Origin of the sequence: Curvivirga aplysinae (genome assembly GCF_009711445.1) — a bacterium.
Classification (GTDB): domain Bacteria; phylum Pseudomonadota; class Alphaproteobacteria; order UBA8366; family Aestuariispiraceae; genus Curvivirga; species Curvivirga aplysinae.
This window is the reverse complement of record NZ_SMMC01000207.1, coordinates 1-52,749: the sequence shown is the minus strand read 5'-3', so window position 1 is coordinate 52,749 and position 52,749 is coordinate 1. Positions and strand designations below refer to the sequence as shown.

38 protein-coding genes are annotated in these 52,749 nt (G+C 43.3%); 24 read left to right on the top strand and 14 right to left on the bottom strand.

Annotated elements, in window-relative coordinates:
• The first annotated feature begins 99 nt into the window (after positions 1-99).
• A complete protein-coding gene (locus tag E1160_RS14375; RefSeq protein WP_155156377.1) occupies positions 100-2,196 on the top strand; it encodes a methyl-accepting chemotaxis protein in 2,097 nt (698 codons plus the stop codon).
• A 20-nt stretch (positions 2,197-2,216) separates the two neighbouring features.
• Here the strand turns inward: E1160_RS14375 and E1160_RS14370 are convergent, their stop codons facing one another.
• Complete coding sequence (locus E1160_RS14370; protein ID WP_218048922.1) at positions 2,217-3,140, bottom strand: SDR family oxidoreductase; 924 nt, start codon at positions 3,138-3,140, stop codon at positions 2,217-2,219.
• Between the two features lie 109 nt (positions 3,141-3,249).
• On the opposite strand from E1160_RS14370, the gene E1160_RS14365 reads away from it, so the two are divergent.
• Complete coding sequence (locus E1160_RS14365) at positions 3,250-4,140, top strand: LysR family transcriptional regulator (protein WP_155156375.1); 891 nt, start codon at positions 3,250-3,252, stop codon at positions 4,138-4,140.
• Between the two features lie 13 nt (positions 4,141-4,153).
• Here the strand turns inward: E1160_RS14365 and E1160_RS14360 are convergent, their stop codons facing one another.
• From E1160_RS14360 to E1160_RS14345, 4 genes are all read right to left on the bottom strand, one after another.
• Positions 4,154-4,879, bottom strand: coding sequence for an ABC transporter permease (locus E1160_RS14360; protein ID WP_155156373.1), 726 nt, complete (start codon positions 4,877-4,879; stop codon positions 4,154-4,156).
• A 2-nt stretch (positions 4,880-4,881) separates the two neighbouring features.
• The gene (locus E1160_RS14355; protein ID WP_155156371.1) at positions 4,882-5,571 is read right to left on the bottom strand and encodes an ABC transporter permease; all 690 of its coding nucleotides are present in this window, start codon (positions 5,569-5,571) and stop codon (positions 4,882-4,884) included.
• Between the two features lie 93 nt (positions 5,572-5,664).
• Entirely contained in the window at positions 5,665-6,438 is a 774-nt protein-coding gene (locus tag E1160_RS14350) for an ABC transporter substrate-binding protein (RefSeq protein ID WP_155156369.1), read from the bottom strand.
• Positions 6,439-6,529: 91 nt separating this feature from the next.
• On the bottom strand, positions 6,530-7,306 hold the full coding sequence (locus tag E1160_RS14345) for an ABC transporter ATP-binding protein (RefSeq protein WP_328597164.1): 777 nt from the start codon (positions 7,304-7,306) through the stop codon (positions 6,530-6,532).
• A gap of 428 nt (positions 7,307-7,734) precedes the next feature.
• On the opposite strand from E1160_RS14345, the gene E1160_RS14340 reads away from it, so the two are divergent.
• From E1160_RS14340 to E1160_RS14320, 5 genes are all read left to right on the top strand, one after another.
• Entirely contained in the window at positions 7,735-9,522 is a 1,788-nt protein-coding gene (locus E1160_RS14340) for a TolC family outer membrane protein (RefSeq protein WP_218048921.1), read from the top strand.
• Positions 9,523-9,818: 296 nt separating this feature from the next.
• Entirely contained in the window at positions 9,819-18,122 is an 8,304-nt protein-coding gene (locus E1160_RS14335) for a DUF4114 domain-containing protein (protein WP_155156364.1), read from the top strand.
• A gap of 229 nt (positions 18,123-18,351) precedes the next feature.
• Entirely contained in the window at positions 18,352-21,099 is a 2,748-nt protein-coding gene (locus tag E1160_RS14330) for a type I secretion system permease/ATPase (RefSeq protein ID WP_218048920.1), read from the top strand.
• Positions 21,100-21,113: 14 nt separating this feature from the next.
• The gene (locus E1160_RS14325; RefSeq protein ID WP_155156362.1) at positions 21,114-22,433 is read left to right on the top strand and encodes an HlyD family type I secretion periplasmic adaptor subunit; all 1,320 of its coding nucleotides are present in this window, start codon (positions 21,114-21,116) and stop codon (positions 22,431-22,433) included.
• A gap of 37 nt (positions 22,434-22,470) precedes the next feature.
• The gene (locus tag E1160_RS14320; protein WP_155156360.1) at positions 22,471-23,676 is read left to right on the top strand and encodes an amidase; all 1,206 of its coding nucleotides are present in this window, start codon (positions 22,471-22,473) and stop codon (positions 23,674-23,676) included.
• Between the two features lie 3 nt (positions 23,677-23,679).
• Here the strand turns inward: E1160_RS14320 and E1160_RS14315 are convergent, their stop codons facing one another.
• The gene (locus E1160_RS14315; RefSeq protein ID WP_155156358.1) at positions 23,680-24,195 is read right to left on the bottom strand and encodes an adenine phosphoribosyltransferase; all 516 of its coding nucleotides are present in this window, start codon (positions 24,193-24,195) and stop codon (positions 23,680-23,682) included.
• A 169-nt stretch (positions 24,196-24,364) separates the two neighbouring features.
• Between E1160_RS14315 and E1160_RS14310 the strand changes: the two genes are divergently transcribed.
• Positions 24,365-25,321, top strand: a complete 957-nt coding sequence (locus E1160_RS14310; protein WP_218048919.1) for a TAXI family TRAP transporter solute-binding subunit — start codon at positions 24,365-24,367, stop codon at positions 25,319-25,321.
• A gap of 67 nt (positions 25,322-25,388) precedes the next feature.
• The gene (rfaE1, locus tag E1160_RS14305; RefSeq protein ID WP_155156354.1) at positions 25,389-26,855 is read left to right on the top strand and encodes a D-glycero-beta-D-manno-heptose-7-phosphate kinase; all 1,467 of its coding nucleotides are present in this window, start codon (positions 25,389-25,391) and stop codon (positions 26,853-26,855) included.
• Here the strand turns inward: rfaE1 and E1160_RS14300 are convergent.
• A complete protein-coding gene (locus E1160_RS14300) occupies positions 26,852-27,382 on the bottom strand; it encodes an MmcB family DNA repair protein (RefSeq protein ID WP_328597163.1) in 531 nt (176 codons plus the stop codon). The two genes, rfaE1 and E1160_RS14300, sit on opposite strands and share 4 nt — an antisense overlap.
• Positions 27,355-29,175: a putative bifunctional diguanylate cyclase/phosphodiesterase gene (locus E1160_RS14295; RefSeq protein WP_155156352.1), complete on the bottom strand. Its 1,821-nt coding sequence runs from the start codon at positions 29,173-29,175 to the stop codon at positions 27,355-27,357. Before E1160_RS14295 ends, E1160_RS14300 begins: the two co-directional genes overlap by 28 nt.
• A 313-nt stretch (positions 29,176-29,488) precedes the next feature.
• Between E1160_RS14295 and E1160_RS14290 the strand changes: the two genes are divergently transcribed.
• Positions 29,489-30,352, top strand: coding sequence for an AsmA family protein (locus E1160_RS14290; protein WP_155156351.1), 864 nt, complete (start codon positions 29,489-29,491; stop codon positions 30,350-30,352).
• Positions 30,353-30,400: 48 nt separating this feature from the next.
• Here the strand turns inward: E1160_RS14290 and pdxR are convergent, their stop codons facing one another.
• On the bottom strand, positions 30,401-31,897 hold the full coding sequence (pdxR, locus tag E1160_RS14285) for a MocR-like pyridoxine biosynthesis transcription factor PdxR (protein WP_155156349.1): 1,497 nt from the start codon (positions 31,895-31,897) through the stop codon (positions 30,401-30,403).
• A gap of 129 nt (positions 31,898-32,026) precedes the next feature.
• On the opposite strand from pdxR, the gene cobO reads away from it, so the two are divergent.
• The 3 genes from cobO to E1160_RS14270 all read left to right on the top strand — a co-directional run bounded on the left by cobO (position 32,027) and on the right by E1160_RS14270 (position 34,998).
• Entirely contained in the window at positions 32,027-32,650 is a 624-nt protein-coding gene (gene cobO, locus E1160_RS14280; protein ID WP_235914163.1) for a cob(I)yrinic acid a,c-diamide adenosyltransferase, read from the top strand.
• A 76-nt stretch (positions 32,651-32,726) separates the two neighbouring features.
• Positions 32,727-33,431 carry a lipid-binding SYLF domain-containing protein gene (locus E1160_RS14275; protein WP_155156347.1) on the top strand — a complete coding sequence of 235 codons (705 nt, stop codon included), beginning with the start codon at positions 32,727-32,729 and terminating at the stop codon, positions 33,429-33,431.
• 61 nt (positions 33,432-33,492) lie between these two features.
• Positions 33,493-34,998, top strand: coding sequence for a cobyric acid synthase (locus E1160_RS14270; protein ID WP_235914162.1), 1,506 nt, complete (start codon positions 33,493-33,495; stop codon positions 34,996-34,998).
• A gap of 2 nt (positions 34,999-35,000) precedes the next feature.
• Here the strand turns inward: E1160_RS14270 and cbiB are convergent, their stop codons facing one another.
• The 3 genes from cbiB to E1160_RS14255 all read right to left on the bottom strand — a co-directional run bounded on the left by cbiB (position 35,001) and on the right by E1160_RS14255 (position 38,235).
• Entirely contained in the window at positions 35,001-36,044 is a 1,044-nt protein-coding gene (gene cbiB / locus E1160_RS14265) for an adenosylcobinamide-phosphate synthase CbiB (RefSeq protein ID WP_155156345.1), read from the bottom strand.
• 61 nt (positions 36,045-36,105) lie between these two features.
• Positions 36,106-37,398: an EAL domain-containing protein gene (locus tag E1160_RS14260; protein WP_218048918.1), complete on the bottom strand. Its 1,293-nt coding sequence runs from the start codon at positions 37,396-37,398 to the stop codon at positions 36,106-36,108.
• A 153-nt stretch (positions 37,399-37,551) separates the two neighbouring features.
• Positions 37,552-38,235 (bottom strand): transglutaminase-like cysteine peptidase, encoded by a 684-nt coding sequence (locus E1160_RS14255; protein WP_155156341.1) that lies wholly within the window; start codon positions 38,233-38,235, stop codon positions 37,552-37,554.
• Positions 38,236-38,439: 204 nt separating this feature from the next.
• Here E1160_RS14255 and E1160_RS14250 point away from each other — a divergent pair, with 204 nt between their 5' ends.
• The 6 genes from E1160_RS14250 to pheT all read left to right on the top strand — a co-directional run bounded on the left by E1160_RS14250 (position 38,440) and on the right by pheT (position 45,078).
• Positions 38,440-40,122, top strand: coding sequence for a PAS domain-containing protein (locus tag E1160_RS14250; protein ID WP_218048917.1), 1,683 nt, complete (start codon positions 38,440-38,442; stop codon positions 40,120-40,122).
• Positions 40,071-40,577, top strand: a complete 507-nt coding sequence (locus tag E1160_RS14245) for an HD-GYP domain-containing protein (protein WP_155156337.1) — start codon at positions 40,071-40,073, stop codon at positions 40,575-40,577. The genes E1160_RS14250 and E1160_RS14245 overlap by 52 nt, the downstream gene beginning before the upstream one ends.
• Positions 40,578-40,810: 233 nt before the next feature.
• Entirely contained in the window at positions 40,811-41,008 is a 198-nt protein-coding gene (rpmI, locus tag E1160_RS14240; RefSeq protein WP_155156335.1) for a 50S ribosomal protein L35, read from the top strand.
• A gap of 39 nt (positions 41,009-41,047) precedes the next feature.
• The gene (gene rplT, locus E1160_RS14235; RefSeq protein ID WP_155156333.1) at positions 41,048-41,404 is read left to right on the top strand and encodes a 50S ribosomal protein L20; all 357 of its coding nucleotides are present in this window, start codon (positions 41,048-41,050) and stop codon (positions 41,402-41,404) included.
• A 198-nt stretch (positions 41,405-41,602) separates the two neighbouring features.
• Positions 41,603-42,688 carry a phenylalanine--tRNA ligase subunit alpha gene (pheS, locus tag E1160_RS14230; RefSeq protein WP_155156331.1) on the top strand — a complete coding sequence of 362 codons (1,086 nt, stop codon included), beginning with the start codon at positions 41,603-41,605 and terminating at the stop codon, positions 42,686-42,688.
• On the top strand, positions 42,685-45,078 hold the full coding sequence (gene pheT, locus E1160_RS14225; RefSeq protein ID WP_155156329.1) for a phenylalanine--tRNA ligase subunit beta: 2,394 nt from the start codon (positions 42,685-42,687) through the stop codon (positions 45,076-45,078). Before pheS ends, pheT begins: the two co-directional genes overlap by 4 nt.
• A gap of 62 nt (positions 45,079-45,140) precedes the next feature.
• Here the strand turns inward: pheT and E1160_RS14220 are convergent, their stop codons facing one another.
• Positions 45,141-45,908 carry a substrate-binding periplasmic protein gene (locus E1160_RS14220; protein ID WP_155156327.1) on the bottom strand — a complete coding sequence of 256 codons (768 nt, stop codon included), beginning with the start codon at positions 45,906-45,908 and terminating at the stop codon, positions 45,141-45,143.
• A gap of 269 nt (positions 45,909-46,177) precedes the next feature.
• Between E1160_RS14220 and E1160_RS14215 the strand changes: the two genes are divergently transcribed.
• The 4 genes from E1160_RS14215 (at position 46,178) to E1160_RS14200 (ending at position 49,714) form a co-directional block, all read left to right on the top strand.
• Positions 46,178-46,315, top strand: a complete 138-nt coding sequence (locus tag E1160_RS14215; RefSeq protein WP_155156325.1) for a hypothetical protein — start codon at positions 46,178-46,180, stop codon at positions 46,313-46,315.
• A gap of 118 nt (positions 46,316-46,433) precedes the next feature.
• The gene (locus tag E1160_RS14210; RefSeq protein WP_155156323.1) at positions 46,434-47,450 is read left to right on the top strand and encodes an aspartate-semialdehyde dehydrogenase; all 1,017 of its coding nucleotides are present in this window, start codon (positions 46,434-46,436) and stop codon (positions 47,448-47,450) included.
• 140 nt (positions 47,451-47,590) lie between these two features.
• Positions 47,591-49,123, top strand: coding sequence for a tetratricopeptide repeat protein (locus E1160_RS14205; protein ID WP_218048916.1), 1,533 nt, complete (start codon positions 47,591-47,593; stop codon positions 49,121-49,123).
• 33 nt (positions 49,124-49,156) lie between these two features.
• A complete protein-coding gene (locus tag E1160_RS14200) occupies positions 49,157-49,714 on the top strand; it encodes an O-antigen ligase family protein (protein ID WP_155156319.1) in 558 nt (185 codons plus the stop codon).
• A gap of 86 nt (positions 49,715-49,800) precedes the next feature.
• On the opposite strand, the gene E1160_RS14195 is transcribed toward E1160_RS14200, so the two are convergent.
• A complete protein-coding gene (locus tag E1160_RS14195) occupies positions 49,801-51,756 on the bottom strand; it encodes an acetoacetate--CoA ligase (protein ID WP_155156317.1) in 1,956 nt (651 codons plus the stop codon).
• 230 nt (positions 51,757-51,986) lie between these two features.
• Here E1160_RS14195 and E1160_RS14190 point away from each other — a divergent pair, with 230 nt between their 5' ends.
• The gene (locus tag E1160_RS14190; RefSeq protein ID WP_155156315.1) at positions 51,987-52,748 is read left to right on the top strand and encodes an SDR family NAD(P)-dependent oxidoreductase; all 762 of its coding nucleotides are present in this window, start codon (positions 51,987-51,989) and stop codon (positions 52,746-52,748) included.
• The last annotated feature ends 1 nt before the right edge of the window (position 52,749 follow it).

Below are 52,749 nucleotides of genomic sequence, written 5' to 3'. Positions count from 1 at the left end.
ATTTAATTAAGATAGGGAAAAGCTATGGGGGTTTCGGCTAGCTTTTTCCGGGGGCTCGAAACTTAACATTTGGAGAGAATTCCATAAAAAGGGGAAAGCATGTCTATTCAGAATAAACTTCTCATTTCCATTTTATTATTGGGCGGTTTGTTATTCGCGTTGGCGGTAACGGACACGGTTAAAGTTTCCCAATCTTATATAGAAGATTTGGATGCCTTACATATTAACGAAGCGTCTAACCAGTTGCTTGTTAGTGCGGGATCATGGGCTGTTGAACGGGGGACATCAGCAGGTACATTGGGGAACCCGTCAAAAGCTTCTAGCAAGCAACTCTCGACTATTAAAGAACGCCGAAAGATTGCTGATGCCGCATTTTTGAAGGCCGTTGATGAGATTAAGGAACTTGAAAATGAACTGGTCCATAATGACATCATCAAAGTTCAGAAGCAGCTGAAAGTTGTTCAGTCTCTGCGGAAGGACGTGGATAGAGCCTTAGCGTCTAAATCTGATCAAGACCAGAAAGAATTAAGAACCAAATTCTTTAAAGAAATTACTGATTTGATTGTCATTTCCCAAAAACTCAGATTGCATGGGGAATCTCTACTCGGTGATAATGTGCCTTCTCATGTGGCGATTGCCTTTTCGATACGTCATAACCTATGGATTGCCAGTGAGTTTTCGGGTCGCGAACGTGGATTGGTTGCAGGTCTAATTGGGGCAAATAAAGCTTTTGCGCCGGAACAAGTGTCTTTACTTGGACGCTATCGCGGTGAAGTGGAGGCGGGATGGTCTGTTGTTAAAGATCTGGAAAATGAATTAAGCCCGGAATTTAGAAAACAGGTTAAAACGATTGAAAATGTTTATTTTGGTAGCTTCTCATCTTTGCGTGATAAAGTAATTAAAGCCGGACAATATGGTGAGCCTTATCCAGTTGCTTCAGCGGAATGGTTTGCTTCTGCAACAGAAGGTATTAAGTCGCTATTGGACGCACAGACCGTTGCAAAAGGTGATATTATCGGCAAAATTGAAAAAGGCCTTCAAGGCGCGTTGATTTGGTTGATCATTGACGTAAGCGTGGCACTCATTTCTATAATTGGCGTGAGCTTTGTTGCCTATGTTGTTATGTTCCAAGTTGTAAAGCCGCTCTATAAAATCCGCGATGCCCTGATCAAACTCGCTGATGGGGATTTTGATACCTTTGTTCCAAATATCGAAGGCAAAGGCGAAATGGCGGATATGGCACGGGCAACCTATAAATTTAAACAGGAAAGCCGCGCAGCCGAAGCTTATCGTAAAGAACAGCAAGAATTCCGAATTAAAACGCGCGAAGATCAACGTAGACAGATTATGAGTTTAGCCGACCAGTTTGAAGAAACCGTGGGGGGCGTCATTGCGGCCTTGAGCGCCTCATCAACACAACTTTCTTCAACTGCGAAAGAAGTCAGTGAGGTTGCCAATCGTACAGCAACAAAATCAAGTGGTGTGCGTGATGCCGCCCATAGTGCGGGTAATGACATGTCTACGGTTTCTGACTCAGTTGAGGAAGTGAACCGTTCCGTAAATGACATCTCAACGACAGTCGCCGAAGCAAGTCAATTGACTACACAGGCTTCTGAACATGCAGCCGAAGCGTCTGAGAAAGTGGCAGCCTTGAATGCATCAAGCGCCAAGATTAATGATATTGTGTCATTGATTGCGGATATTGCGGATCAGACAAATCTATTGGCCTTGAACGCGACCATTGAGGCCGCACGCGCAGGCGATGCGGGCAAGGGATTTGCGGTTGTTGCCAATGAAGTAAAATCTTTGGCCTCTCAAACACAGAATGCAACAGAGGAAATTTCGTCTCAGGTTGGTCAAATGTTATCTGAAATTAGCAGTTCAACATCGGCTGTGGACCAAATTACGGGTGCCGTTGAACAAGTGAACGCAACCATGGGGCAAATTGCCTCAACTGTTGAACATCAAGCAGGTGACACGCAAACAGTTGCATCTTCTGCTAAGGCGGCTATGTCATTAGTTCAATCGGTTGTTACAGATATCGATGCTGTATCTGCGGATGCAGCTGGTACTGGTTCAGCGACAGAAGAATTGCAGGCATCGGCTCATGAATTGTCACGTAACAGTGAGTTACTGGCGGCGGAAACTGAAAAGTTTATTGCACATATCAGAGAAGACAGAACAGAGGATGATTAACCTTCTAGTTAAAGGTTAATTCATAGAATGAAATAAAAAAAGGCAGGAAGTATTTCCTGCCTTTTTGCTTCAAAATTTTCTATAAAGCTTGAACCGCTTCCAAAACAGATTGTTTCATAGGTGTCGTTGTACGCCCGATAATTTTTGAAAGGGTCTTGCTTTTCATCCACTAACCAGCCATCCGCAATCCCTATGCCCGCATCCGCTAAAGCGCCGGCAAAACCCTCAGGTACACCCGCCTCGATAAGTGCTGATTTAAAATCGTCTTCTTTAAGATTAATATAGGATATATCGGTTCCGGCTGATTTAGCGATTTCATCGGCAAAATTACTTAAATCATAAGGTGTGTCCCCACCTAACTCATAAGTTTGATTTAGATGTTGATCTGTTTCATCTGTTAATATGACAGCTGCAGCTTCTGCATATTCTGCACGTGGCGCTGTTGTGAGGCGACCTTGGCCAGCACAGTTATAGACAGCTTTATCTTCTATGGCCTGGGCAATGCCCATAGTATAGTTTTCCGTATACCAACCATTGCGCAAAAAGCTATAGTTCAATCCCGACTCTTTGATCAAAGTTTCAGTCTCTTTATGCTCTTTGGCCAAAAAAATCGGGGATGTGTCAGCTTTTAATAAGCTGGTATAGGCCAAAAAATTTACACCTGTTTGAACCGCGGCATCAATGACGGCTTTATGTTGAGATGTACGCTGTCCAACTGCGTTGGAAGAAATAAGTAATACCTTATCGATACCTTTTAAGGCTTTCACCAATGATGCAGGATCATTGTAATCCGCTTGACGAATCTCAATACCTTTTGCGACAAATTCGGGGATGGAATTTGGCTCTCTTACTAAAGCGACAATATTCTCACTGCTTGTTTTAGACAGCAGAGATTCAATAACTAATCGACCTAGTTGGCCGGAAGCACCTGTAACAGCAATCATTTTTGTTTCCTTTGAATGATATGTTGGATTTATCAAAGGGAATATGGGCGATTGATTTTGTTATCGGTAGTAGGTAATTTTAGAAATTATAGTTCGGATTTTGAGTACAATGAATTTAAATCGTCTAAAACTACTGGCAATATTTGCAATTGTTGTGGAACAAGGAAGCTTCGCGGCAGCTGCGCGACAATTACATTCTAGCCGCTCCAGAATTAGCGAACAGATAACCCAACTAGAAGAAATGCTCGGCATTCGATTGTTTCATCGATCGACCCGTCAATTGTCAGTTACTGAGGATGGTAAGGTTATCTATGAAAGGGCACGTGATTTACAAGATATCCTGGTCGATACAGATTCCTTGGCAGATCAATCTATTCCTAAGGGGCGTGTTTCCATTACAACAACCAATGATGTTGGTATTAATAAATTATTGCCATGTTTGAAAAGTTTTCAAACTCAATATCCGGAAGTTTTTGTGGATGTTAGGTTAGAAGATGAAAGAACAGATTTGATTGCTGAAGGTATAGACCTAGCGATCCGTGTTGGCGTTCCAAAAGATGATCGTCTGATCGCACGTGTTTTGTATCGAGATCATTTTCAAATTGTGGCGTCGCCAGATTATCTTGAAAGAAATGGGACGCCGAAAAATATAGAAGAACTGGAACAACATAGTTGGATATCTTTGGATATATCCTCATCAGATGGTGTTCAGCGATTCTACAAAGAAGGGAAGCAAGTTCAAATAAGGCCAAAATCCTATTACAGCTGCAATTCGCCATTGATGATGCAACAGATGGTTTTGGAAGGGATAGGTATAACGGCTGTTCTACCTTCGACAATGCAAACTGCATTGGTTGAAGGGCAACTAGTACCTCTATTTCCAGAATTACAAGGTGCCCCATTAGAATTTTATATTGTGTATCCTTCTAGGCGGCAATTGCCATCTCGAACCAGATGTTTAATTGACCATCTGATTCAATCCAAGGAATTTCAAAAGTAAGCTTTGCGAAACTTTAAGCTTTGCGTGGTTTTAAATGCGCGTGCCAATGGCCTTCGACCCATTTCAAGAATTTGGCAATAAAGAAAACCAAAATCATGTAAAGGATTGCGGCGGAAATAAATCCTTCATAGGCAACATAATATTGCCCGTTGATGATACGACCCGCTTTTAGGATATCCACGATGGTGATTGTGCTGGCAATTACACTGCCGTGAAGCATAAAGATGATCTCATTGGAATACATCGGTAAGGCGCGACGCAAACTACTTGGCAGGATAATACGACGTAGACGCATTAATGGGGACATGCCTGATGCGATTGCGGCTTCCACCTCACCAAATGGTGTTGCTTCGATAGACCCACGCAGGATTTCAGTTTGATACGCACAGCTATTCAAAGAGAAAGCGATTAAAGCACACCACCAAGGTTCACGAAGAATAGGCCACATAAAACTTTCACGGACAAATTCAAACTGTGCCAAACCATAATAAATGAGAAAGGTTTGAATCAACAAAGGTGTACCGCGAAATAAATATGTAAATGCCCATACTGGAATATTAAAAATTGGATGACGATTAGCCCGTGCAAATGCAAATGGCACAGAGAAAACCCAGCCAATGGCAATTGATAATGCGGTTAGTGCTAATGTGTTACCGACACCTTGAATGAATAAATCATAGTGTTTGATAGGTAGGTTCCAATCAATAAAACCCCAGTTTAACCATGCTAATTCTTCCATGATTAAGCCCTCCGTACACCAACATTATATTTCTTATCAAGGCGCCGCAGGCCATATTCCGAGATTGCCGTAAAAATCAGATATACGATGAGAGCGAAAAATAAGAATGTAAACTGTTCACGATATTTTGCCCCTACCGATCTTGCTACATATGTAAGTTCCTGTAAGCCAAGAACTGATGCTAAGGCAGTTGTCTTCATTAGGACGAGCCAATTATTTGTAAAACTTGGTAATGCATAGCGTACCATTTGTGGCCAGATGATACGTCTGAAAATTTGCCCTTTAGACATACCACATGCAATACCAGCTTCAATCTGTCCATGTGGAATTGCCAAAATAGCCCCACGAAATGTTTCAGTCATATAGGCGCCGAAAATGAAACCAATGGTCATTACAGCCGCTGCAAATTGGTTGATTTCAACATATTTCCAAAGACCTGTTTGTTTACCAATATCGTTTAGAAGTTGTTGCCCACCATAAAAGAGCAGCAACATCAAAACGAGATCAGGGATGCCACGTACAATAGTTGTGTATCCATTTGTAACTTTATTCGCGAGTGGATGCTTTCCTAATTTGCCCCAAGCACCAAATAATCCAAAAATCACAGAAATAATTAATGAGCAAATGGATACAAGAACGGTCCAGCCGATGCCTTGCAATAAAAGAACCCGAAATTCCCAAATATGTTCCATGAAAAAGCCTGATCAAGTGATAGTTAAGGATAATGAGGAGAAAGAAACGGGGCGAAATAATTAACATTCCGCCCCTGATATCTTACTTACGAATTAGCCACCATAGATGTCAAAGTCGAAGTATTTATCGTTGATTTCTTTGTATTTGCCATTTGCACGGATTGCTTTAATTGCTTTAGAGAAAGCATCACGCAATTCAGTGTCTTCTTGGCGTACACCAACACCAGCACCTTCACCGAAATATTGTACGTCTGTGTGATCTTGACCGAAGAATGCATAGCCTTGGCCTGCATCTGTTTTCAAGAAGCCATCGTCAATCGCAATAGAGTCAGCCATGATGGCATCCAAGCGACCTGCTGTTAGATCAAGATAAACTTCTTCTTGTGTACCATATTCGCGGATTTCGGAATCTTTGAATGTCGCTTTTGCATAATCCGCGTGGATTGTTGCAGATTGAACACCGATTACTTTGCCAGCCAATGTTGCTGGCTTATCGTCAGCAAACATACCAGCTTTTGAAGCTAGTTTCGCAGGTGTGTTGTAATATTTCTCAGAGAAGTCAATTTTCTTTTTACGCTCTGGTGTGATGGACATAGAAGCAATGATGCCATCATATTTGGAAGCCAAAAGACCAGGGATCATACCGTCCCAATCTTGTTCAACCAATTCGCATTCAACTTTCATTTCTGCGCAAAGTGCGTTTGCAATATCGATATCGAAACCGATAAGCTCACCAGAAGGTGTTTTTTCGGAGAATGGAGGGTAAGCGCCTTCCACACCGATACGTACTTTGTCTGCAGCATTTGCCATGCCAGCTGTCAATGCGATTGCCGCTGCGGCAACTGTCAATGAAACTTTTTTAAACATGGTTATCTCCCTTAGTCGTTATATTAAGTATTAACCGTTAATTTATTCTATCAGCCACCCTGTCCGATAGAGTTTTAATTAAATGGGTGGGTCAGTCTCGTGTTTTCGCGAGGAACTGACGGAAACGTTCTGATTGAGGGTTCGTGAAGATTTCTTCTGGTTGACCTTCTTCCTCAATGCGGCCTTCGTGTAAGAAGATCACGTCGGAACTTACATCTTTGGCAAAGCCCATCTCATGGGTCACGACGATCATCGTGCGGCCCTCATCAGCGAGATCACGCATAACTTTTAAAACCTCGCCCACTAATTCTGGATCGAGGGCAGAGGTCGGTTCATCAAACAGCATCACCTCTGGATCCATAGCCAAGGCACGGGCAATAGCCGCGCGTTGTTGTTGGCCACCAGACATATGGGATGGATAGTAGTCGGCGCGTTCGTAGATACCCACTTTATCTAGTAATTCTTTGGCTTGTTCTGTTGCTTCTGCTTTGCTTTTTCCTAATACGTGAATTGGGGCTTCAATGACATTTTCCAACACAGTCATATGAGACCATAAATTGAAACTTTGAAACACCATAGCAAGTCGTGAACGGATGCGTTCTACTTGCTTCATATCTGCAGGTATAGTGCTTCCACTTCGATCAGTGGACATGCCGATGGTTTCGCCATGTACTGTTACTTTTCCAGAATTGGGGATTTCCAACATATTCAAGCAGCGCAAGAATGTACTTTTGCCTGATCCAGAAGATCCAAGCATGGAAATTACGTCACCTTGTCGTGCAGTTAGCGAAACGCCTTTTAATACTTCGACATTGCCAAAGCTCTTATGCAAGTCATCTACTTGCAAAACAACAGACTTATCCGTCACCACGGTACCCCTTGAACCTACACTCTTCAAAAAAGCAGAGAGTATAGCATTTTTATTTGTTCTATATATTTTTATATAAGTTGGGTGATTTTCCGACCCATTCTTTATATCATTGGGTTAAGGTCAACATAGAATATAGGCAGGCGTCAAGACTTTTGGTGGTAAAATCCTGTTAATCTGCGTTAAGTTAAGTCATTCTTGCCTGATCTAAATTGATTCTGATAATATTATTTCGTCACGTTTTCGTGTGTTTCTAATTTTAGGAGAATAATTGCTTGTATTTTTATTATTATGCATTTACATAAAAATTTATCTATTTCATGTTTAGCTATATAGTTAATTGAGTGGTCATTGCTAATTACCGACTGTATAGTATAGAAGAGATGGATGGGGGGTACTCGTATCTTTTCGCAGAGATGGGAGTGGAATTGAGTAATAATAAGATAAAGACGGTTGGGTCTGACATAATGAAGCGATTTCTTGGGTTTTCACTCGCATCAGTATTGATGAGTAGCACTGCATTGGCAGTTCCTTTGGAAGAAGCAGTGCGGACTGCGTTACAAACAAATCCAGATATTGGTATCGTCATTGAAGATCGTCGAGCCACCGAGTATGAATTAAAACAATCCGAAGCAGCTTACAGGCCTGATTTGGACTTTAATGCGGGGGTTGGTCATGAATATACGGACGACCCTGGGGCTCGAAATTCAGGCGATAGTTACAATTCGATGAACCGCTATGAAAGCGGATTAAGTGTTACTCAGATGCTTTTCGATGGCTATGCAACTGATTCAGAAGTAGCGCGTCAGGAAAGCCGTGTTATCTCTGCAACACGTCGTGTGCGTCAAACTTCAGAACAGATTGGTTTGGACGCGATTCAGGCATATCTTGAAGCGCGTCGTCAACGCGAACTTACCGAGCTTAGTGAAGACAATGTGCTTATGCACGAAGAAACATTGAATTTGGTAACGCGTAAGGTTGAAGGTGGGGCTGCAACAATTGCGGATCAACAACAAGCGGCTTCCCGTTTGGCTGCTGCGCAGGCCTCTTTAGAGGATGCCCGTGTGCGCTTACGTGATGCAGATGCGACATATGTAAGAATTATTGGGGAAAGCCCCGTGTCTTTGGAGCGGCCAGTAGCGCCGTTTTGGGCGATGCCAGCTAGTCTGGATGAGGCAATTGATTGGGCGATTGAAAATAATCCAACTGTCAATGTCTCCAAGGCAGATCTAGAAACATCAATACGAGAATTTGATGCTGCGAAATCAGGCTTTTTTCCAACCGTAAATTTGGAATTAGGCGCTGATGCGAATCGTAACGTAGATGGGACGCGTGGTGCTGAGTATACGGCTGAAGCAATGATCCGTATGACTTATAATCTGTATAATGGTGGTGAAGATACATATAGGCGTCAAGAATCTTTGGCGCGTATCGCTCAATCCCGACAGCAGTATAACCGTGCGGTTCGTCTGACCGAAGAAGATATGCGCCTTGCGTGGAATGCGCGTGATGGTTCGGTAAGTCGTGTACGTGCTCAACGTCGTGAGGTGGAGGCGAATGACGTAGTTCGTACCACTTATCGTCAACAGTTCGATCTGGGTGGGCGTAGTCTATTGGAATTATTGGATGCTGAGAATGAATATTTTCTGGCGCGTACAAATATGATTTCTACAGAGTTTCAGGCGATTTTTGGTGTCTATCGTGTGTTGGCGACAGGTGGGGTATTGTTAGCCTCACTTGAGGTTCCGAAGCCTATCGAGGCTACTAGTGAGTTTGACCCTGTGCCGCATAAGGAAGTTGATTTGGCCGCTAAAGATGCGCAAAGCATCAATATTGATCCGGTTTTGGGTGAGGAAATAGGGGGCTTGGATGCGCCAATTCTTGACCCGGTGGAGCTAGAAGAGATCGAAGGGGATGTGCTTGATCCTAATGCTATGGATTTGGAGGTTTTTGAATTGGAGGAGCCTTTAACATTGGATCCTACCTCTAAGGTTAAAGAAGAGGTTGCGCCAGTGTCAGAGCGAGTTGTAAGTGCATCTGATGGGGAAGTGGCTCCGACAAGTGATCCTGTTGAATTTGGTGAGCTGGAGCAGGATGTGCCCGTTGTAGATTACGCCGCATTTGATGCTGGAACTGATCAAGTTCAGGCAAGTGGTGTTGAGGGGGCTGATGGTGCCATACTTGAATTATATGCTGAGGATGAAAGCGCGTTCTAAGTGATTCTTCATGGCTAGGGCTCATTTTTTTTGGGGTTTTGACGCGTATTTCCTGAAAATTTTTAAATCCAAGTGGTTTCATTTCTTGCTGAGTGTATTTAAGTCATTGTTTTATATTAATATTTTAAATATATAAAATTTTAAATAAATTTTAATAATTTTTTGTTGAAATATATATCTTATCCTATATCTTGAAGCTGAATTCTAATATGTGGTGATCTGTGTTGGGTTGCTGATATGTCGTGAGATATGGTGGGCGGGCTGCTAAGCGACATTGTTTAAAGAGGTAAAAGAGAATGTCTGATATTACAGGTAATGACGGTTCTGTTTTTAATGTGACTGCGGAAACAGCTGAGTTGGCGGAGCGTGCAATCGTTCTTGAGCAACCATCTGGTGGGGAAGTCGCGGAATATCAAGTTGAGCCTGGTCAGCCATTGCGTTTGACCTTCTCTTTGGGTGATGTGGAAGTTGAGCAAACTGATGATGATATCATTATTACATTTGCTGACGGTTCCCAAATTATATTAAATTCTCTTGTGGATGCGGCTTTCTCTGAGGAGCCTCCGATTTTGCTTCTTGCAGATGGTGGCACTATGTCCGCAGAGGAGTTGATTGAATCAACGGCCGATTTGGATGCATTGGCAGATGCTTTGCAGGGTATTGATACGGCATCTGGCGAATCTGCAGGTTCCCCTGTCACGAGTTATGGTTCCAGATTTGCTGACGCTGTAGAAGCACTTGAAGGTTTTGAGCGCGTTGATGATAATGCTGTTGGGGCGGGTGCGCCAGACCCAACTCCCCCTTTAGGTGGTTTGGATGATGATGATGGTGCTGGTACTGGTACTGGTGGTGGCCCAGATGGTGGTTTTACCGATCTTTCCGAGCCTCCAGTTCTAACTTATGCACTTGATCTTGATTTGGGCGAGCCGCCTGCATTTGATCCGAAATTTTCTGGTGATGAATTCTTTGATGCTTCTGCTTTTGCAGAGGCTGTAACACTTCGTGGTGGCGGTGGTGCCGACACTATGAAGGGTAGCGCGTATGATGATGTGATTTATGGTGATGCTGGTTCTGGTTCTGAATTTACGCTGGATGTATCCACTGTTTACACAATTACAACCTCTACTGTTCAGTCTGATGGATCGACGGATGTTGATGTTGATGCGAATTTGAACTCGCCGGATGTTACTTTCTTGTTGACTTTGCCAGAGGGTGTGAGTGCGGGTGAGCCTGCTGTTCAGCAACCGGATGGTCGCTGGTTGGTGACGGGTGACCAAATTGGTAATGTAACTTTCTTAGCCGAAGAAGGTATCAATGAAATTGAAATAGGCTTCTCTGTGGATGCGCCTAATATTCCAGGTACAATTGAAAATACCTTACCTGTGACAATTAATGAAGCTGTTGCTGGTGATGATATTATTCAGGCTGGCGCAGGTGATGATACGGTTTATGGTGAAGGTGGTGATGATGTCATCTTTGGTAATGAAGGTAGTGACACCATTTATGGTGGTGCAGGTTCTGATGCTATCCAAGGAAATGAAGGTGATGATGTTATCGAAGGCGGCGAAGGCGCTGATGGCCTATTTGGTGGTGCTAATAGCGATGATTTAGATGGCGGTATCGGTATTGATTTAATTGATGGTGGTTCAGGCGACGATATTGGCCGTTTCACAATTGGTGAGGGAGGCATTACTGGCGGTGAAGATAATGCTGGTGAGGTGTATAAGGGTGGTTCAGGTACGGATACATTAACTGTTTCTTATTCTGCTGATGATCTTGCTGATTCGGCAATCGTTGCTGATATGGTGGCTTTGAAAAGCTTCATCGAGGCAAATAGTGATGCCTCAAGTACAGATGGGCCGTCACAAACATTTGATGCAATTGGTCTGACGGTTCAGGATTGGGAGGATGTTGAATTTGATGGCCCTGCTATCGATGTCAGTGCAACTGTAAATGTTGGTTTGATACAAGGTAATGAGGATGAAGCTATTGCTGTAGATGTGTCTGCGACATTGTCTGTAGATAGTGGTGCTGCCGAGATTTCTTCCTATACTTTCTCTGATGTTCCTTCTGGTGCAAGTTTTTCTGCTGGTACCTACGATGTGGTTGCAGAAACGTGGACTGTTGATGCCGCTGATATTGCAGGTTTGAAAATTACCCCGCCTGCAGATAGTGCTGATGATTTTAATATGTCTGTGGTTGCCAATGTAACCAACTTACTTACTGATGAAGTGACATCGACAGGTTCAGAAACGGCTACTGTTGCCGTGAATGCGGTTGCGGATAAGCCAAACCTAAGTGTGAATGATGCGTCTGGTAATGAAGATACAGCGATTGATCTGGACTTCTCTGCGGTTGTAACAGATACAGATGGTTCTGAAGAGATTACGTCTTACAGCATTGCAGGTGTGCCATCTGGTGCAAGCTTATCTGCAGGTACTTATAATGCCGATACAGATACTTGGACATTGACCCCTGCAGAAGTGGCCGAAGGTGTGTCAGTAACCCCTGCTGCCGACAGTGCCGCTGATTTCACCTTGAATGTGACAGCGACCACAACGGATAAAGATACAGAAACAGGTGAGACCTCTACAGCGACTTCTTCTGGTCAGATCAAAGTGACTGTTGATGCGGTTGCAGAAGCGGCTGATCTTGATGTTGAGAATGTTTCTGGCAATGAAGATACAGCGATTGCCTTGGATATTGATGCAACTACAGATGATGGTTCTGTTGTTACGGGTTATACGGTCTCCGATATCCCAGCAGGTGCTTCGTTTAATATTGCGGGTACCGAGAACCCTGATGGTTCCATTACCTTTACAGATGTGTCCGGTCTTAAGATTACACCACCAGCAGATAGTGGTGTAGACTTTGATCTATCTGTTGTCGTGCATACGTCTAAATCGGACCCTGATGGTGGGGAAGCTTCAACAGCAACCTCTGAAGCACAAACTGTTACAGTCACTGTGAATGCGGTGGCGGATACACCAAACTTAACCGTTGATGAAGATGTGACAGCTGTTGGGGATACTGGTGATGATTTGACATTGACTGGTACAAGCGGTGATGATCGTATCACAGGTGGGGCTGGTAATGATGAAATCAATGGCGGTGCAGGTAATGATACCTTAATCGGTGATAGTTTCGAAGGTATGGCAAAAACCAGCTTGGATATTGCAGCATCGTTGAATGATACAGATTTATCAGAAACGTTGTCTATTACGCTATCCGGGTTTGGTATTGATGCAGTTTTGACCAATGCGGCTGGTGAAACATTCACAGGTGCAACGGAATACGACCTCACGGCTGATCAACTTGAAGGACTAGAGCTAAGTGTGCCGACTGATACGGCTAACTTTGACATTACGGTTACCGCGACTGCGACCGATAGTGAAGCTGAGGGCGAAGTGGCGGATGCATCGGACGATGTTGCAGAAGAAGTTGCAACGATCAGTGTCGATGTATCGCATATGACAGGCTATGGTGACGATACAATTACAGGCGGTGCCGGTGATGACCATATCGAAGGTAACGAGGGTGATGATGTTCTGATTGGTGATGGCGAGCTTGGATTGGGTGAGAACCTGATTGTGAACGGCGAATTTGAAGCTGATACACCGGGTAGCTGGAGTACTTTCAAAAATATTGAAGGTTGGACAGCGACAGAAGGTCATATTGAAATTCAGGACCGTGGTCATGGTGGGACACCTGCCTCTGATGATAGCTTCCTTGAGTTGGATGCACATTATAATTCTACTGTGCAACAAGCAGTGGCTTTAACAGCTGGTAGCTTTGTATTGGCATTCCAATATTCTGGTCGCGATAAAGGTGCATTGGATGCCGAGGAAACAAGCGATTTCTCTGTTTCTTTAGTGAATTCAAATGGTGAAGTAGTTTGGTCTGAATCCTTTGAGGATGTTGAAAAGGGTTGGCAAGATGCTTCCTTCGATATTGAGGGAATTGAGGCTGGTGACTATAACCTTGTTTTCTCTGGTACAGGATTAAGCGATAGCTATGGTGCTTTGATTGATAGCGTTTCTTTACGTGGCTATGAAGTAGCGGGTGATGATACTCTTCTTGGCGGTGCAGGCGATGATGATATTTCCGGTAATGCTGGAAATGACATTTTAGAAGGCGGTACAGGCGAGGATACACTTGATGGTGGCGCAGGTATTGATACTGTCGATGCAGGTAGCGGTGATGATACAGGTCACTTTACGATTGGTGAAGGTGGTGCTGGTGAAGTCTACGCTGGTGGCTCGAATGTTGATACTTTGGTGGTGACATATTCCGCAGATGATTTATCTGATCCGGCAATTGTCGCTGATCTTATCGCATTGAAAAAATTCATTCAGGATAACAGCGATGCCTCCAGTTCTGATGGACCATCAGAAACCTTTGATGCAATAGGCCTCACCGTTAAGGATTGGGAAGATATCGAATTTGATGGCCCTGCTGTTGATGTAAGTGCAACAGTGAATGTTGGTTTGATGCAAGGTGATGAAGATCAAGCTATTGCAATTGATGTTTCTGCAACATTAACCACTGATACAGGCGCTGCTGAAGTTACCTCTTATACCTTCTACGATATTCCAGATGGTGCTTTGTTTAATAAAACAGGTGAAGTGAATGCAGATGGTTCTGTAACATTTACCGCAGATCAAATGGATGGTTTGACGATTACACCGCCGTCAGATGACGATAGTGTTATGAATTTAGATGTTTCTGCGAATGTCGTTAACTTGTTGACAGGTGAGGAGACATCTACGGCAAAAGTTGATGCGAATGTAAATGTTGATGCAGTTGCCGACGCACCAGACTTAACGGTTAATAATGCGTCTGGAGACGAAGATACAGCCATCGAGTTGGATTTCTCTGCTGTTGTGACCGATACAGATGGATCAGAAGTAATTACATCTTATACGATAGAAGACATTCCTTTGGGAGCAACTCTATCTGCAGGTGAGCTTGTCGACGGTGTGTGGACGTTGAGCCCTGCTGAGGTTGCTGATGGTGTAACAATTACACCTCCATTAGATAGTGCAGAGGATTTCGCATTAACAATCGGTGCTATTGCAACAGATACAGATAGTGAAACTGGTGAGACTTCTACCAATGTTTCCAAAACGCAACTGAATGTGACTGTTGATGCGGTTGCAGACGCAGCTGATCTTGATGTTGAGAATGCTTCCGGTTACGAAGATACAGGCATTGCCTTGGATATCACTGCCGAAGCTGCTGATGGTGGTGAAGTAACGGGCATCACAATCACAGGTGTGCCATCTGGTGCAACTTTATCTGCAGGTACTTATGACGAAGCAACAAATAGCTGGTCCGTGGACGCGGATGACATTGATGGGCTAAGTATCACTCCGCCTGTGGATAGTGGTGCGGATATGGCCCTGTCTGTTGTTGCGCATAGTAAGGAAATCGATCCTGAGACAGGTGATGTGACTACAGCTTCTACAGAAGCAGAAACGATGACTGTTGAAGTTCATGCTGTTGCGGATACGCCTACATTGTCAGTCGAGGCTACTGCGGTTGAGACTGTCACAATTGATATCAGCAATGTGAAAGATACGGATGCGGATCAAGGATTTACAGTATCTGCGAAGAATATCGATGGATCTGATGGTGAAATCAGTATTAATGCGCATCCAGCACATACAGGTTTTGGTGTGGTTGGACGTGCTTCTGGTCATGGTTCGGAACTTGGAAGTAATGAAAATGGCTCTGAAAGTATCTCTGTAGAGTTTGATCAAGATGTTTCCTCTGTTGATGTGTCCATGGCATGGCAAAATCGTACAGAAGATGCGACCGTAGAATTCTACAAAGATGGCGTGAAAGTTGGTGAAGTTACTTTCCGTGGTGTGACGGATCGTATTGACGAGGCTGTGACATTAGCACCGACCAATGGTTCTGATTTTGATGAAATCGTCTTCCATGCAGGCACGGATCGCAATGATGACTATTTGATCAACTCTATTAGCTTTGAGCGTAGTGTTGAGCCAGATAACATTATTAATACAGATGAAGACACACCAATTGAGTTGGACATCTCTGCAACTGTCACTGATACAGATGGTTCTGAAAGTATTGTGAATTATCAAATTTCAGGTCTGCCTGAGGGCGCTGAACTATCTGCAGGTGACTATGATGAAGATACAGGTATCTGGACAGTATCACCTGATGATATCGATGGTATTACACTGACACCTGCAGAACATAGTGCCGAAGATATGACATTAACCGTCACAGTTAACAGCCAGGATGTTGATCCTGAAACGAAGGCTGTTGAGACAAATAGCACAACTGCACAACTTCAAGTGAATGTGAATGCGGTTGCTGATCAGCCAACAGTATCTGTTGATGAAAATGTAACAGCGACAGGTGATGCGGGCACGGATGATGTTCTTGTTGGAACAGATGGCGATGACCGTATCCTTGGTGGAGCTGGCGATGATACGATCGATGGCGGTGCGGGTAATGATGCAATTTATGGCGACGTATATGAAGGTATGGCGACTACAAGCTTGAATGTAGAGGCATATTTGAAAGATACAGATACGTCTGAGACATTGTCCATTAACTTATCCGGCTTCAATACAAATGCAGTCTTAACCAATGCTGCTGGTGAGGAATTCACAGGCGCCACAGAATACGATCTGGCACCGGATCAATTGGATGGTCTTGAATTAAGTGTTCCAACGGGTACTGCAAACTTTGATATAACAGTAACAGCGACAGCGACAGATAGCGAGGCTGATGGTGAAGTTGCTGGCGCAACAGATGATGATGTTGCAGTGACAGTTGCGACAATTCATGTTGATGTTGCTAACGAAGTTGGTGCTGGTAATGATGTTCTGACTGGTGGTTCCGGTAATGATTATATTGCTGGTAATGCGGGTGACGATACAATCATCGGTGACGGCGGTACATATATCGAAGGTGATGGCGGTTCCATCACTTGGGAAAATGTACGTGACACTGATATGGGCTTCACTGTAACTGCGAAGACATCTGATGGTGAGGGTGGCTTACAAGATGCACAAATTTCCACAGGTAATTCTCGTGCCGGTAAAGCTTTTGCCGTTATTGGCACCCCAAGTGCTGGTGTAAATGGTCAGTTGGGTTATGACAAAGAGAATGATGTTTCTGAAGAATTGTCTGTATCGTTTGATCAGGATGTGAGTTCTGCAACGGTTGGTATCTCTAACCTTTATAGAAATGAAGGTAACCGTCATGAAGGTCGCAGTGAAGCCCATGAACAAGGTAAATGGGTTGCGATGAAAGATGGCGAAGTTGTCGGTGAAGGTACCTTTACCGCGACACAAGGTAATAACCAGACTGAACTTAATATCAATATTCCTGATGGATTTGACCAATTGGTATTCACTGCAACAGAATATTCTGGCGGTCAGGAAACCACGAGAGATAGTTCTGATTACTGGATCACAAACATTGACTTTGATTGGAAAGATCCTGCAAGTTTTGATGACAGTCTACATGGCGGTGCTGGCGAAGATCATATTTCTGGTAACCTAGGTGATGATATTATCACTGGTGGTGCGAACGATGATACGATCGCAGGCGGTGCTGGATCTGACTTCATCGCGGGTGGTACAGATGATGGTAAAGCTCAAGTTGAAGTGTCCGAAACAGTTACGGTGACATTTGAAAGTTCTCGTGCCGGTTATCATAATAGCTTCGGTTATTATGTGAAGGATGAGAATGGCGAACCTACTGAAGGCGTCTTGATCTGGAAAGATTTAAGAAACGAAACAGCACAAGGCGAAGAATACGAAATTGAAATCCCTGCTGGTAAAACAGCTGATGATATCGGTTTCTTCCTGATCCCGGATGGCGATCGCCGCAACAATGATCTTGAAGATGGTATGGAGGTTACCTTCCAGAAAAATGCTCAAGATGAATGGGTTGTTGTTGATCCAGATGGTGATGTCTTGAAAGGACGTAGTGAACCTGCTTACTTCGATGGACCTGCTGAGATGAACCCGGATGGTATTGTCCATGTTCAAATTGATGAAGATGGTGAACTTGGCTTCGAAGATCTGAAAGGTGGCGGCGATAGAGACTATGATGACGCTGTTGTGACTGTTGAAGTTGATGAAAATGTTGAAATCGATTTCGAAGGCGGTGATCAGCTTTGGGGTGGTGAAGAAGGTGGAGATGGTGATGACCAGCAAGACTTATTCTTCTTCGCAGAAGGCGATGGTGTGGATACTATCCATGATTTTGAAGCCGGTACAGATCAATTAATCATCAGTGGTTATGGTCGTGACGATATGGATATCTTTGCAGATGGTAATGATACAATCATCAAGCTTGGCGATAATGGCGATGCATTAAAACTTGTTGATGTGGATGCATCAATTTTTGGAGAAGAGAATGTTTCCGAATATGATGCAGATACCGATGATAGCGGCGCCTTAAGTGCTGAAGAATTGATGGACATGAAAGACGACCTATTCAAGGGTGAGGGCGAAGAGGAGCGTGGCGCTAATGACGCTGATGTTGTTCTCGTTGAAGGTCTTGATACGGCTGTTAACATCGAAAGTTCCGAAGAACCACCTACCTCTTAATAGCCCCTCAGGTAGAATGGATCGGAGTGAATGGCACCTCTCGTATTTGAGAGGTGCCATTTTTCTTAAGGCAAAATATGAATTTTAAGTAAAATTCGATGGGTTTTCGGATGTGACACTCTTCTAATGTTGCTTTCGGATGCGAATAAGTGGAAACTGAAACCGATTAGGTATAGTTTTCTCCATGAAAACCAATGCCTATCTAATAAATTCTAATGTGATAGATAATATGACGGATAAAGAGAATACAGTAGATCAAGAAACAGGCAAGGACACTGTCAAAGCGACAGAAGAGCTTGTGAACACTGGGGCTGGAAGCCATGAAGAAAGTGGCGAGGAAGTCTTACTTAAAATTCGTCAAGCCATATTAGATTCCAAAGCCGCACAAGAAGAAACCCCAGCACTTTTAGATGCAGAAAAACCGTTAGAGGAAGCTGCTGAAAGAACTGGGATCTCATCTGATCTTGAGGAAGATGATGAGGAGATCGATTTTGCGGCGGCAAAGACGGCGTCAACAACTGAAATCGAGCAATTGACGAAGATAGAGACCGAGGATGAAGAAATTGATTTCAGCGCAGCCAAAAAGATAAACACACAATCGGATGATAAACATTCGAAGCTGGATAAGAAGAGTTCATCTCAGGAAGATGCTCAACCACGTGTTATGAAAAAGGCTCGTAAAGCAGCTTTTGCACGGAAGAATGATGAAAAAGAAGCTGTTGCGGAAAACGCAACAAGCGATGAGTTCTCTAAGATTGGGACTAAAACAGCTGCACAAAAAAAACCGGATGAGGAACGCAGAAACGGCGAACGTCGGGCAAGTCCACGTTGGCATATTAAACCCAATACAGGGCAAAATGATGATCCTTTGTTGGGATGTCTGACCATTCTATGTACACTTCAAGATCGGCCTATTTCTGCAAATGCTTTAACGGCAGGCCTTCCCCTTGAAGAAGAAGGGCATATGACGCCGGATTTGTTTATTCGTGCAGCAGAGCGAGCGGGTATTACAGCAAGGCTTCAGAAACAGAATTTAGATGCAATTAGTCGTCTGACCTTACCGTGTGTCCTATTGTTAAAGGAGCAGCGTGCTGCTGTTTTAACGGAAATTTCTTCTGGTGGAAAGGCAACGATCTTGTTGCCGGAGATGGGGGCAGGAACCAAAGTAGTTAGTTTCGAAGAACTAAAAGAAAATTATATTGGTTACACCCTTTTTGCGCGACCTGAATTTCAATTTGATGCCCGTGCAAAAGAAGAAAAGGTTGAAAACCCGAAGGATTGGTTCTGGGGAAATATTATGTCTTCCTGGCGCCTTTATCTGGAAGTGATGATGGCTGCTCTGTTGATCAACTGTTTCGCGATTGCAAGTCCGCTTTTTGTGATGAATGTGTATGATCGGGTTGTCCCGAACTTTGCTGAAGAAACCTTATGGGTCTTGGCAATCGGTGTTACAATGGTGTTTGGCTTTGATTTTATTCTAAAGCTTCTTAGGGGATATCTCGTGGATGTCGCTGGGAAGACGGCTGATACGCGCATTGCTGCGCGTTTATTCCAACAAATGCTTGGTATGAAAATGGCGGATCGGCCGCAATCAGCAGGGGCACTTGCCAATTCCATGCGGGAATTTGAATCTCTTCGAGAATTCTTTACCTCCAGTACTCTGGTAACGCTGATTGACTTACCATTCATATTGCTTTTCCTGACAATCATTTATGTGATTGGCGGTGGTTTTATAGTAATGGTACCCGCGTCGATCGTAATCATTGTTGCCTTGGTGGGTTTGTTGATGCAAATGCCAATGAAAAAGGTGATGAAAGATACACATCAAGAAGCTCAACAAAAACACGCAATATTGGTGGAAGCAATTACAGGTATTGAGACCATTAAACTGGCTGCGGCTGAAAGTCGTATGCAACGTGCTTGGGAAGTGTTTACAAGCCGGACAGCCCGCTCTTCCATGTTAACGACACGTTGGGCTCAATTGGCCATGAATTTTTCCGGTATGTCCATGCAGATGGTTACGGTCGGGGTTGTCGTAGTTGGTGTTTACCTAATTCAAAATGGTGATTTAACAGTTGGGGCCTTGGTCGCTTGTACTATTTTGTCAGGTCGTGCTTTGGCACCTCTCGGACAAATTGCAGGGATAGCAACGCGTTTCCATCAGGCAAAACAGGCATTGTCTGCACTTGATGATATGATGCAGACACCTGTTGAACGTCCACAAGGTCGCACATTTGTACATCGTCCGACATTCACAGGACATATTGAATATAAAAATGTCGGGTTTACTTATCCAGAGGCCCAAACGGAAGCCTTGCGCAACGTTAGTTTTGATATTCAAGCTGGCGAAAAAGTTGGTATCATTGGTCGAATTGGATCTGGTAAAAGTACTGTTGAACGCCTGATGCTTGGTTTGCATGACCCGACTGCAGGGTCAGTGATGATCGATGGCACGGATACCCGTCAGGTTGATCCGGCAGATTTACGTCGTAATATCGGTGTGGTTCCACAAGATGTGTATTTATTCTTTGGGTCCGTAAAAGAAAACATCGCGCTTGGCGCGCCTTATGTTGATGACGCAGCAATCATTCGTGCAGCTCGTATTGCTGGGGTTGAAGAATTTGCCTCCAAACATCCGATGGGACTAGATATGCCTGTTGGGGAGAGAGGCGCGAATTTATCTGGTGGTCAACGTCAAGCTGTTGCGGTCGCCCGTGCATTATTACTTGATCCACCTATCCTTGTTATGGATGAACCAACAAGTTCCATGGATAATACTTCTGAAAGTAGATTTAAGTCGCGTCTTGGGACAGTAATAGGCAATAAAACGCTGGTTTTGGTCACGCATCGCGGATCATTAATGACTTTGGTTGATCGGCTAATTGTAATGGATGGCGGTATTGTTGTTGCGGATGGGCCAAAAGAAGCTGTTATGGAAGCTTTGGCCAGCGGTCGCATTCAAACAGCTAAAGATTAAGAGGACGTAAAACTATGTCTATTAGAAGAAGCTGGGAAAGAGATATTGCCGATAGCGAGATGGGGCCACTGGCAAACCGTGGTGCCAGTCGTGTCGCCCATGTCATGTTATTGTCGATTTTTACCTTTTTTGTTTGTTTTATTATATGGGCTTATAATGCCGAACTTGATGAGGTAACTCGTGGCGAAGGAAAGATTATACCAACTGGCCAAACCAAGATCGTTCAGCATTTAGAGGGTGGCATTATTTCGAATATTCTTATCAGTGAAGGTATGGTTGTTGAACAAGGCCAAGTATTATTGCGGATTGAGAATAAAGTTGCGGAAGCTGCACTTGGGGAAAAGAGAAAACAGTATTTAAACCTCACCGCGCAGGCTGCGCGTCTTGTCGCGGAAATCAATGGAAATAACAATATTCAATTTCCTGATGAAGTTCGGGTGAATGCGCCAGAGATTGCACGACAAGAAGAACTGCTTTTTCAGGCACGTCGTAGTCAGCAAGAAAATCAATTAAGCTTGTTGCGCAACCAAGTTGAGCAAAAAGATCAAGAATTAAAAGAGATCGACAATAAGTTTACTCAATTGCAAAAAACACGGAAGGTGACACAGGAAGAATATGATCTTGTGAAGCCATTGGTGGATGTTGGTGCTTCTCCGCGTCTTGATTTGTTGCGTGTACAACAGAAGCTTGCAGAAATCGATCAGGAAATTGACGCTAATCGTGGGGCGATTCCACGTATTCAAACTCAAAAACGTGAAGCTGAAGAACGTATAGGTGAAAAAGAGTTAACTTTTCAAACAGAAGCTCAAGAACAATTGAACCTTGTTCAAGTGGATGCGGCGCGTTTGCTGGAAGATATTTCCGCTGGTGTGGATCGTGCGGTCCGCACAGATGTGCGTTCGCCCGTACATGGGGTGGTGAAACAGGTGCTTAAGAATACAATTGGTGGCGTGGTGGGCCCTGGGGATGATTTGGTTGAAATCGTTCCTTTGGAAGATACGTTGTTGGTTGAGGCGCGTATTCAACCTTCAGATCGTGCCCAACTATGGCCTGGATTACCAGCTGTGGTAAAAGTCTCTGCTTATGATTTTTCTATCCATGGTGGTTTGGATGCAACTTTGACCGATATTAGCCCGGATACGATTACGGATGAACAAGGTGAAACTTACTATCGAATTCGTTTGCGGACGGACCAAAATAATCTGGGTGAAGATAAGCCGATTAGAACAGGTATGACAACAACAGTGGATATTTTGACAGGTCGCAAGACCGTATTAGATTATCTGTTAAAGCCTATTCTTAAAGCCAAAGAAAACGCATTACGTGAACGTTAATTTACAATAAATTTTAGAACAGAGAGATATTAAGGTCATGAATGATCCATTTAATGCATTTATTCGTGAAGAATGGCAGGCAGATGCCACAGGCGAGGGGAAGCTTAATGGGATGACATTTGCTGTGAAAGATATCTTTCATATGGCAGGTCATAAAAACTCCTTTGGTAATCCAGATTGGTTACGTACTCATGAAGCAGCAATGCAGAATGCACCAGTTATCGAAAAGCTTCTGGCGGCTGGTGCTAAAGGCCGGGGGGCTACCCATACAGTTGAGATGGCATTTTCCTTGATAGGCCATAATTCACATTATGGAACGCCGATTAACCCAAATGCACTGGATTGCGACCCGGGTGGATCAAGCAGTGGTTCCGCTTCGGCAGTCGCCGGTGGTTTGGTTGATTTTGCTCTTGGTTCAGATACCAGTGGCAGTGTGCGCATTCCATCCAGTCATTGCGGACTATATGGATTAAGGCCAACACATAACCGTATTCCGTTGGAGGGTATCCTTCCTTTGGCGCCGGGGTTTGATACTATCGGCTGGTTTGCTCGTGATCCCAAATTGTTGCGTCGTGTTGGTCAGGTGTTGTTTGATGATTGGGACACGCCTTCCAAAGATCTTAAATTTCTTGCCCCAAAAGAAATTTGGGATCAAGCATCTTCGGCTGTGGTTAAAGAGTTACTTCCCAAATTGGAAGTGATTGCTGAAATTTTTGGGGATATAGAAGAGGTCGAACTTACTGGTCCCAATGAAACCATAGAAGATTGGTTTAACTCAAACCGGCATGTGCAAGGTTGGGAAATCTGGCAAACACATAAGGATTGGGTAGAAAAGGAAAAACCAACCTTTAGTGACGGTGTCGCTGGCCGTATGGAATGGGCGCGGACAGTAACTGAAGCTGAATGGAAAGCAGGTGAAGAGGTACGTGCCGAAGTTGCTAATAATTTAAAAAAGATTATTGGAGACGGTACAATATTAGTCTTTCCATCCTCACATGAACCAGCGCCATTAAGAGATTTGCCTGTTGAAGAGATGGAAGCTTACAGATTTGCTTCTTTACGTATGACTTGTCTATCTGGAATCACGGGGACACCACAGATCACAATCCCATTGGGGCGCGTTAATCGTCGCCCTGTTGGTTTGTCATTCCTTGCGTGGCGGGGACATGATGAGAAATTGTTAGCTTTGGCAGAAGCTCTTGGGGGCGAAGCGAAAAATGGCCTCGCCCAATTTTCACTTTAAAATCTAGACCTCGTATTGAACAAGACTATGGCACGGGGCGTTCATTTCGTCCCGTCCACCTAAGCCTTCTAATTCAATAATACATGCACATGCAGCAACATCCGCACCGACTTTAGTTGCAAGATCAATCGCCGCGCGCATTGTGCCGCCTGTTGCGAGTAAATCGTCAAGGATCACGACACGCTGGCCTTTCTCGATGGCGTCTGCTTGAATTTCAACTGTATCGGTACCATATTCCAGTTCGTATTCGTGACCAATGGTTTGACCGGGTAATTTACCCTTCTTTCGTACCATCGTGAAACCAATACCAAGTTCTAATGCCAAAGGAGCTGCAGGTAAGAAGCCACGGGATTCAATACCAATTAATAAATCGGGTTTGATCGGTTCTATGATTTCCTTTAATTGTGCCACGCATGCTTTCCAAGCATCCGCATTGGCTAGAATAGTTGAGATGTCATAGAAGAGAATCCCTGGTTTAGGAAAATCAGGCACAGTACGAATATGAGCGCGTAAGTCCATTACAGATACTTTCTTAGGAATGTTTAAGGTTGCTTTAAGCTAAACATTTTAAGATATATTGGCAATATACTGAACGCAGGCCAAAGCCTTAGAAGATTAAGGAATAAGAGATTTGTTCAATCCCCTTCGAACAAAGACGCAAAGAAATTTCAAGCAACAGATGTTGACCATGCTTCTGTTGATCATTTTGTTGCCTTTAAAGGCTTATGCTCAAGAGGGTAGTGCAACTAATAATTCTGCTTATCTCATTGGAACTGGTGATTATAATAGAACCAGTTACGCTATTGGAGGGTCGATCTGTTATTTATTTAAGAATATTGCAGAGGTAAGAACGCGAGGCTGTAAAGCGTTACCCGGGACATCTTTACAGAATATATATGACTTAGATGAATCAGGGGTGAATTTCGCAATCCTTGAAGCTGATTGGCAGGAACAGGGATATACAGGTAGTTCCGAAGAGGATTTTCCGGACGGACCAAGAGAGGAATTACGTCGCGTTTTCGGATTGCATGAAGAAGTTGTAATGGTTCTTGTAAGGGACGATAGTTTTTTTCAGGTTTTTGAAGACCTAAAGAACAAAAAATTACAACTTGGTCCGAATGGTACAGCAGCGCGTGAAACATTTGAGTTGCTACTTAAACAGAAAAATTGGTCGATGGATGATTTTGCCATCACGACCGAACAAAATATTTTGAAGCAAATTAAGGCACTCTGTGCTGGCGAGGTGGATGCGATTCCGTTTGTGACTTCTTTCGCAAACGCATCTATTGTAAATGCGTTAAATGAATGCAGCCTTCGATCTATCCCTTTTAGTAAAGAGTTAATTGGCGAATTAGTGGGGAAGTATGGTTTCTATTCCTATACGATATTAGCGTCTGAAATGGATAAAGTGCTAAAAGGGCATACAGGTGTCTTAACGGTTGGATCTGGTTTAATTACTTATGCAGATATGGATGAAAGAATCGTTTATAAGCTTGTTAAGACGGTTTTTGAAAACTTAGATCAGTTGAAGAAAATGCATCCCGCATTGGCTGGATTGGGGCGCCAATATATGTTACGTGAGGACGTCTCACTACCCTTTCATCCCGGTGCGTTACGTTACTATAAAGAGCAAAGCTGGAAATAAATCTGGTCAAAAGTGCTTGAAATCATGTAGCTTCAACACATCATTATTTAAAATGCAGGAAAGCAAAATGGAAGTCACAGGGCAGGATATTTCCCAATATTTGGAACGTCTAAAATCTGCGCGTGTTTTATGTGTCGGAGATGTCATGTTAGATCGTTTTTGTGAAGGCGCTGTGGCGCGTGTTTCTCCTGAAGCGCCTATTCCTGTGTTACATGTTTCGCGTGAAGAGGCTCATCTTGGTGGTGCTGGAAATGTTGCACGCAATCTTTCTGCATTGTCGGTTTCAACAAATTTGGTATCTGTTTGTGGTGATGATGCCCCTGCACGAGAATTAGAGCATTTGTTAGAAAGCCATAATGGCGTGACAGCTAATCTAATGAAACTAGAAGATCGTCCAACTATTATAAAAACTCGCTTTGTTGCGGGCGGACAACAATTACTTCGTGCAGATTGGGAAAAAGTTGAATCTATCTCAGGAGAGGTGGAAAAGAATATTCTGACTCAAGTTGAGCAGCAGTTATCAGAAGTTGGTGCTTTAATTCTTTCCGATTATGGGAAAGGCGTGCTGAGTGAAAACCTTATTCAGGCAATTATTAAAAGAGCTAATAATGCGAATGTTCCAGTAATTGTAGACCCAAAGGGGGATGATTTTAGCTGTTATGCTGGTGCTTCTGTTTTGACCCCTAATCGACAGGAATTGGCGCAAGCTTCAAAAATGTCAGTTGGCAGTGATGAAGAAGTTATTAATGCTTGCGAATACTTGATAGAAAATTGTGCTATTGCCGGTGTATTGGCAACTCGCTCAGAACAAGGTATGAGCTTGATTTATAAAGATCGTGAACCTCATCACTTAAATGCTCGTGCTATGGAAGTATTTGATGTTGCTGGTGCTGGAGATACCGTTATTGCAACCTTTGCTGCGGGAATTGCCGCGGGGATGACAATGGAAGAAGCCGCATGGCTTTCCAACGTTGCTGCGGGTATTGTCGTTGCAAAAGTTGGTACTGCTGTGGCTTATCCAGACGAAATTTTGTCTTCTGCCCATAGTGGTTCATGGCAAGAAGGAGAAGGCAAGGTTGTCTCCTTGGATACAGCTGTTAATCGTGCTCAACGTTGGCGACAAAAGGGATTAAAAGTTGGTTTTACAAATGGATGTTTCGACTTATTGCATCCCGGTCATATATCTTTAATTGAACAAGCTTCGGTGAATTGTGACCGATTAATTCTTGGCTTAAATAGTGATAGCTCCGTTAAGCGGTTAAAAGGTGAAAACCGTCCGATTCAAAATGAAGTGAGCCGCGCGACGGTTTTGGCTTCGTTGGCCAAGGTTGCTATGGTTGTCATATTTAGTGAAGAGACGCCAATTGAACTTATTCGCTCGATCAAACCGGATGTCTTGGTTAAAGGTGCCGATTATACAGTGGAAACTGTTGTTGGCGCTACGGATGTTCAAAGCTGGGGCGGTGAAGTTGTCTTAGCAAACTTGGTTGAAGGACAATCAACGACAAGTACAATTGCAAAAATGAATAACTAATCGGGTAAACGAAAGTCGGAATCTTCTATATAGGTCACTTTTTTCGCAGCCATACGTGCGATTCTGATGGTGAGCGCTTTTCGTCTTGCTGGGTTCAAGTCACCATTCGTTGCTTCCCTGATAATTTCTGCACCGTAGGCATCAGCGACAATAAATCCTGTATCTGGCGGAAGTAGATCTGTTGGGAATTCTGAACTGACAGCAAAATAAAATTGGTCACAAAAAGGGAGATATTCTTCCCATTTCTCATCAACTTGAAAATCCTCCTTGGAAGATTTTACTTCTACAATGATGATTTTCCCTTTGTCATTAAGACCAATTAGATCAACACGTCTACCGTTTTTGAGGGATAACTCGGTTATCGCATGAAATCCAAGCTGTGCGAGTAAGCGTCTGGTGCCGCGCGTTACGTTTAATGTTGTTTCAGGTCTTGAGTGGAAAGATCGATTATCGGTCATTAATAAAATGAAAAATAGTTCATCAAGAGATGTAAGAAAGCCTAGACGTGGTTGTTTTCCAATAACCACTCCCCAATCTGTTCTGCAGGAAGGGGTTTTGCAACAAGGAATCCTTGTACAAAATGGCAGCCTAGTTCTTTAAGTAAATCATGTTGATCATGTTCCTCAACACCTTCAACCACAATATTCATGCCGACATTCTGTCCCATTTGCACAATTGAACGTACAAGTTCTGCATCTCTGGGTTCACGTGTGACATGTTCAATGAAAGATCTATCGATTTTTAAAGTATCGAAGCTGTAGTTGCGGATATAAGATAAAGATGAATAGCCTGTTCCGAAATCATCAATACATATTTGAATACCCATTTCCTTAATTGCATCAAGAATTTTTACTGTCTCTGTCATGCTTTTAATCAAAAGGCTTTCTGTGATTTCAATTTTAATATCATTTCCCATTAACCCGGTTTCGTGTAAACCAAGTTTTAAATCGTTGATGATTTCATCATCTTCAAACTGTACAGGCGATAAATTGATAGCCATTGTCATATCGCGCATGTTTGGTACTGTTTCGCGCCACACGGCTAATTGTTTCAAAGACTTTGAAATGACTGTGCGCGTTAGCTCTCTTATCAGGCCAGTTTCTTCCGCAACAGGAATAAATATATTGGGTGGCATCAAGCCTTCATCAGGATGATTGATACGTACTAAGGCTTCAAAGCCAGTTGGTTTTCCTGATACAGATTCAATAACGGGCTGGTAATGAACTTCGATCCAATCCTCTGTAAGTGCAGTTCGGATGATTTTCTCGAAACGAACTGATGATAGAAGTTTTTCATGTAACTCATTATGGAATTCTGCGAAATTTGCTGCATTGCTTGATTTTGCTTCGCGTAATGCAAGAGACGCGTCACGTAATAAGTTTTCAGCGCTTATGTCTTCTGACGTCGTACTACGTCGTAAGCCTATGTTAACTTCCAATGTAATAGGGTCTTGATTCGCGACTTCGCCCGATAAATTAATTGGGTCCGAAATAACTTGTCGAATTTTTTCAAGTCTTGAACTAATTTTAATATCATCTGTTTGTAGGGAAGATAAAATGGCAAAAGCAAATTGATCACCACCTAATCGAGCCAGAAAATCATCGCGGCGAAGTTGACGCCGTAAGCGTTCGCCAACAATTCGAATGACTTCATCTCCCGCAGATTCTCCAAGGCTTTCATTAATAAGTCGAAAACGATCAATATCAAGAACAGCGACATCCATTTTTTGTGGCGTATCTTGTTTACTGCTTTGCTTCTGGCTCTGTTCAATCTGAGTCAAGATTTGTTGACGGTTTGGTAAGCCTGTCATCATATCTTGGTGGATCATTTCCGCAGCTTGTTGTTCAGTGGTTTTGTAGCTCGTAATATCTAAGATGGCACCATTAATTTCGATAGGATCACCATGCTCATCTCGTATAGACTCGGCACGAATAAGAACCCATTTTTCAATGCCGCTTTCTGTAATATCTAATCTGGCTTCGCGTTCTAATTTATGAACGCGTCCATGTGTTAGGTCCGAAAAAGCAAGATAAATAACGCCATAGTCTTCTGGATGAACAAGATCAAGCAGTGATCTGATATCGTTGCCATTCAATTGATGGCCTTGCAGTAGGTCTTTCCAGCAACCATCAAAATAAGCTTTGTTTGTTTTTGTATCCCAGGAAAATATTGAAAGGCCAAAAGCTGTATTTGCTTTTTCTATGTGATGAGATGATGAGTCAACATTACGCAAAGTTTCATCTTTGCGTAGTGATTTTTCACTGTCTAATTCATCTTGCGCAGCTAATCTACCAACTGCGTCCCTATCAAATACTTTCATTTCACTTCATTCAGCACAGGTCCGTTCCCCAACGGTAACCCGATGTGATGAATATTGTGGAGCCCCTTTTCCTCCGCAATCCTGATAAACCTAACTTAGATTCTCTTAGGTATATGTCAAGGGACAGTGACCTGATTGAACGTAAACTATAGGTAGATTCAAACTAGAAACATTAGGATTCTAATCACTAAGTTACTGGAAATAAAATGATCTATCTTATATGCAAATTGAAATGGCGCTTTTAAAAAACTTTGCGTATGATAAAATTAGTATTAGTGAATTGACATTCAGCTTCCCTTTTCAGGAGAAAATCATGCGTATTATACTATTCGTTGTGCTTTTTATCGTTGCCGCATTCATCGGTGGCATTGCGTTTATTTTATTTAATCTAGATGCTTTTGTTAAGGAAGCTGTAGAGACTGTAGGAACAGAACTTACTCAAACCTCTGTGACTTTGAACGAGACGAATATTGATCCTGCTAATGGAAAGGCAAGTTTATCTGGGTTGAATATTGCCAACCCTGAAGGTTTTGAAACTGACCATGCACTCGCTTTGGGATTGGTTTCTCTAAAGATGGATCCGACCACGGTAACAGGTGATGTGATTGTAATTAATGAAATTGTTGTTGATACACCATCAGTGATTTATGAACTTGGTGAAAGTGGCAGTAACATTGATGCAATTCATGAGAATGTCATGTCTTTTGCCAATAAATTACAGTCACAAACATCAGGCTCTTCCGGTGGCGAAACGACATCTTCATCTGCGGAAACAGCACCTTCACAGGAAGCTTCTGAAGGTCCAAAATTTATTATTGAGAACGTTTATATTCGTAATGTTTCAACTGCGGTAAGCCTAAATGTTCTAGGTGGTAAAAAACTGGAGGCACCTTCAGTAGATGTTCATTTGACAGATATTGGAAAAAAAGAAGGTGGTGTTTTGGCTGCTGAGGCTGCCATCTATATTATGGATAATTTATTCAAAGATGTAGCTGCCAGTGTAACTAATTCTGGTGCTGGAAAGTTAATAGAAGATGCTTTGGGTGGTGTTGATTTGAATAATGTAGAGCAACAGCTTCAAGAGCAAGCAGGGGAAGTGTTAGGTGATGATGCCATCAAAGATATCACCAAAGATGCCGAGGGTGCGCTTAAAAACTTATTTGGGACAGGTGACTAATACCTAATTTATTATGTGATAAGGAGCCCTGTAGGAATACAGGGCTTTTTATTTAGCCAAAATTGCATCTTTAAGTATCAATACTGCTTTTTCTATATCATTCTCTTTCACGGCTGCATATCCTAGTAACAAACCATGATAGTGGTCATTTGTATCTTCTAGGTAATGGAAGGCCGATAACGGAGTGACAGAAATACCTCTTTCTTGTGCGCGTTCTGTTGCCTTCATGTCACTTGTCATGCTTTTCAGTTTTTTGTTAAATCGAATAAGTAGATGCATGCCTGCTTCTGCAGATTCAATCGTTACATATTCGCCGAGATGTTTTTCTAGTAATTCTGACAACTTACACCGACGGTTATCATATAGTTTTCTCATGCGGCGGAGATGAGCGGTGAAATAGCCATCTTCGATAAATTTAGCCAAGGCAGGTTGGGCAATTGTACTAGGATGATCATCAAGAGCCGCCCGTGCCATGCGAAATGAATCAGTTAAATCTTCGGGAACTACTATGTATCCTAAGCGCAAACTGGGAAACATTACCTTGGAAAAACTGCCAATGTATACAACACGATTGTCACGGTCCAAACCTTGTAAAGCAGCAAGTGGGCGACCGCTATAGCGAAACTCACTATCGTAATCATCTTCAATTACCCAGCCATCTTTCTGTGAGGCCCATTCAAGTAAACGTAAGCGACGTGCTAATGACATGGTCACACCAAGTGGGTATTGATGAGATGGCGCTACACAAACCAGTTTTGCGTCTGGTGCTAAATCCTCAGCCTTATCGATTTCTAAGCCTTCCCCATCGACAGGTACCGGAATCAATTGTGCGCCTGCGGCGAGCAAAGCACCACGAATACCCGGATAGCCGGGTTCTTCGATAAGCGCTGCATCTCCATCATCAAGAAGGACGTTAGCAGCAAGGCTGATACCTTGTTGTGCGCCAGATACGATGATTACTTGATCAGCTTCACATCTAACGGCACGTGCTGTTCGGAGATAATTGGCGATTGCTTCGCGCAAGGGGCGATATCCTGCAGGCTCTGCATGTGCTAAAAGTTCGATCGGAGGATTACGCCACGCACGTGCCATTAAGCGTGACCATACATCAAAGGGGAACTCGTCAATCGCGGGTAAGCCGGGTGCAAAGGCAGGTGTGCGTTTGCTCCGTCCTCTCCATAAAGCAGCCAGCCGCTCTCCCCTCTTTGAGAGGCCTCTTCTTGGTGCAGAGTCTTTCTTATTTAAATGGATTGAAGACGAGGGGCGAATTTCATCGGGCAGTAAATCAGAAACAAAAGATCCTGCACCAATACGACCTTCAAGATATCCTTCAGCTAATAATTGATCAAAGGCAGTTGCAACAGTGTTGCGGGAAAGGGCCATGTCCTTGGCAAGGCTACGCGTGGATGGAAGGCGCTCACCTGCACTTAATCTATGTGTTAAGATTAGTTCTCGGATTTGATCATAAAGCTGGCGATGCATAGGTTCTGGGGATTTTTTGTCAACAGCAATTGGAAGAAGAGCTGCTTTATCTGTTCTGCGCATATTGGCACCATTGGAAAATAAAATTATTTGATTATTTGAAGCCAATTTTAATCATAATTTAGAATTTGTCACTTTATTTTAATCGCAAATAAGCGTAATCAGAATGGAGGTAGGTTTAAGGAGATTATGATGAAAACTGACGGCATGACAGAAGAACAAATCAATCAACGCCACGCTGAGAAAATGGCTAAGAAGAAAGCGGCGCGCGACAAGATGATTGCGACTAAAACATCTACGGGTGGTTTGCTGATGGTTCATACCGGTAAAGGTAAAGGTAAAACAACTGCTGCGATGGGACTCGCAACTCGTGCAATTGGTAATGATATGAAGATATGTATTGTTCAATTTGTAAAAGGTGCTTGGTCCACTGGCGAGAAGAAAATTTTGGATCAGTTTCCAGATCAATGCGTAATGAAAGCCATGGGTGAAGGTTTTACCTGGGATACGCAAGACAGAGAACGTGATGTTGCAGCTGCGCGTGCGGCATGGGATTATGCGAAGGATGCCATTGCAAATCCTGAATATGATATGGTGATCTTGGATGAACTTAACATCGTGATGCGCTACGATTATCTTCCTTTGGAAGAAATTATTTCCACACTGGAAAATAAACCGGAAGAACTTCATGTGGTTGTAACTGGGCGAAATGCAAAAGAAGAATTAATTGAAATTGCAGATATGGTCACAGAAATGACACAAATAAAACATCATTTCCGTGATGGTTATAAAGCTCAAGTTGGCATTGAATTTTAGTCAGAATCAAGGAATTCTAATGCTGTAGGGATTGTCGCGAGCTTCGGCTGCAAATGTAGTGATAAAGGTATTATCCATGAAGATGTATTTTTCTAAACTGTTCCAACTATCTTTTTTGGCTGTGATGGCAATGTCTTTAATTTCTTTCTCTGCCCGTGCAGCTGAATTGGATGATGCTCATGAATTGGTAGATGAGGCTTATTATTCCATTAAAAAAATCCTTGAAAATGAACGCCAAGGTGATCGTGCGATGGGATATATTAAAACAGCAAAGGCAATCTTTATTTCACCTCAAATTTTAAAAGGCGCTTTTATAATTGGTGCCGAAGGTGGGAGTGGCATAATCATGGCACGTGCCTCAAATGGTGAATGGAGTTATCCGGGTTTCTTTAAGATGGGTGCTGCAAGTGTAGGACTTCAATTGGGTGCGCAGAATATGGAGCTGCTTCTCACCATTCAAACAGGTAATGGCCTTAGAGCTATTTTAGATGATAAAGTCACCTTAGGTGGCGATCTTAGCGCAGCCGTCGGGTCAAAAGGAGAGGGCGTTTCAGGTACAACGACGACTAATATCGGTGCTGATGTGTATTCTTTTTCACGTAACCAGGGGGGCTTTGTTGGCGCTTCAGTTGAAGGTGCTGCAATTTGGGAGGATAAAGCACGCAATGCTGCGTTTTATGGAGAGGGTGCGACCTCAGAAGACATCATTTTGAACGGAAAGTTTGCAAATGAAAAAGCTGATAAACTTCGTGACTATCTCTCTTCCTTGCCAATGAATTAAGCAAACTATATAGGATTTTCATAGTTAAAACTGGTATGAAAAATCTTAGGTAAATCTATTTATGTCTGATCAAATTAAACTGGATCAAATGATCCCGTCTCTCATGTTTCAAGGGACGGGGTCAGATGTTGGTAAGTCGCTACTTGTAGCTGGGATATGCCGCGCAATGACAAGACGTGGGATTGTGGTCAGACCTTTTAAACCTCAAAATATGTCAAACAATGCTGCGGTCACGTCCGATGGTGGTGAGATTGGTAGAGCACAGGCATTACAAGCGCGTGCATGTGGCGTGAAGCCATCTGTACATATGAATCCTGTATTATTAAAGCCGCAATCAGATTTGGGGTCACAAGTTGTCGTGCAAGGCCAAGTCATGACGACGGCTAAAGCGCGTGACTATTACACCTTAAAATCCAAATTGTTACCTAAGGTTTTGGAAAGCTTTGTAAAGCTTTCTGAAGAGGCAGATATTATATTGGTTGAAGGTGCGGGAAGTCCTGCGGAAGTTAATCTTCGTGCTGCAGATATTGCCAATATGGGATTTGCTGAGGCCGCAAATGTACCGGTACTCTTGGTATCGGATATTGACCGTGGTGGGGTTATTGCAAGTATCGTTGGAACTTATAATCTTTTAAGCGACCATGAGAAAAAATTATTGAAAGGTTATATAATCAACAAATTTCGTGGTAATGTAACCTTGTTTGAAACAGGGCATGATATCATTCGCGATCATACAGGTTTGCCCACATTTGGTACACTTACCTGGTTTGATGAAGCACGTAAATTACCAGCGGAAGATGCAGTTGCGCTGGAGAAAGCAAGAGCTGGTAAGGCTGCTGCGAAAGACCATTTAATTAAAGTTGCTGTGCCTCGTCTGGGACGTATCGCGAATTTTGATGATCTCGATCCATTGCAAGCGGAGCCGGATGTTGAAGTTATTATGGTGCAAGCTGGTGAGCCAATTCCCGGTGATGCAGACCTAATATTATTACCGGGATCAAAAACTACGATGCCTGACTTGAAAGCTTTGCGGGCGCAAGGCTGGGATATTGATATTCAAGCCCATCTCCGTCGTGGTGGGCATGTTTTAGGAATTTGTGCTGGATTTCAGATGTTGGGTAAAAAACTGGCTGATCCGCAGGGCATTGAAGGCCCCGCAGGCGAAGTCGATGGTCTTGGATTAATTGACATGTCAACGACGATGTCAGGTGATAAACGTCTTGTCGAGATTTCTGGTATTGAAAGCTCAACAAGTGAGGCTGTGTATGGTTATGAAATGCATATGGGAAGAAGTGAAGGCGAAGGTTTGAACAACCCAATGCTAATCCTTGAAGGGCATCCCGATGGAGCTGTTTCATCAGATGGGCGCATTATGGGGTGTTATTTACATGGCTTGTTTGCTTCTGATAATTTCAGAAATGAATACCTGAAACGATTCCGTAAAGATCGTGAAGCTTCTTTAGATTATGAACAGATGGTAGAAGACGTTTTGGATCGCTTTGCAGATCATTGTGAAGCCCAAACGGATATTCCTGCCATGATAGAGATGGCTAAGTCAGGGGTATGAACCTATATACTGCTGCCAACTAATACCATTAGAATTAAAACGGTCTGAACTACATTTGTGATTGCATAAAGATCAAGTGCATACCCGATATGATTAGGCTCAAGACGCGCTTTACCCTGCCCAATCCATGCGGCTTCGGAGACACCACCTGGATATTGACGTGGTCCACCTAATGCCCAGTTAAAAGCACCTGCCATTGCGCCTTCCGGCCATCCCGCATTTGGGGAAGCATGTTTAGGTGAGTCAATCCACATGATTTTCATAGCACGAAACGGATTACTATTTGGGTGTAAAAATGCAGCGATCACAATCATGCAGCCACTGATGCGTGCAGGAAGCCAGTTAACGAGATCATCCAGTCTAGCGGCAAACATACCAAAATCTTTATGACGTTTTGTACGATATCCAATCATGGAATCCAGAGTATTTACAGCTTTATATCCTAAGATGCCGGGTAAGCCAAAAAGCAGATACCAAAATGCTGGTGCGACCACGCCATCGGCAAAATTTTCGGCAAGAGACTCAATTGCAGCACGAATGACACCATGTTTATCCAAAGTTTTTGGGTCTCGTCCTACGATATGGCCTACGGCTTCGCGACCACCATCAAGTCCAGATTTCGCAAAGCCTGTGGCAACTGCACGGACATGCGTATAGAGGCTTCGCCCAGCCAGCATAACAGCGGTTAACCAGAGATTGAAGAACCAGAACCATGGTAGAATTTCAGCAACTTTTTCTAGAAGTAAACCTATGAAAACACCAATAGAAATGACAAACAGACTGACCAATGCGCCTCTGACCATTTTATTATTTGCTGAGCGATCTTCACGATTTAGTTTTTTATCCAGAAAGGAAATAATTTTGCCATAAAAAACAACTGGGTGAGGAATTATGCGAAACAACCATTTCATGTCACCCTGAACCCAGTCCAGAATGAGGGCAAGAACCAATGTCGCAGATGTAGGCAGGATGAGGAATGCCCATTTAGACTCTACGCTAAAAATATTAGACACAAAGATGGTCAGGTTGTTAATAATATCTTCCATAGCGCAAGGAGGTATCCTGCCTTTTGCATTGGGTCAATATGAATTCGAATTAGAAATAAAATTAGATGAATTTTTGCTGCCTGCGAATATGCGGTGGTGGCGGAGAGTTCTCACGATTTCGTTGCGTTAAAAGCCCGTCCAAATAATGCCCTTGGAACATGGTAATACCCATTTTCTGGCCATTTTCAATCATGAGTTTGTTATCGCAACGAGACAAAATAATACGTCCTTGCCCGGCTTCTTCTACATATTGGGCAACTTCATCAAATTTATCTTGCGCACTTTCCCCATTAAATATGCCATTTGCCGTAAGTTTAATCAGATCTACGCCCATCTTTTTACGATCAATAAAACTTAATAAATCTGGTGTGATGCCATCAAGGCAAATGCGATATCCTTTTTCTTTGACAAAATCGCGCGCGAATAGAAAGGCCGAAAAATCAGCCATAATATCTACGATTTGCATTTCTACGACCAGAGTTCCACGAGACCCTGTATGTAAATTCGCATCGAATTGAAGGAATTCGGGAGATAGTAACGTGTTTACGTTCAAGTTGATGGAAAATGAATCAAAGAGGGTTCGATCATCTGCTTTTGAGAGCATATGTAAAACGCGTCTATCCAATGTCTCTGTCAAATGTTGGAACAGCCATCTATTGGCAGCCAGATTGACTTCGGGGAGCACCATTCGTGCTAATTCCATGATGGAGATATACAATTCGTTGAAAACTGGTGTTGGATCGGAATTACTGGAAACTGCACAGATGGTTTGACGTTTAAATACGTTTGATAAATCTGTACGTTTCAGAACTTCTTCTAGGCGTCCTAGCTGATCTGGTGAAAGTGGAGTTAGTATTTCCCCGCGATCCTCTTCTGTTTGAGAGGCCATTGCGTTAAGACGTTTTTCTCTTTGTTGGGCGGCCTCAGTGAGTTCACGGCTAAGTTCAAGGAATTTATCATATTGACGATCAAGGCTGTAAAGTGTCGCAAAACGACCATGACCTTCCATTGTGGAGTTAATGGATGCAACTGGATCTTCACTAAATAAAGTACGCAATCGCATGACAATATCGTCAAGCTGCATCAGGTCTGCATCTTTTACAACGAAAAGCATGTCGGTATTCCCAAGGCGAAAGAGCTGACCTTCAAAAGCAAATATGAAATCTTCTATGGTATTGGCGGCGATGCGTAAATGATGAGGACGGCGATGTTGTGGGCGCAAGCGCGATAAATGAATATGCACTGCGCGACGACCTTCTCTATATCGTTTTAACCGTTCTGCGTAATCAAGCAGAAGGTTTTCTTGACTATGTCGCCCAAAGGGTTGACCTTGAACCATATTTATTCCCGCCATAATCATCCTAAAACGCCCCCCGGATCTATAGCCTTGTTTAGGAAATCAAGTCTTACCTAAACAATTGGTGAATAAGGATGATACACGCAGAAGTGAATTTTTCAAAGCATTTGAGATAAATTCTTTATAGCATGTTTGTGAGGAAGGTTTTATTCAACCCCGATGAAGCCACCATGCATCTTCGTTAATTGAGAAAATGGGTTTGTAATGTTTAATACGATCTGCATTGACAACTTTGGAAATCTGATTGTCTAAAATAAGGGCTTGTCCATCTACATAAACAACCAAGACAGCATGGGGAACCTTTAGATTTAAGTCTTGCAATACCACAATGCGCATCTGATCTTTATCAAAGCCCAAATGCGCAAGTGAGGCAAATTTCGCGATAGCATAATCTTCGCAATCCCCGTTGCGGTTTAAAAATTGCTTCGGGGTCGCCCAATAATCCTTGCGCTGATAATTGACCGGATCAATCACATAGAGCCACTTATTCATATATTGATTGACGAGTTCCATTTGTTCGCGTGGTGGCTTATCAGCAATCTTTTTCAGGAAGATACGCCATTTGGTTACAAGGCATTTATTACTTGCTGTTAAAGTGCATTTATTGAGTTCGCTTTGCACTTCTGTTGCATAACGATCAAGAACTGAAGTCCATTTTTTAAATTTGGTCAGTTTTTTAGATTGAATTTCGCCTGTTCCAAATAAACGCGGCGATTTTTGCGCCAAAGCAATATTTGGTGACATAAAAAGCATGCTAACAAAGGCTAGTAAACAGGTGAAGTTAAGAAGTTTAACTATTACTTTTGTCAGCTTATAATCGCCAATCCCATTCATTCGGATTCTTCCTTGAGAGGATTTTCCAGATACTATGTGAATATTCGCAAGTATCTGGTTGATTTATACTGTTAATTTTCCTCAATATAAGGCATCATATTGGCAAATATCCAGCGAAACTTGTTCGCATTTTAGGTAAATCATTTTGATTATTATAAATGAAACTGCCCAGAACAGATTATGGAAGTAATTCGGAGAGACTTGATGAGTAGTGATGAGGCAGTGGCCAAGGTTGTTGGTATGGGAAAAACGACTGTTATCGGACGCATGGGATTAACAGTTGCCGGATTGTTGATCGGTGCGGTGATAGCCTTTTATTTAGTCTTTCAATTTGGTGAAAATGAACGTCAGCGAGAATTGCAAGCTTGGCAGGTACGCATGGGAATTGTGACGGAAAGCCGATATGCGGATGTGTCAAACTGGTTGCAGATGCAAAAAGCCGATCTACGTGCTTTGGCGGATAATGCTTCCCTACAACTCTATATGACTATCTTGCATGGCGTCGATGATGATGAAGGGGCGAGTGCGGAACTAGAATATCTTGGCAATTTATTAACTGTCACTGCTGAACGTGCAGGCTTTACGGCTACCAATTCAGGCGCGTCCCAGGTCAACGCCAATGTAGCACGCCAAGGGGTGGCGGGTATCGCATTGTTGGATGCAAAGAACGAATTAGTGGTCTCAAGTCATGGTTTCCCTGCATTAGTCGGTAAATTGCAGGCTTTTCTAGCTGAACTGAAACCCGGTGAAGCCGGTATTAGTCAAGTGTTTTTAAACGCTGAAGGGCAGCCGACAATGGCATTCGCGGAACCTGCTTTTGTATTGCAGGGGGATGAGACCGCAGATTCTCATATCGGTGTTGTGGTCGGTGTTAAGCAAGTTACAGAAGAGCTGCCGCCGCTATTAGTGCAGCCTGGTGCAGTTGAAAAATCAGCCGAAGCTGTTTTGTTACGCCAAGAAGGTTTAAATGTCGAATATATATCGCCGCTGCATGACGGGACCCCCGCTCTTAAGAAAAAGTTAAATATGGATACACCTGATCTAGCTGCTGCATTTGTGATGCGGGATGCAAGTGGCTTTGGGGTGATGAAAGACTATAAGGGTGATGAGGTTCTGGTTCTGGGGCGTGCATTTGAAGAAGTGCCTTGGGTATTGATGTATAAAATCGACCGACAAGTAGCCTTGGCTGATTCAGAAGCGCGCGTGAGTATGTTGGTCATCGTTCTTGGTATGGTCATTGTGGTCGTGCTGATTGGCATGCTTGCGCTATGGTATTTTGGAACATCTAAACGTGCCAAGGAAGCTGCGGATAAGTTTGAGAAACTGGCAGATCGATTTGCTGGGCAAAGAAACTTTATGCATTTGGTGACTGATAGTCAGCCCAATACCATCGCGATTTTTGATAGGGATGGCAATTATCGCTGGTTTAACCAACGAGTGATCGAGCAATCTGGTTTGGAACGTGTGGATTTGTTTGACAAAAATGTATCTGCTGTTCTTGGGCCGATTGAAGGCAAGAAAATGATCGGTTGGGTAGATGAATGTTTGGACAATGAGGCGCCCCATACTAAAACGCACAAAATGAATTTGGATGGCAAGACAGAACGTGTCTTTAAATCTGATTTCATCATGATCCCATCCAATGAGCAATATGCAGCGGCTGTTTTGGTTGTCTCTCAAGATATTACCGATTCCGTACGTGAGCGTGAAAAACGTGAAACAGTTATGCGCCAATTGGTTTCCACATTGGTGTCATTGGTAGATCGTCGTGATCCATTTTCTCTTCGGATCATTCGCAACGTGTTGCAGATGTATCTCGTGCCATTGCGTATGAGATGGAACTGGATAGTCTTGAGGCAGATACGGCGGCTATTGCAGGCAGTCTGATGAATCTTGGCAAGATTGCCGTGCCTGCTGAAATTCTAACCAAGCAAGGCGCCCTTACAGATGAAGAACGCACAATCGTTCAGGATTCGGTTTTGTCATCTGCAGATCTAGTTGCGAATATCGATTTTGATGGTCCTGTCCGCGATACCATGCGTCAGATGCTTGAAAATGTGGATGGAACAGGTATTCCGAATGGTCTTTTGGCAGAAGATATCTTAATGCCGGCACGGGTCGCGTCAGTGGCAAATGCATTCGTTGGGATGGTGTCTGCACGTGCTTGGCGCCAAGGAATGGATTTTGATAAAGCTGCGGGTATTTTATATTCAGAAACAGGTTCAAAATATGACCGTGCCGCAGTTGCAGCCTTAATCAATATTTTGAATAACCGTGGTGGTCGCGATACATGGAAAAGTTATGGTATTGCGCCTGAAGAAGACGTGAAGCATGTCGATTAAAGGGCTGGTTAAGAGTTGTTCAGGATACTTTTTCAGGTTTCTGAGAGAAAAATGCTGAAACCCCCCTTGCAAAACAATAGATAGAAAGTTATAAACCGCGCCTCTGCGAACCAAACTCGTTTGGGGCGTGGTTATTGGTGCGCTGGGCGAACCGATCTTAATCTGAAGGTCAATGGTTCAGGGTATGCCTTGCCACTATTTTGATGAAACCACTTTTTACAAGGGAAGATAAAATGCCCAAGTTGAAAACAAACAGCTCCGCTAAGAAGCGGTTCAAATTGACAGCAAAAGGTAAAGTACGTTTTTACTCTGCTTGCCTTCGTCATGGTACATCCAAACGTCCACAACAAATGAAGCGCCAAAACCGTGGCAGCCAAATTATGTGTGATGCGGATGCGCGTATCATCAAACGTAACTTCTTGCGCGGCTAACGCGACAGAAACGAACTGTTATAGTAGGAGCATAGTAAAATGGCACGTGTAAAACGGGGTGTAACATCCCACGCTCGTCACAAAAAAGTTCTTAGCGAAGCTAAAGGTTACAGCGGCCGTCGTAAAAATACGATCCGCGTAGCTAAGCAAGCTGTTGAGAAAGCTGGTCAATACGCATACCGCGACCGTAAAGCGAAGAAACGCGCTTTCCGTGGTCTTTGGATTCAACGTATCAACGCTGCATCCCGCGAATGCGGTTTGACATATTCTGTATTCATGAACGGCTTGAAAAAAGCTGGTATCGAGTTGGACCGTAAGGTTTTGGCTGATATCGCAGTTCATGAACCAGCTACCTTTAAATCCCTTGCAGAACAAGCGCAGGCCGCGCTGGCTTAAAGCCATCTTCAAGGATTTATTGGACACTGTAGAGATACAGATCCAAAATCAGGTTTTGGGCGAAAGCGGGGCCAGCAATGGTTCCGCTTTCGTGCGTTTTTGGCGCATTTTCCGAAATCAAAATTTCATAAAAACCCGCTATATCTGATTTCTGAACCGGAAATCTGAACAAGCAATAATAAGGACTCGAAGTAGGGTATGAGCGATAGTCTTGAGACATTACGCGCTGAACTTCTGGCAGAAGTTGATCAGATATCAGATCTGAAAGCTTTGGAAGATCTTCGTGTATCGGCCCTTGGCAAAAAGGGACGCATTACCGCTGAAATGAAAACATTGGGTGGACTTTCCCCAGAAGAGCGTAAAGAGAAGGGCCAAGCCCTGAATCAAGTCAAAGCATCTGTAGCAGAAGCCTTGAACGCACGTAAGGAAAGTCTGGAAGCAGACGCCTTGAACGCACAATTAGAAGCTGAACGTGTTGACGTTTCTTTACCTGTACGTCCAGAAGAAATGGGCCGCTTGCACCCAATCAGTCAGACATGGGATGAGATTGTTGCGATCTTTGGTGAGATGGGCTTTACCGTTATGGATGGTCCAGATATCGAAGATGATTTTCATAACTTTACTGCGCTGAACATTCCGCCAGAACATCCTGCACGCCAAATGCATGACACATTTTATCTATGTGGTGAAGATGGCGAAGTAGATATGGAATCTGTGCTGCGTACCCATACAAGTCCGGTACAAATTCGTACGATGGAAAATCAGGAACCACCTATTCGTATTATCGCACCGGGCCGTACTTACCGTTCTGACAGTGATATGACCCATACGCCGATGTTCTCTCAAGTGGAAGGTTTAGTTATCGATAAGAAAGCTAACTTTGGTCATTTGAAAGGTTGCTTGCAGGAATTTGTAAATGCATATTTCGAAGTAGACGATATTCCATTGCAATTCCGTCCATCTTTCTTCCCGTTTACTGAACCATCCGCGGAAGTAGATATTGGCTGTTCCCGCAAAGGCGGTGAATTGAAGATCGGGGCTGGTGAAGACTGGTTGGAAATTCTTGGTTGCGGGATGGTGCATCCAAATGTGTTACGTGCGTCCGGTATTGATCCGGAAGAATATCAAGGTTTTGCTTTTGGTATGGGGATTGAACGTATCGCGATGTTGAAATATGGCATTCCTGATTTGCGTACATTCTTTGATGCGGACCTGCGTTGGTTGCGCCATTATGGTTTCTTGCCGCTAGAAGCGGCGTCTATGACACGAGGTTTGACACCATGAAGTTCACATTGAGCTGGCTGAAAGATCATCTTGAAACAGATGCAAGCCTCGAAGAAATTACAAATAAATTAACAGCTATCGGCTTAGAACTTGAAGGTGTAGAAGATCCGAAAGAAGCCTTAAAACCTTTCACGATCTGTTATGTGGAAGATGCTTGGAAACACCCGAATGCTGATAAATTAAACATCTGTATGGTGAATAACGGTAAAGAAACTTTACAAGTTGTATGTGGTGCCCCAAATGCACGTAAAGGCATGAAAGGTGTCTTTGCACCTTCTGGGTCCTATATTCCAGGTTCCGATATGACATTGAAACCAGGTGTGATACGCGGTGAAGAATCTAATGGTATGTTATGTTCTGAGCGTGAATTGATGATTTCAGATGAACATGATGGGATCATTGATTTACCAGAAGATGCACCATTGGGTATGTCTTTTGCGGAATATGCAGGTAAAGATGATCCAATCATTGAAATCGCGATTACACCTAACCGTGGTGACTGCCTTGGTGTTTATGGTGTGGCTCGTGATTTGGCCGCGGCTGGTCTTGGTACACTGAAAGCACCAAACCTTGATCCTGTTGAAGGCAAATTTGATAGTTCTATCAAGTGGAACCGTGTTGAAGGTCTAGGGGATGATGCACCACGTGCGGTCGGTTGTTTGATCAAAAACGTGAAAAACGGCCCAAGTCCAAAATGGATGCAAGATCGTTTGAAAGCTATTGGCCTACGTCCGATTTCTGCTTTGGTAGATATTACAAACTATGTGACTTTCGATCTTGGTCGTCCACTTCATGTTTTTGATGCGGATAAAGTTAAGGGCGATCTTACCATTGGTTATGCCAAAGGTGGTGAAACGCTTCTTGGTTTAGACGGGAATGAGCATACATTTGAAGAAGGTATGATCATTATTTCTGACGAGAATGGCCCTGAATCCATTGGTGGTATTATGGGCGGTGAAGTATCCGGCTGTACCGAAGAAACCGTAAATGTATTCTTGGAATCTGCTTTATGGCATCCGATCCGCATTGCGGAAACTGGCCGTAAACTTGGTGTCGATACTGATGCACGTTATCGTTTTGAACGTGGTATTGATCCATTGTCTTCTGATTGGGGTGTGAATGTGGGGACACGTTTGATCCTTGATCTTTGCGGCGGTGAACCATCTAACGTAACAGCGGCTGGCGATATGCCTGCATGGGAACGTCAAACAAGCTTACGTGTGTCACGTTTAAAGACACATGGTGGCGCGGATGTTTCTGTGGCAGAGGCGGAAGAAATATTGAAACGTCTAGGTTTTGGCACTTCTGTTGAGGGCGATGCGATTACAGTGGATATTCCAAGCTGGCGTCCTGACATCGAAGGCGAACATTGCTTGGTCGAAGAAGTGTTGCGCATCTATGGATTTGATAAAATTCCCGCTGTTGCCTTGGACCGTGAAACAGTTCTTCCTGAGCTCGCTATTTCCCTGAAACAGCGCCGGGTGGCATTTGCGAAGAAAATCTTGGCTGGCCGTGGTATGATGGAAGCTATCACATGGTCCTTCATGTCTGATAAAGATGCGGAACTGTTTGGAGGTGTGCCTCAAAATTTGATGGTGGCAAACCCGATTTCCAGTGATCTGAATGCAATGCGTCCAAGTATCTTGGGTAACTTGATTTCTGCTGCAGCTCGCAACACGGACCGTGGTTTCGGTGATGTGGCCTTATTTGAGGTTGGTCCTGCATTCCGTAATCCAACACCAAAAGGTCAAGACATGGTAGCAGCTGGTGTGCGCGCCGGTAAGACAGGTCCACGTCACTGGGAAACATCCCCACGTGCCGTTGATCTGTTTGATGTAAAGGCGGATGCAATGGCAGCCCTTGAACATTGTGGTGCCCCTGTGAAAAGCTTGCAGGTTACAACTGATGCACCAGTTTGGTATCACCCGGGTCGTTCCGGTGCTTTGCGTATGGGTAAGCAAGCGTTGGCATATTTTGGTGAAATTCACCCAACCGTGTCGCGTAAGCTTGGCCTGAAAGGCCGCGTGGTTGCCTTTGAACTCTTTATGGATAATATTCCAGAGCCAAAGAAAAAAGGTGGTAAGACACGTAGCTTGCTGAACGCATCTAGCTTCCAGTCTGTGAACCGTGATTTTGCGTTTACAGTGAAAGATGATGTGACTGCTGAGAAAATCTTACGCGCTGCACAAGGTGCGGATAAGAAACTTATCTCTGCCGTAAATATCTTTGATGTATATAAAGGCGAAGATATGGGCGATAAGAAATCTGTAGCGATTTCTGTCACCTTGCAACCAACAGATAAGACATTAACCGACGATGATATCGAAGCAGTATCTCAAAAGGTTATTGCTATGGTTGCGAAAGCCACAGGTGGTAGCTTACGTGGTTAATTAAGTTTCTGTCTTAACTTATCAAAAAGAGGTATCTTTCAGGTACCTCTTTTTTTTGTGACTTATTGCATCACATTGGATGAAGAGTTTTGCGTATATGCTCTACCTAGATACTTACTTGTAATCTCTTTTAAGGCGCCATCCTTTATTGCCTGTTCCATCGCTTTACGCCAAACAGCGATTTCTTCGTCAGAAACCGAAGGTGAGGCCGCCATATATAGTTCGCCTAACTCGTCAGTATAGCCAGCTTGCAGTTGCGCACCACTATCGAATTCTTGAACTGTACGATGCGCGATGACATCCCATACTAACCAGGCGTCAATCCGCTTTCTAATTAGCATTTCTAATATTGAGCTTTGTTGTGAAACGACATCCACCATATTTGTTGAAAGCTGATGTTTCTTTGATGCATAAACGGCTGCGCTTCCGCCTTTAATCGCAACTTTTAAACGTCTTGCTTGGTCGAGGTTTTCTACAACGGGTTGGTCTAAAGTTGTCATATATGTGATCCGCATGGGGAAGAGCGGGCCAATCCATTTATATTTACTTTCACGTTTGCTCGTGCGTGTTAGGGGGCCTAAGGTCGCATCTGAAACTTCTTGGGCAATTTTCTGAGCACGTTTCCAGGGAAGATGAGAGACACTGACTTCTCGCCCTGCATTCTTTGCAACGATTTGAAAGAAGTCTACAAATAATCCCTTTGAGCTGCCATCAGGTAACTTCTTGCTAAGCAAGGGCTCATCTGATGAAAGGATTTGTTTTATTTCTGAGGCGATACTAATTTGGATCGAAAAAAGAAACACAAAAATGGATGAGATAAACAGTCGCATGAAGATGCTCGCTTTGTTGTTATTATTTCTAATCACTATACATGAAATGGTTCACTAGATTAAGGGAAATTTAGCCTGCTTGTTATTTCCTTGAGTAATAATGTTACAATAGAAATGCGAAACATGATAAAAAATGAAAAAAGTTTAAAAACGCGCTTGATTCATTCTGTCTCGCGCCCTATGTAATTGGGCAAGATGTTTTGGCCAGTTGGGCTGAAAGTAACTGGGTCATCATATGATGACCTGCATATCAAATAGGGAACGAAAATATGTTTGCTCCGGCAGTTTTGATTGCGGTGATTGAAAAAGCTAAACAGATGGTATGGACAGTTATGGCTGCGCCAACACTTTCCCCAGTTCGCGTAAAAGCTATTAAGACAACCAAAACAACTAAGACTCGGTATTAACCGGAACTCTTGTGTTGCATAAAGCAGGTCAACCGGGGTTCCAGAAACTCCGGTTTTTTTGTATGTGCAGCATGCTTTATTGAAATGTAACAAGTTTAGATAAAAGAAAGACAGACCAATGGGTTATAAAGTTGCAGTAGTAGGCGCCACAGGTAACGTAGGACGAGAAGTTCTTCAAACCATGGCAGAGCGTAACTTCCCCGCCGACGACGTGGTAGCATTGGCTTCCTCACGTTCTGTTGGAACAGAAGTGGCATATGGCGATGAAAAGAATATCAAGGTTCAGGACCTAGCAACATTTGACTTCACTGGTACGGATATTGTTCTGTCTTCACCGGGCGCAAAAATTTCTGAGCAGTTTTCTCCAAAGGCTGCTGCTGCAGGTGCGGTTGTCATTGACAACACATCTTTCTGGCGTATGGATCCGGACGTGCCATTAGTTGTTCCAGAAGTAAACCCAGAAGCTTTGGACGGTTGGAAGAAAAAAGGTATTGTCGCAAACCCGAATTGTTCTACCATTCAAATGGTTGTGGCACTTAAACCTTTGCATGAAGCAGGCAAAATCAAGCGTGTTGTTGTTTCCACATATCAGTCTGTATCTGGTGGTGGCAAAGAAGCCATGGATGAGCTGTTTACTCAAACACGCGGTATTTTTGTGAATGATCCGATCACAAAAGAAAAATTCACAAAACAAATTGCCTTCAACGTGATCCCGCATATTGACGTGTTTATGGATGATGGTTCTACCAAAGAAGAATGGAAAATGGTTGTAGAAACCAAGAAAATTCTTGATCCGTCCATTAAAGTATCTGCTACAGCAGTGCGTGCGCCAGTCTTTGTAGGTCATGCGGAATCTGTGAATATTGAATTTGAAAACGATATGGATCACTTAAAAGCGCGTGAGGTATTGGAATCTGCTGAAGGTGTCGTTGTCGTGGATTATCGTCAAGACGAAGGTTATGTGACACCTGTTGAATGTGCTGGTGAAGACGCGGTTTATATTAGTCGTATTCGTGATGACATCACAGTTGAAAACGGTGTGAATATGTGGGTTGTTGCTGATAACTTACGTAAAGGTGCTGCATTGAATGCGGTACAGATTGCCGAAAAAATGATTGAGCGTGGTTTGATTTAATCAGAATTTCTACTTCTGTTAAGAGTTTATGAAGAAAGGCTAATTTCAAGTATTTCATTGAATTTGAGCTGATTTTCGACTCGACCCAACGCCCCTCTGTAGTTTACACTTCTTCTATGAGTAGTAAGGAAGATATAGTTTTGAACTCTCCAGAGGGGCGTTCTGCGTTGGAGAAGCATATTTTCGGTATCACCGATGATATGAATATCGAACGTAGAAGCGCTGACGGAGGAGTTTTATCCGACAAACCGGGTGATGAAGATTTTTCCTTTGAAGACGTTCCACCACCGCCAAGTAAGATGAAGACGACATCGGATTTATTCCGTATGGCCATAGAAGCGCATGAAGCTGGTAATTACTCTGATGCGGAACTTCTATATCGTAAATTACTCAGTGAGCGTCCTAATGTTCCCTCTGCTTGGGGTAACTTGGGTGTTCTGTTACGTCGGCGAAAAATGACTGAAGCTGCTGTGATATGTTTACGTCGCGGATTAGCGTTGCGTCCAGACGATGGAACCAGCTGGTCAAATCTTGGTAATGCTTTACGTGATTTGTGCCGCTATGACGAGGCTATCAAAGCGCATAGACACGCTATCGATCTGGATCCGGGCGCACCACAAATCCATTATAATCTAGGTTTTGTCCATCGGGATCTTGGACATTTGGAGGAAGCAGCAGCTTGTTTCCGTCGTGCCGAATTACTTGGCTATGATAGTGCGGAATTACGTTGGGATCATGCATTGCTAGATTTACTACAAGGAAATCTAGAAAGTGGTTTTAAAGGGTTAGAGGCACGATGGCAATTACATGATTGCCATCCACATTTTCCAGAAATTCCAATTTGGAAAGGCGCTCCATTGGAGGGGCAAAAATTGATGGTATATGCAGAAAATGGAATTGGGGATAGCCTCCAATTTTGTCGGTATTTGCCGTTAGTTCAAAATAAAGCTGGGGCAATTGTTTTTTATTGTGATTCATCAATTAAGCGCCTTATTCAATCCAGCCCTGAATTTGAGGGAATAAAAGTTTATGGATTTGGAGAAGAGCTTCCTAACGATATTGATGCAGTTATTCCATTATTGAGTTTACCGCGAATGGTTGGGCCTAAGTTAGAGGATATTCCAAACAATATTCCTTATTTGAAGGCGCCTGATACAGATGTTCCCGTTTTGAATAAGGGACTTATCCCACAAATCCGTGTCGGGTTGGTATGGGCAGGAGATGCCCATCATAAGAACGATCATAATCGTTCCATAGGACTAGAACAGTTTGCGCAACTGCTTGATTTACCTGGAGTTCAGTTTTACAGCTTCCAAATCGGTGGCGCGGAAAGTGAGATTAAAGAGCATTGTTTTGATCCTATGATTAGAGATCTTTCAGCTCATATTCGGGATTTTGCGGATACGGCGAGTTTATTAAATCAGTTTGATCTGGTTATTTCAGTTGATACCGCGGTGGCGCATCTCGCAGGCGCATTGGATATACCTGTTTGGGTTTTAATTCCTTTTGCACCTGATTGGCGTTGGCAAATGTTTAGAGGGGATAGCCCTTGGTATCGATCTATGTCATTATTACGTCAAACCAGTCCGGGAGATTGGCAAGAAGTGATGCATCGCGTTCGGGATCGTCTGATACATAAGTTGCATGAAATGACAGATATTGGGGAAGACTAACACAGCTGGGCAGGCTGTTTACGGGGATGGGAAATGGCTCAAAGAGAATCTAAGCGAACGAATTTTTTAATTTTGTCGCTTGTAGGCGCATTATGTCTAAGTATACCAATTTTTTATGTGTTCTTCGATCAAGCATCACCAGATCCGAGGGAAGATGCTGAGATTCTGGATTCAAGTGGCAATATACGTGCGGACTATGATCCCGGGGTGGCCTGGTTGCAAAGTAAGCCAATTATGATACCCAACGGACATGGTAGTTATTATAACTTACGTGCAACTTTACGTATGAAAGATCGGGAAGCTGCCGATACGATTTGTATGCGCCATCCACATCTGGCGGATATCATCTTAACTATTCTAACAGTGAATAAAGAATTGCTTGAAGATGCACTCGCTGGAAAGAGTATGGCGCGTAAGGAAATTCACATGGCGATCGAAGGGCGTTTGGGTGATGATATGTTTACTGAAACCATTATCAGTGATGAAAACCTTGATTTGATGAAGGCTTCAGATAAAGTGCGATACGAATGTGGTGGTAAAGGCCTTCGTTTTGTATTTAGAGATCCACCTGAGGGGCTAAAACAAGATTAATTATTTCAGTGTCTTAATCTTGTCTCGGGTAAAGAAAAGGCCAGATCAGTGGATCTGGCCTTTTTGTTAGTTTAAATCTTTTCAGTTTAATCTTCCTGTAAAGCAGCAATATTTAAATAAAGATCCAATGCTTCTGGATTAGCTAAAGATTCTTTGTTTTTAACAGATCGTCCATGAACTACATCGCGTACAGCTAATTCAGTGATTTTTCCAGATTTAGTGCGTGGAATATCTGTAACAGCGATGATTTTCGCAGGCACATGACGTGGGGTGCATTGTTGTCGAACATGACTGCGGATCGCTTGTTGAAGATCTTCTGTTAATTCGGCTTGTTCGGCTAAAATGATGAAGAGAACGACCCGTACATCACTGTTCCAATCTTGGCCGATAACTAAGGCTTCTTTAACTTGTGCAAAACTTTCCACCTGACGATAAATCTCAGCAGTACCAATTCGCACACCACCTGGGTTTAGGGTCGCATCGGAACGGCCATAGACGACTATGCCGCCTGTTTCGGTCACTTCGATAAAGTCACCATGGTGCCAAATATTATCATATTCCGCATAATAAGCATTGTGATAACGACTACCATCTTGGTCTTTCCAGAAGCCAAGAGGCATAGATGGGAAAGGTTTAGTACAAACCAACTCGCCTTTTTCCTGCTCAACGGAATTTCCATTTTCGTCATATACATGAACGTCCATAGCCAACATTTTACCTTGAATCTCGCCACGATATACAGGCTTGGTAGGAATGCCGCCAATAAAACAGCCTAGTAAATCTGTCCCACCAGATAAGGAGGAAAGCTGTACATCTTTCTTGATGCTTTCATATACATAGTCGAAGCTTTCAGCGACCAATGGAGAGCCGGTGGAGCCAATTACTTTAACGCTTTCTAGACTATGAGTATCGATTGGTTTTACTTCTGCTTTATTTAATGCATCGATATATTTCGCACTTGTGCCAAAGAAATTTACGCCTTCGGCGTCTGCGAGATCAAATAGAATATTGGCATCGGGTGCGAATGGGGACCCGTCATAAAGGACCAAAGTGGATTGACAAGATAAAGCGGCGACCAGCCAATTCCACATCATCCATCCGCAGGTTGTAAAATAGAACACACGGCTGCCTAAACCATTATTACAATGGAGCATATGCTCTTTCTTTTGAGTTAGTAAAACGCCACCAGCTGAATGCACAATGCATTTTGGTACACCTGTCGTGCCCGATGAATACATGATATATGCAGGATGGTTGAAATCCGTATATTCATATTCAATTTCTTTTGCATCGTAATCGGCAATGAAATGATCTAGTGAAACAGAATTAATGATTTCTGCTTCGATTGGGTCATCACTAAGAAGCGGTAAGATCACCACTTTTTCAACGGTTGGAAGGCCTGCTACGATTTCACGGACACGGCCTAAACTATCATGGCTTTTGCCATTGTAGTAATACCCGTCGGCGGTAAAGAGCACTTTTGGCTCGGTTTGTCCAAAGCGGTCCAAAACACCATTTATACCAAAATCAGGAGAACAAGAAGTCCAGACGGCGCCAATCGTAGTGGCCGCCAACATTGCCATAACGGTTTCAGGCATGTTCGGCACAAAGCCTGCAACACGATCACCGGGTTTAACGCCCATGTCACGTAACGCCTGGGAAAGACGAGATACACCATCATATAACTCCTTCCAAGTCATGCGGCGCTTCACTTTGTCCTCTGCCCAAAATACAATAGCATTTGAACCATCACGTTTTTGAAGCATATTTTCTGCAAAATTGAACTTCGCATCTGGGAAGAATTTAGCGCCTGGCATTTTATCGGCATCTGCGATTACGCGCTCGCCTTTAGTTTGAGCAACGATTTTGCCAAACTTCCAAAACGAATCCCAAAATTTCTCCAATTCATTGACAGAGAAATCATGTAATGCATCATAATCGGATAATGTCACCCCGTGGTCCGCTTCTAACATATTCATAAAAGCAGACATATTTGATTTGGCTACGCGCGCCGAATTCGGCGTCCACAATGGGTTTGTCATTTTATATTCACCATTCAGAAAGATGTTTTACCAATAAATTGGCCTTAATCCGCACAGTTTTTTAATTATTATTAATTCAATACAACGGCTTGAAAGAGGGGACAAGTCTTGGTCGTGCTTATTAAGTCTCATAATAGTGCAAAAATACTCAACAGTTGCTTTTTCCTGTGTTCTTTTTAATAACTAAGGAAAGGTAATATTATTATCCAAGTTTTGGGAGCGTAAACGTTATGGATGTAAATGGATTAGTTGCTGTTGTAACAGGTGGGGCGAGTGGTTTAGGTGAGGGTACTGCACGTGCCTTGGCTGCCGCAGGTGCAAAGGTTGCATTATTGGATATGGGATTGGAGAAAGCGCAAGCCGTTGCAAATGAAATCGGAGGGCTTGCTATCGCTTGTGATGTATCCGATGCAATTAGTGCAGAAAAGGCAATGAACGAGGTACAGGAAAAGCTAGGGGCATGTGCCATTGCGGTTAATTGCGCGGGAATTGCACCAGCAATGAAAATTGTTGGGCGAGAAGGGCCTTGTGATTTGGCAGCATTCTCTAAAGTTATTCAAGTGAATTTGATTGGTAGTTTTAACATTATGCGTTTAGCTGCTGCACAAATGCAAACACGTGAAGCAAATGAAGATGGAGAAAGAGGACTGATTGTAAATACGGCATCTGTTGCTGCTTTCGAAGGTCAGATTGGTCAAGCGGCATATTCAGCTTCTAAAGGGGGCGTTGTGGGTATGACATTGCCAGCGGCCCGTGAATTCGCAAAAACAGGTATTCGTGTAAATGCGATTGCACCAGGTCTCTTTGGTACTCCTATGCTTTTAGGGATGCCGCAAGAAGTGCAGGATAGTCTGACATCAACTCTGCCATTCCCATCACGATTCGGGCGCCCGGAAGAGTATGCAAAGCTGGTGCTGCATATGGCTGATAACGCAATTATGAATGGGGAAGTAGTACGTTTAGATAGTGCATTGAGAATGCAGCCAAGATAAT

Coding starts and splice junctions, on each gene's coding strand:
- E1160_RS14375 (WP_155156377.1), top strand. CDS start 100: ATGTCTATTCAGAATAAACTTCTCATTTCCATTTTATTATTGGGCGGT.
- E1160_RS14370 (WP_218048922.1), bottom strand. CDS start 3,140: ATGATTGCTGTTACAGGTGCTTCCGGCCAACTAGGTCGATTAGTTATT.
- E1160_RS14365 (WP_155156375.1), top strand. CDS start 3,250: ATGAATTTAAATCGTCTAAAACTACTGGCAATATTTGCAATTGTTGTG.
- E1160_RS14360 (WP_155156373.1), bottom strand. CDS start 4,879: ATGGAAGAATTAGCATGGTTAAACTGGGGTTTTATTGATTGGAACCTA.
- E1160_RS14355 (WP_155156371.1), bottom strand. CDS start 5,571: ATGGAACATATTTGGGAATTTCGGGTTCTTTTATTGCAAGGCATCGGC.
- E1160_RS14350 (WP_155156369.1), bottom strand. CDS start 6,438: ATGTTTAAAAAAGTTTCATTGACAGTTGCCGCAGCGGCAATCGCATTG.
- E1160_RS14335 (WP_155156364.1), top strand. CDS start 9,819: ATGTCTGATATTACAGGTAATGACGGTTCTGTTTTTAATGTGACTGCG.
- E1160_RS14330 (WP_218048920.1), top strand. CDS start 18,352: ATGACGGATAAAGAGAATACAGTAGATCAAGAAACAGGCAAGGACACT.
- E1160_RS14325 (WP_155156362.1), top strand. CDS start 21,114: ATGTCTATTAGAAGAAGCTGGGAAAGAGATATTGCCGATAGCGAGATG.
- E1160_RS14320 (WP_155156360.1), top strand. CDS start 22,471: ATGAATGATCCATTTAATGCATTTATTCGTGAAGAATGGCAGGCAGAT.
- E1160_RS14315 (WP_155156358.1), bottom strand. CDS start 24,195: ATGGACTTACGCGCTCATATTCGTACTGTGCCTGATTTTCCTAAACCA.
- E1160_RS14310 (WP_218048919.1), top strand. CDS start 24,365: ATGCTTCTGTTGATCATTTTGTTGCCTTTAAAGGCTTATGCTCAAGAG.
- rfaE1 (WP_155156354.1), top strand. CDS start 25,389: ATGGAAGTCACAGGGCAGGATATTTCCCAATATTTGGAACGTCTAAAA.
- E1160_RS14295 (WP_155156352.1), bottom strand. CDS start 29,175: ATGAAAGTATTTGATAGGGACGCAGTTGGTAGATTAGCTGCGCAAGAT.
- E1160_RS14290 (WP_155156351.1), top strand. CDS start 29,489: ATGCGTATTATACTATTCGTTGTGCTTTTTATCGTTGCCGCATTCATC.
- pdxR (WP_155156349.1), bottom strand. CDS start 31,897: ATGCGCAGAACAGATAAAGCAGCTCTTCTTCCAATTGCTGTTGACAAA.
- cobO (WP_235914163.1), top strand. CDS start 32,027: ATGAAAACTGACGGCATGACAGAAGAACAAATCAATCAACGCCACGCT.
- E1160_RS14275 (WP_155156347.1), top strand. CDS start 32,727: ATGAAGATGTATTTTTCTAAACTGTTCCAACTATCTTTTTTGGCTGTG.
- E1160_RS14270 (WP_235914162.1), top strand. CDS start 33,493: ATGTCTGATCAAATTAAACTGGATCAAATGATCCCGTCTCTCATGTTT.
- cbiB (WP_155156345.1), bottom strand. CDS start 36,044: ATGGAAGATATTATTAACAACCTGACCATCTTTGTGTCTAATATTTTT.
- E1160_RS14260 (WP_218048918.1), bottom strand. CDS start 37,398: ATGGCGGGAATAAATATGGTTCAAGGTCAACCCTTTGGGCGACATAGT.
- E1160_RS14255 (WP_155156341.1), bottom strand. CDS start 38,235: ATGAATGGGATTGGCGATTATAAGCTGACAAAAGTAATAGTTAAACTT.
- E1160_RS14250 (WP_218048917.1), top strand. CDS start 38,440: ATGAGTAGTGATGAGGCAGTGGCCAAGGTTGTTGGTATGGGAAAAACG.
- E1160_RS14245 (WP_155156337.1), top strand. CDS start 40,071: ATGGAACTGGATAGTCTTGAGGCAGATACGGCGGCTATTGCAGGCAGT.
- rpmI (WP_155156335.1), top strand. CDS start 40,811: ATGCCCAAGTTGAAAACAAACAGCTCCGCTAAGAAGCGGTTCAAATTG.
- rplT (WP_155156333.1), top strand. CDS start 41,048: ATGGCACGTGTAAAACGGGGTGTAACATCCCACGCTCGTCACAAAAAA.
- pheS (WP_155156331.1), top strand. CDS start 41,603: ATGAGCGATAGTCTTGAGACATTACGCGCTGAACTTCTGGCAGAAGTT.
- pheT (WP_155156329.1), top strand. CDS start 42,685: ATGAAGTTCACATTGAGCTGGCTGAAAGATCATCTTGAAACAGATGCA.
- E1160_RS14220 (WP_155156327.1), bottom strand. CDS start 45,908: ATGCGACTGTTTATCTCATCCATTTTTGTGTTTCTTTTTTCGATCCAA.
- E1160_RS14215 (WP_155156325.1), top strand. CDS start 46,178: ATGTTTGCTCCGGCAGTTTTGATTGCGGTGATTGAAAAAGCTAAACAG.
- E1160_RS14210 (WP_155156323.1), top strand. CDS start 46,434: ATGGGTTATAAAGTTGCAGTAGTAGGCGCCACAGGTAACGTAGGACGA.
- E1160_RS14200 (WP_155156319.1), top strand. CDS start 49,157: ATGGCTCAAAGAGAATCTAAGCGAACGAATTTTTTAATTTTGTCGCTT.
- E1160_RS14195 (WP_155156317.1), bottom strand. CDS start 51,756: ATGACAAACCCATTGTGGACGCCGAATTCGGCGCGCGTAGCCAAATCA.
- E1160_RS14190 (WP_155156315.1), top strand. CDS start 51,987: ATGGATGTAAATGGATTAGTTGCTGTTGTAACAGGTGGGGCGAGTGGT.